The 57,010-nt window shown below is 59.2% G+C and carries 51 protein-coding genes, 1 tRNA gene and 1 pseudogene (1 of these 53 cut by a window edge); 24 read left to right on the top strand and 29 right to left on the bottom strand.

The window, feature by feature from the left end:
- The 7 genes and pseudogenes from G9Q84_RS03790 to rpsU form a co-directional block, all read right to left on the bottom strand.
- Positions 1–67, bottom strand: partial view of a hypothetical protein gene (locus G9Q84_RS03790; RefSeq protein WP_181642912.1) — the 5' portion only. It extends 434 nt beyond the left edge of the window; 67 of the gene's 501 nt are visible here — the first part of the coding sequence; the start codon lies at positions 65–67; the stop codon falls past the left edge of the window.
- A 600-nt stretch (positions 68–667) separates the two neighbouring features.
- A pseudogene (locus tag G9Q84_RS29115) lies at positions 668–903 on the bottom strand (site-specific integrase); the annotation flags it as partial.
- Positions 904–1,028: 125 nt separating this feature from the next.
- Positions 1,029–1,105 (bottom strand) — tRNA-Ile (locus G9Q84_RS03785).
- Positions 1,106–1,120: 15 nt separating this feature from the next.
- Entirely contained in the window at positions 1,121–4,864 is a 3,744-nt protein-coding gene (locus G9Q84_RS03780; protein WP_095185048.1) for an EAL domain-containing protein, read from the bottom strand.
- A 123-nt stretch (positions 4,865–4,987) separates the two neighbouring features.
- A complete protein-coding gene (gene rpoD / locus G9Q84_RS03775) occupies positions 4,988–6,838 on the bottom strand; it encodes an RNA polymerase sigma factor RpoD (RefSeq protein WP_095185047.1) in 1,851 nt (616 codons plus the stop codon).
- Positions 6,839–6,905: 67 nt separating this feature from the next.
- Positions 6,906–8,873: a DNA primase gene (gene dnaG, locus G9Q84_RS03770; protein ID WP_032883872.1), complete on the bottom strand. Its 1,968-nt coding sequence runs from the start codon at positions 8,871–8,873 to the stop codon at positions 6,906–6,908.
- A gap of 443 nt (positions 8,874–9,316) precedes the next feature.
- On the bottom strand, positions 9,317–9,532 hold the full coding sequence (rpsU, locus tag G9Q84_RS03765; protein WP_002551877.1) for a 30S ribosomal protein S21: 216 nt from the start codon (positions 9,530–9,532) through the stop codon (positions 9,317–9,319).
- Between the two features lie 202 nt (positions 9,533–9,734).
- Here rpsU and tsaD point away from each other — a divergent pair, with 202 nt between their 5' ends.
- Entirely contained in the window at positions 9,735–10,760 is a 1,026-nt protein-coding gene (tsaD, locus tag G9Q84_RS03760) for a tRNA (adenosine(37)-N6)-threonylcarbamoyltransferase complex transferase subunit TsaD (RefSeq protein ID WP_032883871.1), read from the top strand.
- Between the two features lie 43 nt (positions 10,761–10,803).
- Here tsaD and plsY read toward each other — a convergent pair whose 3' ends face one another.
- Positions 10,804–11,373 (bottom strand): glycerol-3-phosphate 1-O-acyltransferase PlsY, encoded by a 570-nt coding sequence (plsY, locus tag G9Q84_RS03755; RefSeq protein ID WP_032883869.1) that lies wholly within the window; start codon positions 11,371–11,373, stop codon positions 10,804–10,806.
- A gap of 72 nt (positions 11,374–11,445) precedes the next feature.
- Between plsY and folB the strand changes: the two genes are divergently transcribed.
- Both folB and folK read left to right on the top strand, forming a co-directional pair.
- Entirely contained in the window at positions 11,446–11,799 is a 354-nt protein-coding gene (folB, locus tag G9Q84_RS03750) for a dihydroneopterin aldolase (protein ID WP_032883867.1), read from the top strand.
- Positions 11,790–12,314 (top strand): 2-amino-4-hydroxy-6-hydroxymethyldihydropteridine diphosphokinase, encoded by a 525-nt coding sequence (gene folK, locus G9Q84_RS03745; protein ID WP_181642911.1) that lies wholly within the window; start codon positions 11,790–11,792, stop codon positions 12,312–12,314. Before folB ends, folK begins: the two co-directional genes overlap by 10 nt.
- Here the strand turns inward: folK and G9Q84_RS03740 are convergent.
- The 11 genes from G9Q84_RS03740 to G9Q84_RS03690 all read right to left on the bottom strand — a co-directional run bounded on the left by G9Q84_RS03740 (position 12,303) and on the right by G9Q84_RS03690 (position 26,376).
- Positions 12,303–13,538, bottom strand: a complete 1,236-nt coding sequence (locus G9Q84_RS03740) for a multifunctional CCA addition/repair protein (protein ID WP_181642910.1) — start codon at positions 13,536–13,538, stop codon at positions 12,303–12,305. The genes folK and G9Q84_RS03740 overlap by 12 nt on opposite strands.
- Before the next feature lie 63 nt (positions 13,539–13,601).
- Entirely contained in the window at positions 13,602–15,167 is a 1,566-nt protein-coding gene (locus G9Q84_RS03735) for a SpoVR family protein (protein WP_032883861.1), read from the bottom strand.
- A complete protein-coding gene (locus tag G9Q84_RS03730; protein WP_181642909.1) occupies positions 15,164–16,435 on the bottom strand; it encodes a YeaH/YhbH family protein in 1,272 nt (423 codons plus the stop codon). Before G9Q84_RS03730 ends, G9Q84_RS03735 begins: the two co-directional genes overlap by 4 nt.
- A gap of 113 nt (positions 16,436–16,548) precedes the next feature.
- A complete protein-coding gene (locus G9Q84_RS03725; protein WP_003194732.1) occupies positions 16,549–18,471 on the bottom strand; it encodes a PrkA family serine protein kinase in 1,923 nt (640 codons plus the stop codon).
- Positions 18,472–18,755: 284 nt separating this feature from the next.
- Positions 18,756–19,085, bottom strand: coding sequence for a thiosulfate sulfurtransferase GlpE (gene glpE, locus G9Q84_RS03720; RefSeq protein ID WP_032883859.1), 330 nt, complete (start codon positions 19,083–19,085; stop codon positions 18,756–18,758).
- A gap of 32 nt (positions 19,086–19,117) precedes the next feature.
- Positions 19,118–19,969, bottom strand: a complete 852-nt coding sequence (locus G9Q84_RS03715) for a symmetrical bis(5'-nucleosyl)-tetraphosphatase (RefSeq protein ID WP_122681320.1) — start codon at positions 19,967–19,969, stop codon at positions 19,118–19,120.
- On the bottom strand, positions 19,969–20,349 hold the full coding sequence (gene apaG, locus G9Q84_RS03710) for a Co2+/Mg2+ efflux protein ApaG (RefSeq protein WP_032883857.1): 381 nt from the start codon (positions 20,347–20,349) through the stop codon (positions 19,969–19,971). The genes G9Q84_RS03715 and apaG overlap by 1 nt, the downstream gene beginning before the upstream one ends.
- A 103-nt stretch (positions 20,350–20,452) precedes the next feature.
- A complete protein-coding gene (gene rsmA, locus G9Q84_RS03705; RefSeq protein ID WP_181642908.1) occupies positions 20,453–21,265 on the bottom strand; it encodes a 16S rRNA (adenine(1518)-N(6)/adenine(1519)-N(6))-dimethyltransferase RsmA in 813 nt (270 codons plus the stop codon).
- The gene (gene pdxA, locus G9Q84_RS03700) at positions 21,262–22,251 is read right to left on the bottom strand and encodes a 4-hydroxythreonine-4-phosphate dehydrogenase PdxA (protein ID WP_181642907.1); all 990 of its coding nucleotides are present in this window, start codon (positions 22,249–22,251) and stop codon (positions 21,262–21,264) included. The genes rsmA and pdxA overlap by 4 nt, the downstream gene beginning before the upstream one ends.
- Positions 22,248–23,588, bottom strand: a complete 1,341-nt coding sequence (locus tag G9Q84_RS03695) for a peptidylprolyl isomerase (RefSeq protein ID WP_032883854.1) — start codon at positions 23,586–23,588, stop codon at positions 22,248–22,250. Before G9Q84_RS03695 ends, pdxA begins: the two co-directional genes overlap by 4 nt.
- Complete coding sequence (locus tag G9Q84_RS03690; protein ID WP_099601624.1) at positions 23,563–26,376, bottom strand: LPS-assembly protein LptD; 2,814 nt, start codon at positions 26,374–26,376, stop codon at positions 23,563–23,565. Before G9Q84_RS03690 ends, G9Q84_RS03695 begins: the two co-directional genes overlap by 26 nt.
- A gap of 130 nt (positions 26,377–26,506) precedes the next feature.
- On the opposite strand from G9Q84_RS03690, the gene G9Q84_RS03685 reads away from it, so the two are divergent.
- The 3 genes from G9Q84_RS03685 to G9Q84_RS03675 are packed head-to-tail and all read left to right on the top strand — an operon-like array spanning position 26,507 to position 28,972.
- Positions 26,507–27,532, top strand: a complete 1,026-nt coding sequence (locus G9Q84_RS03685; RefSeq protein ID WP_032883852.1) for an aminoglycoside phosphotransferase family protein — start codon at positions 26,507–26,509, stop codon at positions 27,530–27,532.
- Positions 27,529–28,203 carry an N-acetylmuramate alpha-1-phosphate uridylyltransferase MurU gene (gene murU / locus G9Q84_RS03680; RefSeq protein ID WP_181642906.1) on the top strand — a complete coding sequence of 225 codons (675 nt, stop codon included), beginning with the start codon at positions 27,529–27,531 and terminating at the stop codon, positions 28,201–28,203. The genes G9Q84_RS03685 and murU overlap by 4 nt, the downstream gene beginning before the upstream one ends.
- Position 28,204: 1 nt before the next feature.
- A complete protein-coding gene (locus tag G9Q84_RS03675) occupies positions 28,205–28,972 on the top strand; it encodes a TerB family tellurite resistance protein (protein ID WP_032883850.1) in 768 nt (255 codons plus the stop codon).
- A 78-nt stretch (positions 28,973–29,050) separates the two neighbouring features.
- On the opposite strand, the gene G9Q84_RS03670 is transcribed toward G9Q84_RS03675, so the two are convergent.
- Positions 29,051–30,025 carry an alpha/beta hydrolase family protein gene (locus tag G9Q84_RS03670; protein ID WP_122756338.1) on the bottom strand — a complete coding sequence of 325 codons (975 nt, stop codon included), beginning with the start codon at positions 30,023–30,025 and terminating at the stop codon, positions 29,051–29,053.
- 77 nt (positions 30,026–30,102) lie between these two features.
- Here G9Q84_RS03670 and G9Q84_RS03665 point away from each other — a divergent pair, with 77 nt between their 5' ends.
- The 14 genes from G9Q84_RS03665 (at position 30,103) to G9Q84_RS03600 (ending at position 45,222) form a co-directional block, all read left to right on the top strand.
- Positions 30,103–32,097, top strand: a complete 1,995-nt coding sequence (locus G9Q84_RS03665; RefSeq protein WP_181642905.1) for a PAS domain-containing sensor histidine kinase — start codon at positions 30,103–30,105, stop codon at positions 32,095–32,097.
- A gap of 18 nt (positions 32,098–32,115) precedes the next feature.
- A complete protein-coding gene (locus tag G9Q84_RS03660; RefSeq protein ID WP_032883847.1) occupies positions 32,116–32,745 on the top strand; it encodes a response regulator in 630 nt (209 codons plus the stop codon).
- A 214-nt stretch (positions 32,746–32,959) separates the two neighbouring features.
- Positions 32,960–34,072, top strand: coding sequence for an ABC transporter ATP-binding protein (locus G9Q84_RS03655; protein WP_032883846.1), 1,113 nt, complete (start codon positions 32,960–32,962; stop codon positions 34,070–34,072).
- A 43-nt stretch (positions 34,073–34,115) separates the two neighbouring features.
- Positions 34,116–35,156, top strand: coding sequence for an ABC transporter substrate-binding protein (locus G9Q84_RS03650; RefSeq protein WP_032883845.1), 1,041 nt, complete (start codon positions 34,116–34,118; stop codon positions 35,154–35,156).
- Positions 35,157–35,370: 214 nt separating this feature from the next.
- Positions 35,371–36,618 (top strand): ABC transporter permease, encoded by a 1,248-nt coding sequence (locus G9Q84_RS03645; protein ID WP_032883844.1) that lies wholly within the window; start codon positions 35,371–35,373, stop codon positions 36,616–36,618.
- Between the two features lie 12 nt (positions 36,619–36,630).
- Entirely contained in the window at positions 36,631–37,455 is an 825-nt protein-coding gene (locus tag G9Q84_RS03640) for an ABC transporter permease (protein ID WP_181642904.1), read from the top strand.
- A gap of 140 nt (positions 37,456–37,595) precedes the next feature.
- On the top strand, positions 37,596–38,744 hold the full coding sequence (locus G9Q84_RS03635; RefSeq protein ID WP_032883843.1) for an iron-containing alcohol dehydrogenase: 1,149 nt from the start codon (positions 37,596–37,598) through the stop codon (positions 38,742–38,744).
- Between the two features lie 84 nt (positions 38,745–38,828).
- Entirely contained in the window at positions 38,829–39,503 is a 675-nt protein-coding gene (rpe, locus tag G9Q84_RS03630) for a ribulose-phosphate 3-epimerase (RefSeq protein WP_032883842.1), read from the top strand.
- Positions 39,500–40,318: a phosphoglycolate phosphatase gene (locus G9Q84_RS03625; RefSeq protein WP_032883841.1), complete on the top strand. Its 819-nt coding sequence runs from the start codon at positions 39,500–39,502 to the stop codon at positions 40,316–40,318. The genes rpe and G9Q84_RS03625 overlap by 4 nt, the downstream gene beginning before the upstream one ends.
- Before the next feature lie 70 nt (positions 40,319–40,388).
- Positions 40,389–41,870, top strand: coding sequence for an anthranilate synthase component I (gene trpE, locus G9Q84_RS03620; protein WP_179179817.1), 1,482 nt, complete (start codon positions 40,389–40,391; stop codon positions 41,868–41,870).
- Between the two features lie 9 nt (positions 41,871–41,879).
- Positions 41,880–42,473, top strand: a complete 594-nt coding sequence (locus tag G9Q84_RS03615) for an aminodeoxychorismate/anthranilate synthase component II (protein ID WP_122307627.1) — start codon at positions 41,880–41,882, stop codon at positions 42,471–42,473.
- A 9-nt stretch (positions 42,474–42,482) separates the two neighbouring features.
- On the top strand, positions 42,483–43,532 hold the full coding sequence (gene trpD / locus G9Q84_RS03610; protein WP_032883837.1) for an anthranilate phosphoribosyltransferase: 1,050 nt from the start codon (positions 42,483–42,485) through the stop codon (positions 43,530–43,532).
- On the top strand, positions 43,529–44,365 hold the full coding sequence (gene trpC, locus G9Q84_RS03605) for an indole-3-glycerol phosphate synthase TrpC (RefSeq protein ID WP_095185035.1): 837 nt from the start codon (positions 43,529–43,531) through the stop codon (positions 44,363–44,365). The genes trpD and trpC overlap by 4 nt, the downstream gene beginning before the upstream one ends.
- Before the next feature lie 161 nt (positions 44,366–44,526).
- The gene (locus G9Q84_RS03600; protein WP_032883833.1) at positions 44,527–45,222 is read left to right on the top strand and encodes a lipoate--protein ligase family protein; all 696 of its coding nucleotides are present in this window, start codon (positions 44,527–44,529) and stop codon (positions 45,220–45,222) included.
- On the opposite strand, the gene crp is transcribed toward G9Q84_RS03600, so the two are convergent.
- On the bottom strand, positions 45,219–45,863 hold the full coding sequence (gene crp, locus G9Q84_RS03595) for a cAMP-activated global transcriptional regulator CRP (protein ID WP_032883832.1): 645 nt from the start codon (positions 45,861–45,863) through the stop codon (positions 45,219–45,221). The two genes, G9Q84_RS03600 and crp, sit on opposite strands and share 4 nt — an antisense overlap.
- A 245-nt stretch (positions 45,864–46,108) precedes the next feature.
- Here crp and G9Q84_RS03590 point away from each other — a divergent pair, with 245 nt between their 5' ends.
- Positions 46,109–46,531 carry an OsmC family protein gene (locus G9Q84_RS03590; RefSeq protein ID WP_003176451.1) on the top strand — a complete coding sequence of 141 codons (423 nt, stop codon included), beginning with the start codon at positions 46,109–46,111 and terminating at the stop codon, positions 46,529–46,531.
- A 62-nt stretch (positions 46,532–46,593) separates the two neighbouring features.
- Here the strand turns inward: G9Q84_RS03590 and coq7 are convergent, their stop codons facing one another.
- The 6 genes from coq7 to hemJ form a co-directional block, all read right to left on the bottom strand.
- Positions 46,594–47,241 (bottom strand): 2-polyprenyl-3-methyl-6-methoxy-1,4-benzoquinone monooxygenase, encoded by a 648-nt coding sequence (gene coq7, locus G9Q84_RS03585; RefSeq protein ID WP_122681328.1) that lies wholly within the window; start codon positions 47,239–47,241, stop codon positions 46,594–46,596.
- A gap of 138 nt (positions 47,242–47,379) precedes the next feature.
- Complete coding sequence (locus tag G9Q84_RS03580; protein ID WP_032883829.1) at positions 47,380–47,718, bottom strand: histidine triad nucleotide-binding protein; 339 nt, start codon at positions 47,716–47,718, stop codon at positions 47,380–47,382.
- 47 nt (positions 47,719–47,765) lie between these two features.
- Entirely contained in the window at positions 47,766–48,554 is a 789-nt protein-coding gene (locus G9Q84_RS03575) for an SDR family NAD(P)-dependent oxidoreductase (RefSeq protein WP_181642903.1), read from the bottom strand.
- 60 nt (positions 48,555–48,614) lie between these two features.
- Positions 48,615–49,580, bottom strand: a complete 966-nt coding sequence (locus tag G9Q84_RS03570) for a DUF805 domain-containing protein (RefSeq protein ID WP_032883827.1) — start codon at positions 49,578–49,580, stop codon at positions 48,615–48,617.
- A 68-nt stretch (positions 49,581–49,648) separates the two neighbouring features.
- On the bottom strand, positions 49,649–50,611 hold the full coding sequence (locus tag G9Q84_RS03565) for an NAD(P)H-dependent flavin oxidoreductase (RefSeq protein WP_099600893.1): 963 nt from the start codon (positions 50,609–50,611) through the stop codon (positions 49,649–49,651).
- 24 nt (positions 50,612–50,635) lie between these two features.
- Complete coding sequence (gene hemJ, locus G9Q84_RS03560) at positions 50,636–51,064, bottom strand: protoporphyrinogen oxidase HemJ (RefSeq protein WP_032883825.1); 429 nt, start codon at positions 51,062–51,064, stop codon at positions 50,636–50,638.
- 134 nt (positions 51,065–51,198) lie between these two features.
- Here hemJ and argC point away from each other — a divergent pair, with 134 nt between their 5' ends.
- Entirely contained in the window at positions 51,199–52,233 is a 1,035-nt protein-coding gene (argC, locus tag G9Q84_RS03555; RefSeq protein WP_010206935.1) for an N-acetyl-gamma-glutamyl-phosphate reductase, read from the top strand.
- Positions 52,234–52,398: 165 nt separating this feature from the next.
- Positions 52,399–52,749, top strand: coding sequence for an iron-sulfur cluster insertion protein ErpA (gene erpA, locus G9Q84_RS03550; RefSeq protein ID WP_003176443.1), 351 nt, complete (start codon positions 52,399–52,401; stop codon positions 52,747–52,749).
- Between the two features lie 69 nt (positions 52,750–52,818).
- Here the strand turns inward: erpA and G9Q84_RS03545 are convergent, their stop codons facing one another.
- Positions 52,819–53,910, bottom strand: a complete 1,092-nt coding sequence (locus G9Q84_RS03545) for an anhydro-N-acetylmuramic acid kinase (protein ID WP_122754300.1) — start codon at positions 53,908–53,910, stop codon at positions 52,819–52,821.
- A 3-nt stretch (positions 53,911–53,913) separates the two neighbouring features.
- The gene (locus G9Q84_RS03540; protein ID WP_181642902.1) at positions 53,914–55,332 is read right to left on the bottom strand and encodes a peptidoglycan DD-metalloendopeptidase family protein; all 1,419 of its coding nucleotides are present in this window, start codon (positions 55,330–55,332) and stop codon (positions 53,914–53,916) included.
- A 208-nt stretch (positions 55,333–55,540) separates the two neighbouring features.
- On the opposite strand from G9Q84_RS03540, the gene tyrS reads away from it, so the two are divergent.
- The gene (gene tyrS, locus G9Q84_RS03535) at positions 55,541–56,740 is read left to right on the top strand and encodes a tyrosine--tRNA ligase (protein WP_017739632.1); all 1,200 of its coding nucleotides are present in this window, start codon (positions 55,541–55,543) and stop codon (positions 56,738–56,740) included.
- Positions 56,741–57,010 lie beyond the last annotated feature (270 nt).

Here is a 57,010-nt window from a genome sequence, read left to right as displayed (position 1 = left end):
TGATTTGAGACAGATTGAAGACGATCCCTTCCTCGGACCTGTACTGCGTGGTCTTCTCGAACTTCATGCGCGTATCCATTCGTGCAAAAAGACGATGATTTTCTACAAGCGGTGACTAAGATGCAAACGGTCTGTGATGTGAGGCCCCGGGGAATTTGACGTCTGCACGGGTCTCATCGCCAGCAAGCCAACTCCCCGGTAACAACACATCGAGCGCGTCGGTTTTGGAGACGTTAGGCCGAGGCGCCTCCGCACGAGGCACTGGCCGGGGTATGTTGTGACCGTGTAAAGCTCCGTCGACAACTTCTGCATTGCGCTGAGGGTTAAGGGCGTGCAATCAAACTGCAATCGCGGAATCCCGCCGCACCTCTCTCACGAGCCTGAAGGCGGCGGGTGATAATCGGGGTGCCCCTCGGTGCGCTCACCACGTGCAGAAGCCCAGAAGTATTTCGCGTGATGCTTGTAGACGTCGGTGACTTCCGATAGGTCTAAGCCCAGACCTTGAACCAAACTCTGTTGTCGCTGATGCCCAATTGACCCGGCTACCGAAATTTGGCTGACCCAAGCCTTGGCGTTGTAAGTATTAGCAGGTCTGACTTTGAGCGGATCACTGATGGAGCGGCTTTAAGTCGGCATCTGGGTTAATTCTGCATCAGCGATAACAAATGGTGGGTTTCTTGGTGGGGGTTATGTCGCTCAGATAGCGCTTGAGTGCAGCCTCTAGCGTCATTTTCTCCGAGCCGCTACGTCGGATGTACACGCCACGCACCATTTCTTCTTCGGTACGCCTCGACCAGTCCTCCGCATCACGCTTTGTGCGGAAGGTTTTGGAGACTGTGGGCCAGCCATTTTTACGAATGAGCGCCTTCAGGTGCCGGAAGGAGTTTTGACGAGAGTAGCCATGAGAGGGTGCTCCTAGGCGGCTGGCGAACCAGCACTGTACCTAAATTGTACCCTTGGACCATAGGACTGTATCTGTGGTGGACCAGCCAGAAACGCGAAAGCCGCGCAATGCGCGGCTTTGGAGTTGGTGGGCCCACACGGACTTGAACCGTGGACCAAAGGATTATGAGTCCTCTGCTCTGACCAACTGAGCTATAGGCCCTTAACAGGTCGCGGATTATAACGATGGTTTCTTCTGTGTGCTATCCGAAAAATCCTCAATGCTCATACGAAGGAAGGTAGCGACAAAAAGCTCCGGCGGCAGTGGCAAGCTGACGATGTAGCCTTGCATCTGTTCGCAGCCCTCAGCTGCCAGGAAGGCTTGCTGCGCGGGGTTCTCCACGCCTTCGGCGATGATGGTGAATTGCATGCTGTGGCCCAGGGCGATGATAGCGCGCACGATGGCGGCGTCGTGGGGGTCGTCCGGCAGGCCGCGGACGAAGGATTGGTCGATCTTCAGGAAATCCAGCGGTAGCCGTTTGAGGTAGCTGAGGGACGAGTAGCCAGTGCCGAAGTCATCAATTGCCAGCTGCACGCCCAGTTGTTTGAGTTGGTGTAGCACCTCAAGTGCTTCTTCGGCCTGGCTCATGATGAAATTTTCAGTGATCTCCAGTTGCAGGTGACCTGGGTCGAGGTGGTAGTCGCGCAACAGTTGTTCTATTCGACTCAGCAAGCCGGGATGGCGTAGCTGCGCACCGGCGAGGTTGACCGACAGCGGGCCGAAATCTTCGTAGGTGCCCTGCCACGCGTGCAGTTGTCGGCAGGCCTGTTCCAAGACCCAATCGCCAATTTGCAGGATCGTGCCGTTCTCTTCGGCCAGGGCAATAAAGTGTTCTGGCGGTACGTCGCCAAAGGTGGGGTGATGCCAGCGGATCAGGGCTTCGGCACCGATCAGTTCTTGTGTTACCAGGCTCAGTTTCGGCTGGTAATACAGGCTCAGCTCTTTACGTTCGATGGCTCGCCGCAGTTCATGCTCCAGTGCCACACGCTCGTTGGCCTGAGCCGTCAGGTCGCGGGTGTAGCTTTCGACCCGGTTACGTCCCTTGGCTTTGGATCGATACATCGCAGCGTCGGCATTCTTGACCAAGGTGGCGACATCCGTACCGTCCTGCGGGTAAAGGCTGGTGCCGATGCTGGCGCTGATGAAGAACTCGTGCTCGCCAGCCTGGAATGGCGGGGTGAAGCAGGTCAGTAACTTGTTGGCCAATTGCTCGGCGTCATTGGCGTGTTGCAGGCCGGGCAGCAGGATGATGAATTCATCGCCGCCCAGGCGCGCTACGGTATCGATGTCTCGCAGTTGGTCCTTGAGGCGCACGGCAATGTCTTTGAGCAGCAGATCGCCGATCGGGTGGCCGAGGCTGTCGTTGATGTGTTTGAAGCGGTCCAGATCGAGGAACAACACCGCGCCCTGTTTGCCAGTCTCTTGATGGCCGTTTAGGGCTGCCTGCAACCGGTTTTCAAATAGAGTGCGGTTGGGCAGCCCGGTCAGTGGATCGTGGTGCGCCTGATAATCGAGGCGCGCCTGGGCCAGTTTGAGGCTGGAGATGTCTGCAAACACCGCCACAAAGTGAGTGATCAATTGATCCCGGTTGCGCACGGCGCTGATGGTCAGCCAACTGGGGTACAGTTCGCCGTTCTTTCGACGGTTGGAAATCTCGCCCTGCCAATGACCTTGGGCCGTCAATTGGTGCCACATCGCGGCGTAAAACGCGCTGTCATGCAGGCCAGAGGCGAGGAGGCGGGGTGTTTGGCCGAGGGCTTCGGCTTCGCTGTAGCCAGTGATTTCGCTGAAGGCGCGGTTGACGGCGCTGATGTTCTGCCGGGTGTCGGTGATCAACACGCCTTCGGCGGTACTCTCGAATACCGTCGCGGCCTGTTGCAGTTTTTCCTGCATCAATTGACGTTCGGTGATGTCGCGGGCGATGGTCAGCATGCAGTCTTCCCCGGCGATCGGCAGCGGGCGACTGGACACTTCACACATCCGAATTTCACCGTCGCTACGGCGTATGTGGCAGATGAAATCACGCACAAAGCCATCTCGCTGCATCAGTTCCAGCATGTGTTTGCGTTCGTTGAGATCGACCCAGATGCCCAGTTCCAGGGTTGATTGGTCGAGAGAGGTGGCGCTGGTGTAACCGGTCAGGCGGCTGAAACCTTCGTTGACTTCAATCAGCAGGCCGTCGCGTTGGCGGCTCAGCAGCAAGCCGTCGGGCGAAGCATGGAAGGCTTTGGCGAACTTCTCTTCGGAGGTTTGCAGCAGTTGCTGGGTTTCCTTGAGTTGGGTGATATCGCGCACCACTACCACGATGGCTTCAATCGCGTCGAGCTGGAAGGGCTCCGCGGAGATAAGCCCGGTGAAGGCTTGGCCGTTGCTGCGCAAAAACGGCATTTCAAGGTTGCGAATACTGGTTGTCTGGACGCGTTGCAACAACTCCGGACCGATGCCCGGGATGCCCCATATCTCCAGTTCCGTGCCGGTTCTGCCGATCACTTCCTCGGCGGTCAGGCCGATTTGATCTTCGAACGCTTTATTGACCTCCAGCAGACAGCCATCGGAAAGCCGCGCGATCACCAGGATGTCGGGGCATTGCTGGAAGACCGAGGCAAACTTCTGCTCGGACAGCTGCAGCGCCTCCTCGGTGCGCTTGGCCTCGCTGATATCAATCATCAAGCCGCGCAGCACCGGCTCATGGCCGTGTTCGATCAGGCTGACAATATCGCGTACCCACAAACAGCGGCCGTCGGCGGTGATCACTCGGTAATCAATGCTGTGGTCGCGGTTGGCGCGGGTTTCGCGATAGCAATAGGCTTCGGTGCGGATCAGGTCGGCGGGGTGAATGATGTTGCGCCAGAAGCCCGGAATCAGCCAATGGGCTCGTGGGTAACCCAGCAGGTCCTCGGCGTGGGGCGACACGTAACTGTAGGTGAAATCGGTGATGCTGGCTTCCCAGGCAATAGCGGACAAGCTTTCTACCAGGCCGCGATAGTGGTACTCGCTGCTGCGCAATTCTTGTTCAAGCGCGACGCGGCGGGAAATTTCCGAACTCAGCCGGCGATTGATCCGAATCACGACGGCCAATACGGCGATTAGCAGCAGCACGGCGGGCAGGCCGTACATCAGCAGGTCGCGCCAGAACGTGCGGTTATCCGTGAAGTTGCCTACCCAGTGCTGTTGGATGGCATTGGTTTCATCGGGGCTGAGGTCGGCCAGGACTTTATCCAGGATGCCCACCAGTATTTTGTCGTCCCGTGGCACTCCCATCGCCAATTGATAACGGTAAGGGGTATCGCCGCTGACGTATAGACCATCGAGTTTTAGTTCGCGCAGGCTCCAGACGCTGGACGCCAGGTCGCTGACCACGGTATCGACTTCGCCGGTCGCCAAGGCCTGCAGCGTGGAACTGACGTTGGGCATCGCGACCAGGTTGAGGTCAGGATGGTGGGTGCGCAGCAACTCGTGAGGGGCGTAGTTCTCCACCACGGCAACCTTCAATCCGTAAAGGTCCTTGAGATTACGCGGCCGTGCCCCGCCTTCGTGGGCAAGAATCACCATCGGGAAGTCGATGTAAGGCCGGGTGAAGGCCAGATAATTCTGGCGCTCCGGTGTCGACATGATGCTGGGGATAAGGTCGAGCTGATTGCTTCGAGCCATCTCCAATACGGCACCCCAGCTCGGCGGCTCGATTATCTTGACCCTGACGCCCAGGCGATCCTGGATCAGACGCACGTAATCCGCCGACAAGCCTTGGTATCGACCATTTTCATCACGGTATTCGAAGGGTGGCCACGAGGGGTCCACTCCCAGTCTCAGCTCCTGATGGTCCGCCAGCCAGCCACGCTCATCATCAGTAAGAGTCAACGCGCCAGCCGTTGCGGTCCAGTTCAGCAGCGACAGCAGTATCACGGTCGGCAATCTGGGCATAACGGTCTCGTTATGGCACGGGGGAATGTGTCGAGTGTAGACGGGCATTGCGGGGGGAGTGGGGCAGTACGGGATTTTATCTATGCAAAACAAAACCCCCGGCATGGGCCGGGGGTTCTGGTATCACTCGTCGAGGAAGGAGCGCAGATGCTCGCTTCGCGTCGGGTGGCGCAATTTGCGCAGCGCCTTGGCTTCGATCTGACGGATCCGTTCACGGGTCACGTCAAACTGCTTACCGACTTCCTCAAGGGTGTGGTCGGTATTCATGTCGATGCCGAAACGCATGCGCAGTACCTTGGCTTCACGGGCAGTGAGGCCGGACAGTACGTCGCGAGTCGCTTCTTTCAAGCTCTCAACTGTGGCGACATCGATTGGCGACTGCATAGTCGAGTCTTCGATGAAGTCACCCAGGTGGGAGTCTTCGTCATCACCGATCGGGGTTTCCATGGAGATCGGCTCTTTAGCGATCTTCAATACCTTACGGATTTTATCCTCAGGCATTTCCATGCGTTCGCCCAGCTCTTCCGGGGTCGGTTCGCGACCCATTTCCTGCAACATCTGCCGGGAAATACGGTTGAGCTTGTTGATCGTCTCGATCATGTGCACCGGAATACGAATGGTGCGGGCCTGGTCGGCGATCGAGCGAGTGATCGCTTGACGGATCCACCAGGTGGCATAAGTCGAGAACTTGTAGCCGCGACGGTATTCGAACTTGTCCACAGCCTTCATCAAGCCGATGTTGCCTTCCTGGATCAGATCGAGGAATTGCAGGCCACGGTTGGTGTACTTCTTGGCGATGGAGATCACCAGACGCAAGTTCGCTTCTACCATCTCTTTCTTCGCGCGGCGGGCTTTAGCCTCACCGATCGACATGCGACGGTTGATGTCCTTGATCTCGGCAATCGTCAGACCGGTTTCGGTCTCAAGTGCAGTCAGCTTCTGCTGGCAGCGGATGATATCCGGCTGCAGGCGACCAATGGCTTCAGCATACTTCGCCTTGCCTTTGGCCAGAGCGTCGCTCCAGCTTTCGTCAACTTCGTTGCCCGGGAACTGGCGCAGGAAGTCAGTACGCGGCATGCGAGCATCACGAACACAGAGCTGCATAATCGCACGCTCTTGTGCGCGCAGACGCTCAAGGGCGCTGCGAACGCGTTCAACCAGGCCTTCGAATTGCTTCGGAACCAGCTTGATTGGCATGAACAGCTCAGCCAGCGCCAGCAGCTCGGCAATTGCCAGCTTGTTGGAGCGACCGTGCTTTTTCAGGGCCTTGCGGGTGACTTCCATTTGATCGGAAACCGCACCGAAACGCTGGGCGGCGATGATCGGGTCTGGACCGCTTTCGACTTCTTCTTCGTCGTCGGTGCTGGCTTCAGCCTCGTCGTCTTCGGAGTCGTCGTCCGCTTTCGCGGCTTTCGCATCGACAGGCGGGGGTACTTCGGCAGCAGGCGGCGCAATACCGTCGTCCGGGTCGATATAACCGCTCAGGACGTCGGACAGGCGGCCACCTTCGGTGGTGACGCGAGTGTACTCGGAGAGAATGTGGTCAACCGTGCCAGGGAAGTGCGCGATTGCGCCCATCACTTCACGGATGCCCTCTTCGATACGCTTGGCGATTTCGATCTCGCCTTCGCGTGTCAGCAACTCGACGGTACCCATTTCACGCATATACATGCGCACAGGGTCAGTCGTGCGACCGATGTCGGTCTCCACCGCGGCCAACGCAGCAGCGGCTTCTTCAGCGGCTGCCTCGTCGGTATCGGCGTCGGCCAACATAAGGGCGTCCGCATCCGGAGCACTCTCGTGTACGGGGATCCCCATGTCATTAATCATGCGGATGATGTCTTCCACCTGCTCAGGATCTGAAATATCCTCAGGCAGGTGGTCGTTGACCTCTGCGTAAGTCAGATACTTCTGCTCACGACCAAGGGTGATCAACTCTTTGATACGAGACTGCTGTTGCGCTTTTCCGGACATAACACCCTATCCACTGAAGGTCTTGGCGGGCAAAAAACAAGCCGAGGATTATACCCGAGCTATGACCTCACACGCCAGCTGAGGTCGGGTTTGATGCGGAAACATTCTGTTTTAAGAGGTCGCGCATCTGTTTTGCTATCTGAATTTGCTCTTCAGCCGATAATCCTGGCTGTCTTGCTCTTTTGATGAGTTCATCGAGGGTTTGCGTATGCTGACCCGCAGATAACCTAGTAATGGTGTCTAAAAACTGTTGTTCAAGGTTATCGCCGTCAATTAGCCACTCCTTTTCCGCAAGTGCTTTCAACAAGCGCCCTTGTTCTGTGCCGTGCCAGCGTGCCATCAGCTGAATTGAGTTTAGCTTAGGATTTTTCTGCACGGCTTCGATCAGCGCGATCAGCACCTGAGCGTAGGTATTGCTCGCATTGGCAAAATGGTCGGCACTTTCGACCTTGCCCGCCAGTTGCGGGTGGTGAATGAGCGTGCGCAGGGCGATCAGCGTGGGCGCTTCTACGGCAACTGGCGTGCGTGGGGCGTAGGCCTCATCGCGATCGCCACGCTTGCCGTTCTTGCTCCACGGTTTCTTGTCCCATTTCTTGCCGCCGGCACCGGGCTTCTTCGGCGTCCATTCCTGCTGGGGCGCGTAGGCCTCCTGCGGCTGGAAGTCGGCATAGTCCGGCATGGCGTCGTAATCCATGCCCGGGTCGTAGGCGGGCGGAGCATCCTGCGGTGCGCTGTGCACCAGCTGACTGACGGCTTCGCCGCTTAGCCCGGTAATTTCCAGCAGGCGTTGGCGCATCAGGGTGCGCAGGTTGGCGCCAGGCACCTTGTCGATCAGCGGCGCTGCGAGGGTGGCCATATGGGCCTTGCCTTCAAGGGAGCGCGGATCGGCTTCCTCAGTCAGTTGCTGGAAAAAATAATCGGCCAGCGGCTGCGCATGTTGGTTGATGCGTGCGCGGAATGCGTCAGTGCCTTCGGAGCGCACCAGGGTGTCCGGGTCCTCTCCCTCGGGCAAGAACAGGAAGCGCGCGCGGCGCCCATCCTGCAGGCTCGACAGCGTGGCTTCGAGTGCGCGCCAAGCGGCGTTGCGGCCAGCCTGGTCGCCGTCGAAGCAGAACAGCACGCTGGGCACGACGCGAAACAGGCGCTTCAGATGTTCTTCGCTGGTGGCGGTGCCAAGGGTGGCGACGGCGTTGCGCAAGCCTTGCTGGGCCAGGGCGATCACGTCCATATAGCCTTCAACCACGATGATTTCATCGAGGTTGCGATTGTTCTTGCGCGCTTCGAACAGGCCGTAGAGTTCCTGGCCTTTGTGGAATACCGGGGTTTCCGGGGAGTTCAGGTACTTGGGTTTGTCGTCGCCCAGTACGCGGCCACCGAAGGCGATGATACGGCCGCGGCTGTCACGGATAGGGAACATCACGCGGTCGCGGAAGCGGTCGTAGCGCTTGCCGGTCTCGGCGTTTTCCACCAGGAGGCCTGCGTCGATCATCGCTTTTTGCTGCAGAGTGTCGCTGCTCAAATGTTTGTACAGGTTGTCCCAGCCGGGTGGCGCGAAGCCGAGACCGAAGTCGCGAGCGATTTCACCGGTAAGGCCGCGGCCCTTGAGGTAATCGACGGCCGCCTTGCGCTGAGGATGGCTCTTCAGTGCCTGCCGGTAAAAGTCGGCGGCGGCAGTGAGCAGCGGGTATAGCGGCGAATCGGTGGGTTGCCGTGGTTTGTGCGGGCGGCCACTTTCTTCGCGGGGGACTTCCATGCCGGCGGCTTTCGCCAGGTCCTCGATTGCCTGGGGGAAGTCCAGGTTGTCGTGGTCCATCAAGAAGCCGAGGGCGTTACCGCCTGCGCCGCAGCCAAAGCAGTAATAGAACTGCTTGTCTGGGCTGACGCTGAAAGACGGGGTTTTTTCTTTGTGGAACGGGCAGCAGGCGGTGTAATTCTTGCCGGCTTTCTTCAATTGCACGCGCGAGCTGACAACATCGACGATGTCGGTGCGGTTCAGAAGGTCGTCAATAAAGCTCTGGGGAATTAGCCCGGCCATGGCGTTCTCGTCATCACTGCGTGTAAATGAGGGCCCGTGAAGTGCTCAAGCGCTTGGGTCGAGTGGCTCGACCATCAATCGTCTGCTTGGGCTGTATGGAAGTGTATCTGCCGAACATTCACTGACGTTAATTTCTATCAGTCTTCGGCGAAGAAGTGTTGCCCCTGGCTCCGGTCTTGGCCGCTGGCGGCCTCGGAAGCTCATCGATGGGCACAGCCGACCGTTGATCGCCTGTTTACAGAATAAGTGTGCTCGTCAGTAGCCTTGTTAGGCTCGTCAGAAGAGACGTGCACCGCTGGCAAAAGAGCCAGTCCTGACGTGTGAAGCAGTTGTCTCAGTCGCATGTGCGGCTTCGACGATGAAGCATCAAGCGATATCTGCAAATGCCAATAGCCCGACTGAAGGGCCGGGCTTGGCAGAAGCTTGCTACGAACGTCTGTGTATTAGTACAGACGAACGGCGCGGCGCTGCTCGCGCTGAACTTTCTTGGCGTGACGCTTAACAGCGGCTGCTGCTTTACGCTTACGCTCAGAAGTTGGCTTCTCGTAAAATTCGCGGCTACGAACTTCGGCCAGTACACCGGCTTTTTCGCAGGAGCGCTTGAAACGACGCAGAGCTACGTCGAAGGGTTCGTTCTCTTTAACTTTGACGGCTGGCATCCAGAGCTACCTTCTTTCATTACCGGGATCAACGTTCTCGTCGCAAAAAATTCGCGGCTGAGGTCGTCGGTTTTTAAGGGTTGCGGATGTTAACCCCTCATTGACCGGAATGCAAAGCCTCTGATCGAAAACCGCTAGTCGGGAGGGGGAGTGGCGACTATTATGCGCGCCTTCGAATTTAGCCTCTACAAGGCGCAAACCCATGCTAGTACTGGGACTTGAAACCTCCTGCGACGAAACCGGTGTCGCACTTTACGACAGTGAACGCGGGCTTTTGGCCGATGCACTGTTCAGTCAGATCGACCTGCACCGCGCTTATGGCGGCGTGGTGCCGGAGCTGGCCAGCCGTGATCACGTCAAGCGCATGCTGCCCTTGATTCGCCAGGTGCTGGACGAGGCCGGTTGTGTGCCGACCGAGATCGACGCGATTGCCTACACGGCGGGCCCTGGATTGGTCGGAGCCCTTCTGGTTGGGGCCTCTTGCGCACAGGCGCTGGCTTTCGCCTGGGGTATTCCAGCCCTGGGTGTGCACCATATGGAAGGCCATTTACTGGCGCCGATGCTGGAAGAAAACCCGCCGCAGTTCCCGTTCGTCGCTTTGTTGGTTTCGGGGGGGCATACGCAGCTGGTTCAGGTCGACGGAATCGGTCAATACACGCTTTTGGGCGAGTCGCTGGACGACGCCGCCGGCGAAGCTTTCGACAAGACTGCGAAGATGATGGGCCTCAATTACCCCGGCGGACCGGAAATCGCCCGTCTCGCCGAAAAGGGCGTTGCTGGTCGCTACACCTTCCCGCGTCCGATGTGCGATCGCCCCGGTTTGATGTTCAGCTTCAGCGGTTTGAAAACCTCTGCGCTGAATACCTGGCAGCACAGCGTCAGCGCCGGGGACGACAGCGAGCAAGCCCGTTGCGACATCGCTCTGGCGTTCCAGCAGGCCGTGGTGGAGACTTTGACCATCAAGTGCAAGCGTGCTCTGAAACAGGCTGGCATGAAGCGTCTGGTGATCGCTGGCGGCGTCAGCGCCAACAAGGCGCTGCGCAGTTCATTGGAAAAAATGCTCGGTGATATGAAGGGGGATGTGTTCTACGCGCGCCCTGAGTTCTGCACCGACAATGGCGCCATGATCGCCTATGCCGGTTGCCAGCGTCTGCTGGCGGGGCAGCACGAAAGCCTGGCGATCAGCGTGCAGGCACGTTGGCCGATGGAGCAGCTGCCGCCGTTGTAGGCCGTTATTTGGGCGCGACGTGAGCCAGGTTCATCTGGGGGATTTAAAAATGCCGTTCGCGCCCGGCAAACAGGTCGCGTAAATTGCCCCGATGGCGCCAGACGATCAGCAATGTCAGCACGCTCATCGGCAGCAGCGCCGCCGGTTCCTGCCAGGCCAGCAATGGCAGGGTGAGCGGCGTGGCGATCAGTGCCGCCAGTGAGCTGGTTCGGGTCAGGTAGAACGTCAGCAGCCAGGCAAGCACGGCCAGTAGTGCCGCCGGTGGGTAGATCCCCAGCAGCATACCGGCCGCCGTGGCGACACCTTTGCCGCCGCGAAATCGGAAGTACAGTGGAAACAGATGGCCCAGGACGGCGCACACGCCCACCCAGGCCTGCTGTTGCAGGGTAAGGCCGGCGGTGCTGGCGATCAGCACGGGCAGCAAGCCCTTGCACAGATCGCCCAGCAGCGTCAGCACGGCGAGCTTCTTGCCGGCCAGGCGCAACATGTTGGTGGCGCCAGCATTGCCGGAACCACTCATTCGCGGGTCGGGGTTTCCCGTCAGGCGGCTGAGCAAAATGGCGAAGGACAGCGAGCCGAGCAGGTAGGCGAGAATCGCCAGTGACCAAAACATGCTAACTATTCCGGGCGAGGACGCCCTGATTCTAACGGGGCATCGCGCCCTTGTCGTGCTGCGGAGAAGAGCTTGGACAGAGTGTTTATCGAAGGCCTGGAAGTCGACACCGTGATCGGGGCCTACGACTGGGAGCGCGGGATCCGCCAATGCCTGCGTCTGGACCTGAGCTTTGCGTGGGATAACCGCCCGGCCGCCGCAGGTGACGACCTGACCTTGGCGCTGGATTACGCCAGCGTTTCGGCGCGTATCCAGGCGTTTGCCGAACAGTCCCAGTACCAACTGGTGGAAACCTTTGCTGAGCGCTTGGCCCAAGTGTTGATGAGTGAGTTCCAGATTCCCTGGCTGCACCTCAAACTGACCAAGCCCGGCGCAGTACCGGCCGCCAAAGGTGTGGGCGTGGAGATTGAGCGCGGATGTCGCTAACTCAGGTTTACCTTGGCCTCGGTAGCAATATCGAGCGCGAGCTCCATCTGTGCGCCGGGCTCGACGCGTTAGCGAGCTTTCTGACGGATATGCGCTGCTCGGCGGTGTTTGAAAGCCAGCCGGTGGGCATCAAAAGCGGGCCGTTCTTCAATCTGGTGGTGTCGGCCTATACCGACCTGTCGTTGACAGAATTGGACCGCCGTCTTAAGGCCATCGAAGCTGAAAACGGCCGCTACGCGCCGGACCGCAAAGGCCTGCCATTGGACATCGATGTGCTGCTGTACGGCGAGTTGGTGGGGGATTTCGACGGTTTGATTCTGCCCCGTGCAGAAATCCTGAAAAACGCCTTTGTTTTGTGGCCGCTGTCGTTGATGGCGCCGGACCGCGTGCATCCTGAGGTGGGTAAAACGATGGCTGATCTGTGGCGGGATGCGCAGATCGATCAGTTGCTGGCGCCTGTCGCCTTTGAGTGGCAGGGCCAGCACCTGACGCCGAATGCGCTTCTAATTCGATAGGGCGCGTTGTTCCTTGTAGGCCTGCAACGCCATGAGCCGTTCGCGCTTCAAGGCTTCGCCCAGCTCAGGGCCTTTGAAACCCTTCTCCACCAATGGCGCCACCGCCACCTCGCGTGCTGTCTGCGCCGCACCGCGCAAATAATCTGCCTGTGGATAACTGCGTTGCTCGAAGCCCTTGCGGCCCCGGGCATCCATTTCACAGGCGACCACAAACTCCTCAAAGCGCTGCGGTCGGCGATATACGTCAAAACTTTGCAGTAACTCCAGCAGCGTCGAGGCTTTCAGCTCCAGCGCTCGATGGCCGTGGGTGTGATATTGACCCACCAGCAGCGCCAACTCCTGGCAATCCCTTGGCACTTTGAAACGTTCATTGACTGCCTTGATCAGCTTCAAGCCCCGATGCTCATGGGCGATATGCTGCGGCAACTTATCCACAGGCGTTAGACCTTTGCCCAGGTCATGCAGCAGGCAGGCCCAGCGCACGGTCAGTGGCTGTTTGTGCAAGGCGGCCTGCTCCAGCACGCTCAAGGTATGCACGCCAGTGTCTATCTCGGGGTGGTGGGCCTCGGGTTGGGGGACGCCGAAGAGTGCATTTACTTCCGGCATCAAGCTTTTCAGTGCGTCGCAGTCGCGCAGGACCTGAATAAACACCTGAGGCTGATCTTCCATCAGCGCTCGGGAGATTTCCTTCCAGCTGCGCTCCGGCGTCAGGGCTTCCAATTCGCCTGACTCGCTGAGTTGACGCATCAGTTCCAGAGTCTGCGGTGCCACTGTAAAACCAAGATGTGCATAGCGAGCGGCAAAACGTGCGACGCGCAGAACTCGCAGGGGATCTTCGGCGAAAGCGGGGGAAACATGGCGCAGAACGCGGGCTTCGAGGTCACGCTGGCCGTTGTAGGGGTCGGTCAGGTTGCCGTCATCGTCTTCAGCCATTGCGTTGATGGTCAGGTCGCGACGGATCAGGTCTTCTTCCAGCGTGACCTCGGGGCTGGCGTGAAAGACAAAACCGCCATAGCCCCGGCCGCTCTTGCGTTCAGTGCGGGCCAAAGCATATTCGTCGCCGTTCTTCGGGTCCAGGAACACCGGGAAGTCAGCGCCTACCGGCTTGAAGCCCTTCGCCAGCATCTCCTCGGTGGTCGCGCCGACAACGACGCGGTCGATATCAGTGACCTTGATGCCCAGCAGGCGGTCACGCACGGCGCCGCCGACTTTGTAGATTTTCATGAAAAAGCCTCCATTAGCGGCACAGGATACCGCCTGTGCCTGACCAATGGAGGCTTTGCTGTTTCAGAGGTGAACGACGGCCATGTCCAGGCGACCATAGTCGTTATCGTTGTGATCACTGCGCGGTGGAACATGGTGAGTTTTCATCACCTGATCGCCTTGCAGTGTTTCCAGATGGATGTCGAAGCCCCACAACCGGTGTAAGTGCTTGAGTACTTCCTCGGTGGATTCGCCCAGGGGTTTGCGGTCATGTTGCTGGTGACGCAAGGTCAGCGAGCGGTCGCCGCGGACATCAATGCTGTAGATCTGTACGTTGGGCTCCCGGTTGCCCAGGTTGTACTGCGCGGCCAAGGTTTCACGGATGATGCGGTAGCCGGGCTCATCGTGGATGGCCGGGACCACCAAATCGTCCTTGAGATCGTCATCGAGGATGCTGAACAGCTTGAGGTCGCGGATCACCTGGGGTGACAGGTACTGCAGGATAAAACTCTCGTCCTTGAAGCTGCTCATGGCGAACTTGATGGTGGACAGCCAGTCGCTGCCGGCGATTTCCGGAAACCAGCGGCGGTCCTCTTCGGTCGGGTGTTCGCACATGCGCCGGATGTCGCGGTACATGGCAAAACCCAGAGCGTAAGGGTTGATGCCGCTGTAATACGGGCTGTCGAAGCCAGGCTGAAATACCACACTGGTGTGGGAGGTGAGGAACTCCATCATGAAGCCGTCGGTGACCAACCCCTCGTCGTACAGGTCGTTCATGAGCGTGTAGTGCCAGAACGTCGCCCAGCCTTCGTTCATCACTTGGGTTTGGCGCTGTGGATAAAAGTACTGGGCGATCTTGCGCACGATGCGCACGATTTCCCGTTGCCATGGTTCCAGCAGTGGGGCGTGTTTTTCCAGGAAATATAGGATGTTTTCCTGAGGTTCGGCGGGGAAGCGTGCATTGTCCTTGTCGCTGTTTTTGTCGGCGCGTTTAGGAATAGTGCGCCACAGGTCGTTGATTTGCTTCTGCAGGTGCTCTTCGCGCTCCTTCTGACGCAGGCGTTCTTCCTCCGCGGAAATCGGGTACGGGCGCTTGTAGCGGTCGACCCCGTAGTTCATCAGGGCATGACAAGAGTCGAGCAAGTCCTCCACTGCGTCGATCCCGTGGCGCTCCTCACACTGCATGATGTACTGCTTGGCGAACACCAGGTAATCGATGATCGAACTCGCATCGGTCCAGGTGCGGAACAGGTAGTTGCCTTTGAAAAAGCTGTTATGCCCATAGCAAGCGTGGGCCACCACCAATGCCTGCATGCAGATGGTGTTTTCTTCCATCAAGTAGGCGATGCATGGGTCGGAGTTAATCACAATCTCGTAGGCCAGCCCCATCTGGCCACGGGTGTAGGACTTCTCGGTGCTGAGGAAGTGTTTACCGTAGGACCAATGGTGATAACCCAGCGGCATACCGACAGACGCGTAGGCATCCATCATCTGCTCAGCGGTGATCACTTCGATCTGGTTGGGGTATGTGTCCAGGGCATAACCCGCCGCGATCCGACTGATTTCCTTGTCATAGGCCTGGATCAGCTCAAAGGTCCACTCGGAGCCGGTGGAAATGGGTTGGCGCTTAGTCTCTTTTTTGGCGGTCATGTCACTAACCTGCGCTGGAAGAGTTCACGGAAGACCGGATAGATATCGCCGGCCGAGACCAGTTGCTGCTGGGCGAACGTGTCGGCAAAAGCTTCGCCGATGCGCTCATATTCGAACCACAGGGCCTGGTGCTCACGGGGGGTAATTTCAACGTAAGTGTAGTACTGCACGAACGGCATGATCTGGTTGATCAGAATGTCGCAGCAGATGGGCGAATCATCATTCCAGTTGTCGCCGTCAGAGGCTTGAGCGGCGTAGATATTCCATTCGTTGGCCGGGTAGCGCTCGGCCATGATCTCCTGCATCAGCTTCAGGGCGCTGGACACGATGGTGCCGCCGGTTTCCCGCGAGTAGAAGAACTCTTCTTCGTCGACTTCCCGGGCGCTGGTGTGATGGCGGATGAACACTACGTCGATCTTGTCGTAGTTTCGCTTCAGGAACAGGTAGAGCAGGATGAAGAACCGTTTGGCGATGTCCTTGGTGGCCTGGGTCATGGAGCCGGAAACGTCCATCAGGCAAAACATCACCGCCTTGGAACTGGGGTTCGGTTGTTTGACGAGCAGGTTGTATTTCAAGTCGAAGGTGTCGAGGAACGGCACACGATGGATGCGCGCACTGAGTTTCTCGATTTCCGCCTCGATTTCCTGGATATCGCCGAAGTTATCCGGTTCTTCGCGCTTCAAGCGCGCCAACTCTTCCTTGGCCTCTTTCAATTTGGCGCGGCTGCTGCCCGACAGGGCGATACGCCGTGCATGGGCCGAGCGCAGGGTACGGATGATATTGATCCGTGACGGGTTGCCCTCGTTACTGATACCTGCCCGCACGGTCTTGAAGGTGTCGGTACCGGTTAGGTTTCGTTTGACGAGGTTGGGTAATTCCAAGTCCTCGAACATGAACTCAAGGAATTCCTCCTGGGTGATCTGGAACACAAACTCGTCCATGCCTTCGCCAGAATTGCCGGCTTTGCCTGGACCTTTGCCGCCACCACCGCCTTGAGGTCGCTGGATATGTTCGCCGGTGGTGAACTCCTTGTTACCAGGGTGCACGACGGTTTGTTTGCCGCCGCGGCCATGGTGCAGGACCGGTTCGTCGATGTCCCGTCCGGGAATGCTGATTTGCTCACCATGCTCCATGTCGGTAATGGAGCGGCGGCTGACGGCCTCTTCGACGGCCTTTTTGATGTGGTCACGGTAACGCCGCAGGAAACGCTGGCGGTTTACCGTGCTCTTGTTCTTGCCATTGAGGCGTCGGTCGATCACATAGCTCATGAGGAGCCCTCCGGGCAGCTTCACGTTACAAGCTTCAAGCGGCGAGCTGGAAGCTTAGAGACAAGCGGTCAACTGCCAGGCACATGACCTGGCAGTGCACGCCTATCGCTGCCTTACTGCGATTTGCGAACCCGCAGATACCACTCGGAGAGCAGTCGTACCTGTTTGTCGGTGTAGCCACGCTCGACCATTCGTGTGACGAAGTCGTTGTGTTTTTGCTGGTCCTCCTTGCTGGCCTTGGCATTGAAGCTGATGACGGGTAGCAGATCCTCGGTGTTGGAGAACATTTTCTTCTCGATGACCACCCGCAGCTTCTCGTAGCTGAGCCAGGTAGGGTTCTTGCCGTTGTTGTTGGCGCGGGCACGCAGTACGAAGTTGACGATCTCGTTGCGGAAATCCTTCGGATTGCTGATGCCAGCGGGTTTCTCGATCTTTTCCAATTCCTCGTTGAGGGCTACGCGGTTGAGGATCTCGCCGGTTTCCGGGTCGCGGTATTCCTGGTCCTGGATCCAGAAGTCCGCATACAGCACGTAGCGGTCGAAAATGTTCTGGCCGTACTCGCTGTAGGACTCCAGGTACGCGGTCTGGATTTCCTTGCCAATAAACTCGATGTAGCGCGGCGCGAGGTACTCCTTGAGGAAGCGCAGGTAGCGTTCACGGGTTTCCGCCTGGAACTGTTCCTGTTCGATCTGCTGCTCCAGCACATAGAGCAGGTGCACCGGGTTGGCGGCGATCTCGTGCGGGTCGAAGTTGAAGACTTTGGACAGGATCTTGAACGCAAAGCGCGTCGATAGGCCGTTCATGCCTTCATCCACGCCTGCCGTGTCGCGGTATTCCTGGATTGACTTGGCTTTAGGATCGGTGTCCTTGAGGTTTTCACCGTCGTACACGCGCATCTTCGAGTAGATGTTCGAGTTCTCCGGCTCCTTGAGGCGCGACAGCACGGTGAACTGGGCGAGCATCTTCAGGGTGTCGGGTGCGCAATGGGCCTTCGCCAGGGAGCTGTTGAACAGTAGCTTGTCGTAGATCTTGATCTCATCGCTGACTCGCAGGCAATAAGGCACCTTGACGATGTAGATCCGGTCGATGAAGGCTTCGTTGTTCTTGTTGTTACGGAAGGTGTGCCATTCCGATTCGTTGGAGTGGGCCAGCAGGATCCCGGTGAACGGAATCGCGCCCAAGCCTTCGGTGCTGTTGTAGTTACCTTCCTGGGTCGCGGTAAGCAGTGGGTGCAGCACCTTGATCGGAGCCTTGAACATTTCCACGAATTCCATCAGGCCTTGGTTGGCCCGGCACAGTGCGCCCGAGTAGCTGTAGGCGTCGGCGTCGTTTTGCGGGAATTCTTCGAGTTTGCGGATATCGACCTTGCCCACCAGCGCCGAAATATCCTGGTTGTTCTCATCGCCCGGCTCGGTCTTGGCAACGCCGATCTGGTTGAGGATCGAGGGGTAGAGTTTCACCACGCGGAACTGGCTGATGTCACCGCCAAACTCGGCCAGGCGCTTGGTGGCCCAGGGCGACATGATGGTGTTGAGGTAGCGGCGTGGGATGCCGAAGTCTTCTTCGAGGATCGCGCCATCTTCCGTGGCGTTGAACAGGCCCAGTGGCGACTCGAAGACCGGCGAGCCCTTGATCGCGTAGAAGGGCACTTTCTCGATCAGCTGTTTGAGCTTTTCGGCCAGGGACGATTTACCGCCGCCGACAGGGCCGAGCAGGTAGAGGATCTGTTTCTTCTCTTCCAGGCCTTGGGCGGCATGGCGGAAGTAGGAGACGATCTGATCAATGCATTCTTCCATTCCGTGGAAGTCTTCAAAGGCCGGGTAGCGGCGGATCACCTTGTTGGAGAATATTCGCGACAGGCGCGAATTATTGGCGGTTTCCACCAGCTCCGGCTCACCAATCGCCAATAGCAGGCGCTCGGCGGCAGATGCGTAGGTGCTGCGGTCCTGCTTGCACAGCTCAAGATACTCTTGCAGCGTGAGTTCTTCCTGCTGTGTGGACGCGAAGCGTTGTTGGAAGTGGCTAAAGATACTCATGACGTCGTCACCTCGCTCGATACGTGGAGCCGACGCCGGATCTATCAGTCGATGCTGGCAGTCATTGACGATCGCCAATGGCCGTTTTCCCCCCAGAACACCCTAAACGCTACCGATGACCCGCACGCCGGTGTACCGGCTCTCCCCTGATTCGGATGGCCTGCGCTTAAGGATAGTTCGGAATCTGGGAGGTCAAGGCGTGATACGCAATTAGTTTGCCTGCGCCGTTCGTCAGAAACGGCGCGAGCCCAAGCGTCACGCGGGGTAGCGGGGTTTGAAAATATTTATTGCGAATCGCCCGAAGAAATTTCTGCAGGATAGGTCGTACGCCACAGCTCAAAACCACCGTCCAGGCTGTAGACGTCGGAGAAGCCTTGGCTGATCAGGTAGGCGGCGGCGCTCTGGCTGGAATTGCCGTGGTAGCAGGCCACGATCAGTGGCGCGTCGAGGTCGGCGGCGCGGATGAAGTCGGCGATGTTAACGTTATCCAGATGCTGGGCGCCGGTGATATGGGCTGCCGAGTAAGTAGGCTGGTCGCGGATATCAACCACCACCGCGCCTTGCTCGCGCAGGGCTTGGGCTTGTTCGGGAGGGATACGTTTGAATTCGCTCATGGCGGGCTCCTTGTCTTGGCGGCGCTTAGCGTCTAGCGCTTGGCGGCAGCCGGCAGTGTAATGGGAAGGGGAGATTCACACTGGCAGCTGTGGCGCTCGCCAGTGTCGATGTTCATCAGGGTCATGGCGCCGCCCCACACGCAACCGGTGTCGAGGGCGAATACGCCGGGTTCGTTGCACTTGCCTTCCAGGGCGGCCCAGTGGCCGAAGATGATCTTCGTATCACGGGTCTTGCGTTCCTTATGGGCAAACCACGGCTTGTAACCGGGCAGGGCGGTGTCGGCACCTTCTTTGCTCTTGAGGTCCAGCTTGCCCTCGGCGGTACAGAAGCGCATGCGCGTGAAGTAGTTGGTGATCACCCGCAGGCGGGCGACGCCCGTCAGGTCGTTATCCCACTTCACCGGTTCGTTGCCGTACATGCCGTCCAAGTAGGTGGTGTACAGGCTGTCATCGGCCAAGGCACTTTCGACTTCGGCTGCGCACTTAAGGGCTTTCTTCAGCGTCCATTGCGGCGGGATACCCGCATGCACGAGGGCCATGTTGCGGCCTTCGTCGTAATGCACGATCTTTTGCCGGCGCAGCCAGTCGAGCAGCTCGGCTCGGTCGGGCGCTTCGAGAATTTCCCGCAGGGTGTCGCCCTTTTTCAGGCGCTCGATATTATTGCCGGCCGCCAACAGGTGCAGGTCATGGTTGCCCAACACACACACCAGGGAATCACGCAGGCTATATAAGTAGCGCAGGGTTTCCAGGGACTCGGGGCCGCGATTGACCAGATCACCGACCAGCCAAAGCCGATCATTGGCCGGGTCGAAGCCCACGCGCTCAAGCAGGCACTTGAGAGGCTCCAGGCAGCCTTGCAGGTCGCCGACTGCGTAGGTCGCCATCAGTGCAGGGCTCCCGGTACGGCAAGGCGAAATGGCTTGATGATGGCGTCGAACAGTTGGCCATCGGTGGCTTTCATCTGATACGAGCCTTGCATGGTGCCGACCTTGGAGGTCATCACCGTGCCGCTGCTGTAGGTGTGGCTGGCGCCAATGTCGATCAGCGGTTGCTGGCCAACCACGCCTGCGCCGCGCACTTCTTCCACTTGGCCGTCACCGTCGGTGATTACCCAATGGCGTGATAGCAACTTGGCCGGCACCTGCCCGTTGTTCTTCACCGTGATGGTGTAGGCAAAGGCAAAGCGGTTCTGTTCAGGTTGCGATTGGTCCGCCAGGAAGCGGGTCACGACGCTGACGTCGATCTGGTAGCGAGGATCGGACATGCAAGAGGCCTTAAAAGCAAAAGCGGAGGACAGCAGATGCGGATCAGTCTAGGCCAAGAGGTGGGCACTAGGCCAGACATGTGTCTGGCCATGCCTGGGTGCTTCAGTCGACTGCTGGAGCAGGCTGGATGGCAAGCTGGTCTGCCAGGCGCACGAACGCGGCCAGGTCCAGTTGCTCGGGACGCAGGCTACCGTCGACGCCGGCGGCTTCGATTTCAGCTTGGCTCAATAGGACCTTGAGCGTGTTGCGAAGGGTCTTGCGGCGTTGGTTGAACGCTTCACGCACGACACGTTCCAGCAACTTGTGGTCCTTGGCCGGGTGGGGCAGAACAGCATGCGGTACCAGGCGAACAATGGCCGAGTCGACCTTTGGCGGCGGGTTGAATGCACCCGGACCCACGTTGAACAGGTGTTCAACGCGGCAGTGGTACTGAACCATGATCGACAGACGGCCCCAATCACCACCACCTGGGCCTGCGGCCAGGCGTTCCACCACTTCTTTCTGCAGCATGAAGTGCATGTCGCGGATGATCCCGGCGTTGTTCAGCAGGTGGAAAATCAGCGGTGTGGAGATGTTGTACGGCAGGTTACCGACCACGCGCAGGCTGTTAGGCGCGGCGTTGAGGGAGTTGAAGTCGAACTTCAGTGCATCGCCCTGGTGCAGGTTGAAGTTGGATTTTCCGGCGAACTGCTGGTTGAGGATAGGGATCAGATCCTTGTCCAGTTCAACCACGTCCAGCTGGCCACCGCTGGCCAGCAGGCCTTGGGTCAATGCGCCCTGGCCTGGGCCGATTTCCAGCAGGCGGTCTTCGGGCTTGGCATGGATGGAGCGCAGGATGCGGTCGATCACGCCAGCGTCGTGCAGGAAGTTTTGCCCGAAGCGCTTGCGCGCCCGGTGTTGGTAATGCTCAGTCATATACGGGTCTCGGCCATCTGATAGGCGGTTTCCAGGGCCACGTGCAGGCTGCCGGTATCGATCTTGCCGCTGCCCGCCAAGTCCAGGGCAGTGCCATGGTCGACGGAGGTGCGGATGATCGGCAGGCCCAGTGTCACGTTGACGGCGGCGCCGAAGCCTTTGTATTTCAGCACCGGCAGCCCCTGGTCATGGTACATCGCCAACACTGCGTCGCAGTGCTCCAGATATTTGGGGGTAAACAGAGTGTCCGCTGGCAGTGGGCCACGCAGGTCCATGCCTTCTTGGCGCAGACGCTCCAGGGTTGGTTCGATGATGTCGATTTCTTCATGGCCCAAGTGCCCGCCTTCACCTGCATGGGGGTTGAGCCCACAGACCAGGATACGCGGTTGAGCGATGCCGAATTTTTGCTGCAGGTCGGCGTGCAGGATGCGCGTGACGCGCTCCACGCGTTCGGCGGTGATGGCGTCTGCGACGTCACGCAGCGGCAGGTGCGTAGTCACCAGGGCGACACGCAGGCCGCGTGTGGCCAACATCATCACGACTTGTTCAGTGTGTGTCAGTTCGGCGAGGAATTCGGTGTGGCCGGAAAAGGCGATGCCGGATTCGTTGATCACGCCCTTGTGGACCGGTGCGGTGATCATGCCGTTGAAGTCACCGTCGATGCAGCCTTGCCCCGCACGAGTCAGGGTTTCGAGCACGAACGCCGCATTGGCCTTGTCCAGTCGCCCTGCAACCACCTTGGCCTGCAGCGGGGTGTCCCACACATAGAGGCTGCCTGCGGGCGCCGGCAGATCAGGCCAGTTGCCCGGCGCCACGTCCACCAAGTTGATAGCCACACTGAGTTGCGCGGCCCGCTCAAGGAGCAGGTCGCGGCTGGTAATGGCAATCAGGGGGTATGGCTGAGGCTGCGAGGCGAGCAGCAGGCAAAGGTCTGGACCAATGCCGGCCGGCTCGCCGGGTGTTACCGCGAAACGCTGGGGTTTCACTGTGCTGCCTGGTCGGTGCCTGTTTGCTCGGCGCCTGGCAGCTTGTTTTCCACGTAGGCTTCGTCACGGATCTGACGCAACCAGGTTTGCAGCTCTTCGTCGTACTTGCGGTTACGCAGTACGTTCAGCGCTTGTTGCTCGCGGGCCTGGCTGGTGTTGTCAGTGGCGCGGCGGCCAAGGACTTCCAGTACATGCCAGCCATATTGGGTCTTGAACGGCTTGGACAGTACGCCTTGCGGAGTATCGGCCATTACCTGTTGGAACTCGGGCACCAGCGCTTTCGGATCGATCCAATTCAGGTCGCCGCCGTTGAGGGCTGAACCTGGGTCTTCCGAGAAGCTCTTGGCCAAGGTGGCGAAGTCTTCACCGCTTTCGATGCGGTCATAGATCTTCTGGGCCAGCTCCTTGGTTTGCGCCTCGGTACGGATTTCGCTTGGTTTGACCAGGATATGACGAACATGAACCTCGTCTTTCAGCGAGGTCTCGCCACCGCGACGTTCCAGCAACTTCAGGATAATGAAGCCACCTGGGGTGCGGGCTGGCTGGGTGATACCGCCCACTTCCATGGCGCTCAGTTCACGGTCGAACGGAGGTGGCAGTTGAGCGGCTTTACGCCAGCCCATATCGCCGCCTTCAAGGGCGTTGTCGCTGCCGGACTGGGCAATGGCCATCTGAGCAAAGTCAGCACCGCCTTTCAGGCGATCATAGATAGCTTGGGTTTTCGCCGCCGCCGCATTCAGTTGCTCGGAGTTGGCACTGTCCGGGGTCGGGATCAGGATATTGGCCAGGTGCAGTTCTTCGGAAAGCTGCATCTTGCCCAGGTCGGAGGCCAGGAAGTTCTTCACTTCCTGCTCGGACACCTGCACTCGCTCGGCAACACGACGCTGACGCACACGGCTGATGATCATCTCGCGGCGGATCTGGTCGCGGGCGTCTTCGTACGAAAGACCGTCGCGGGCCAGGGCTGAGCGGAACTGGTCGATGCTCATGTTATTGCGTTGAGCGATGGTGCCGACGGCCTGGTTCAGCTCTTCGTCCGAAATACGAATACCGGAACGATCACCGATCTGCAGTTGCAGGTTTTCGACGATCAAGCGTTCAAGTACCTGTTGGTCCAGGACGCTGGTAGGCGGTACACCACCGCCACGCTTGGCGATGGTTTGCTGAACTTCCTTGACCCGTTGGTCCAGTTGGCTCTGCATGATCACGTCGTTATCGACGATGGCCACTACCTTATCCAGCTGTTGAACCGCAGCGTGTGCCGATGCGGTCCCCAGGAACAGTGCGCCCAGCACTAGCGGGCGCAGACAATCAGAAAGCTTGGTCTTCACGTTCACGATAACCTTCAATGCCTTTGTCGAGGAAGCTCTCTACCTTGGCGCCGGTCAGGCCGCCGAGTCCTTTGAGGACGATCTGCAGGAAGAGCCCGTGGTCACCCTTTTCGTTCAGCGGGGCGATCTGGCTGTATTCGTCGTTGGAAACCCAGTAACGGTTGATGACGCGCAGTTTCCAGCAGCAGTTGTCGTACTCGAAACCACCAAAGGCTTCCAGGGTACGGTTGCGTGCGTAGTCATACTGCCAGCGGGTGATCAGGTTCCACTGAGGAATGATCGGCCACATCATCGAGAAGTCGTGTTGTTGGATTTTGTAGTAATCCTTCACGTAGTTCGGGTCGCCTGGCTGACCGTAGTCGCCACCGAACTGCCACTTACCGGTCAACTGGTTGTAGACAACCTGGTCGTTACGATAGCGGTAACCAACGTTGATGATCTTGTTCGGGTTGTCTTCCGGCTGGTAGTGAAGCATCGCGCTGCCGGAGCGAGGGCTGTGCTCTTCGGTGTCCCAGTTGTAGTCGGCCGTGGCGCGCCAGTCGCGGTTGAAGCGGAACTCGTAGTCCAGGGCAACCGGGGACACGTCGGACTGTGCATCGGCACGGTCGGCGGCCAGGATACCCGGCAGTTGAACTTCACGATCCTTGAAGTACACAGCTTGGCCCACGGACACGCGTTGACGCTCGAAGCCGTTTTCTTCGATCCAGCGGCTGGTCAAGCCAAGAGACAGCTTGTTTTCGTCGCCGATACGGTCGGAGCCGCTGAAGCGGTTGTCGCGGAACAATGACGCGTAGCTGAACGAGTACTCGCTGGTGTCGAACACCGGAATATCGGCCTGGTCCTTGTTCGGCACGTACAGGTAGAACGCGCGCGGTTCAAGGGTCTGGCGATAGTCTTTGCCGAACCAGTTGGTATTGCGATCGAAGTACAGGCCGCTGTCGACGCTGGCTACAGGAATTGCGCGATCCTGAGAGCTTTTGAACGTGCCGCCGGCATATTGGGTGCCAGCTGTCGCGGCTGCAGCTTGTGCAGCGATGATGTCGTTCTTGCCTTTGTTGTCCAGGTCAAGATCGTACTTGGTGTAGACGTACTTGAGCTTCGGCGTCACAAAGCCGTAGGTCCAGTTCATCGGGTATGAAACGGCTGGCGCTACGTTCAGGCGAGTACCGTTTGCACGGGTCAGACCGTTGACGTAAGTGTCCAGGCGACGCTCGGAATCACCGTTTTCATTGATAAAGTTGCCGCTTTCCAGGCTGCGTTCAAACCGAACTGCTTCGGTTTCGTAGCTGAAGTTCAAACCACCTGGGTGGTATGGCAGCTGACCATTGAAGGTGATCTGTGGCAGTCGGTCATACGGTGTGATCTGGGAGATCGTGGCCAGCTGGTAAGCCTGGACATTCAAGCGCGCCTGGTAGGAGTCGCCGCGATAACTCACGGAGCCCTGCTGGTTGACGTAGTCCCGGCTCTCGACACCCTCCTGATAGGACTTGAGGTCCTGGAAGTAATAAGGGTCGCTGATTTTGGTGTAGTCGACCTGGGTCAGTACACGCGAATCCAACCCGCCTTTATGCTGCCAATTGAGCATGTAGCGGGTTTTTTCGTAATCGGTCTGCAGTTTGCGTTCGTCGTTGTCGTCGTTGAGGTACGCGCCGCCGAACTGGCCTTCGCTGGACTTGGTGAGGTAGCGGAATTCGCCTTCCATCATCATGCCGCGCTTGGTCATGTATTGCGGGTACAACGTGGCGTCGTAGTTCGGCGCCAGGTTGAAGTAGTACGGCGTAACCAGGGTGAAGCCGGTTTCGCTGCCGGTGCTGAAGCTCGGCGGCAGGAAGCCGGACTGACGACGGTCGTCGATCGGGAAATAGATGTAAGGGGTGTACAGGATCGGGATGTTCTTGATCCGCAACGTCGCGTTGGTGGCCGTACCGAAACCGGTGGCTGGGTTCAACGTGATGTTGTTGCCTCGAAGCTGCCAGGCGTTGCTGTCCGGCTCGCAGGTGGTGTACGTACCGTCCTTGAGACGGATGATCGCGTTTTCGGCGCGCTTGGCGTACAGCGCGTTACCGCGGATACGCGACTTGTGCAGCACGTATTCGGCGTTGTCGATCTGGGCCGCGCCGGTGTCCAACTGAACCTGGGCGTGGTCGCCGACGATCAGCGCACCGTTGTCACGCAGTCGTACGTTGCCGTTCAGCTCGCCGCGGCTTTCGGCCTGGTACAGGCTGGCTTCTTCGGCTTCAAGCTGCATGCTGCCCTGGCGCATGACGACGTCACCTGCCAGGGTCGCGACTTGTTGTTCCTGCTCGTAACGAGAGGCCTTGGCACCGATGAAGGTGGGCGCATCGCTCTTGTTCGTCTTGTCGTTCATGCCAGGACGAGTCGGCTCGATGTACGCACCGCCGCAATAAGGACCGGTTTCGGCCAACTGGGCTGCGGTCAACTTTTCGCGAGGTACCCAGTCCAAGTGGCTGTAGTCGGCGCTGCGTGAGCGCAGGCCACGGCCCTTGGATTCTGTGACCAGTGCGGTCTTGGGTTCGGCCGCGGCAGTGCCACCAGCTTCGGCCTGCGCCGTGCTGTTGGCCGAGCTGACCGCAGCGCCGTCATGCACCGGGCGCGGTGGCAATGGGGCTGCGGCGGTTTTCGGCGCGCAATCCCAGGCACCCGAAGCAGAGACTGAGCAGTCATACTGTTCCGCGGCGACCACGAATGAGGTGGCGAAGGGTTGCATGGCCAGCAGACTGCCGGTTACCAGCAACGGAAATTTTCTACGAAACGCGGGGGATTTCAATGCCATCTTATTAGTCCGGGCTTCCTGCGTGCCATCTGCCCGCGGTTTGGGCCGCACGCCTCTCGATGGTCTGAAAAAGATGCGTGATAATAAAGCATGACCCGCTTGACGGCTAGCGCCGTCGGAGACCCTTGTAATGCCTGAGCAAGATCTACGTTTACAACAGCTGGAAGTCTGGCTGGATGAGCAGTTGCCGATCCTTTTCAACGCTCAAGACTGGGGCTCCGTACCCCCGGCCACACTGACTGCGGCCAGCAGCGACGCGAGTTTCAGGCGTTACTTCCGTTGGGAGGGTGGCGGCCGGACTTTCGTGGTGATGGACGCTCCCCCCCCCCAGGAAAACTGCAAACCCTTCGTCGATATCGCCCATTTACTGGCGAAGTCGGGCATAAATGTTCCAAAAATTTATGCAGAAGATCTGTCGCGCGGCTTTCTTTTGCTCAATGACCTGGGCAGAAAAACCTACCTGGACGTGATTGACGAGCAAAACGCCGATCAGCTGTTTGCCGACGCCATCGACGCCTTGCTGGCATTCCAGCAGTTGCCGATGGACGCACCACTGCCCAGTTATGACGTTGCCTTGTTGCGCCGCGAGCTGGAACTCTTTCCCGAGTGGTACGTACGGCGCCATTTGGGTGTCGAGTTGGATGCAGAACAACAAGCCCTCTGGCAGCGTGTCAGCGACCGGCTGATCGACAGCGCCTTGGCGCAGCCGAAAGTGCTGGTGCATCGCGACTATATGCCGCGCAACTTGATGATCAGCGAGCCGAACCCCGGCGTGCTGGATTTCCAGGACGCGGTCTACGGCCCGGTCACTTATGACATTACCTGCCTGTTCAAGGACGCTTTCCTCAGTTGGCCCCAGGCGCGCGTACGCGATTGGCAGCGCGGTTATTGGGAGCGTGCGGGCCAAGCGGGCATCCCGGTGCAACCCGATTTCGATGATTTTCTGCGTGCCAGCGACCTGATGGGTGTGCAGCGCCACCTCAAGGTCATTGGCATCTTCGCGCGTATTTGCCATCGCGACGGCAAGCCACGCTACTTGGCCGACGTGCCGCGCTTCTTTGCTTATATAGAAGCAGTGCTCGCCGATCGCCCGGAGTTGAGCGAATTGGCTGAGCTGCTGACCAGTCTGCGCCAACCCGCTGAGGCCAGCGTATGAAGGCCATGATCCTGGCCGCCGGCAAAGGTGAGCGGATGCGTCCGCTTACCTTGCACACGCCCAAGCCGCTGGTGCAGGCCGGCGGCAAGCGTCTGATCGAATACCACCTGGAGGCGCTGGCCAAGGCCGGCTTCACCGATATCGTGATCAACCACGCCTGGCTCGGCCAGCAGATCGAGAGCTATTTGGGCGATGGTGCGCAGTTTGGCGTACGCATCCGTTACTCCCCGGAGGGCGAACCGCTGGAAACCGGCGGCGGGATTTTCCAGGCGTTGCCGTTGCTGGGGGACGAGCCTTTTCTGGTGGTCAATGGCGATATCTGGACTGACTACGACTTTACCCAACTCAAGCAACCGCTCAGCGGCCTGGCTCACCTAGTGATGGTCGACAACCCAACGCATCATCCCTCGGGCGGTGATTTCTTCCTTGATGAGGGTCTGCTTCATGATGCGGCGCCCGGTGCCGATAACCTGACCTTCAGTGGCATTTCAGTGCTCGACCCCCAGTTATTCGCGGGTTGCAGTGCCGGTGCCTTCAAGCTGGCGCCGCTGCTGCGTGCGGCGATGGCCAAGGGTCAGGTAACGGGGGAACACATGGCGGGACGCTGGATTGATGTCGGCACGCTGGAGCGCTTGGCGCAAGTCGAAACCCTGCTGACAGCGGGGCAGTAGCATGTTGTGGCCAGGGACGCTGATCGGCGCCGGGGCTGGCTTTGCCATTGCCAGTATTCCGGGGGCCTTGTTGGGTGCATTGTTGGGGCAGGCGTTGGACCGCCGAATGCAACTGCGCAGTTGGGCTCAGTTGCGCGAGCGCATGGGCGGCCGCCCGGTGCTGCGCAATGATGAGTTGTTGTTTGTATTGCTCGGGCGCCTGGCCAAAAGCAACGGGCGAGTGGTGGACGGGCATATCCAGCAGGCGCGTCAGGAGATGCGCTCGCTGGACATGACCGAGTCCGCCCAGCGCCGCGCGATTGCGGCGTTCAATCGCGGTAAATCGGGCTCCGACCGTATGCGCAGTTATCTGCGCGTGCTCAAGGCTCAGCCCCATGCGGCGGAAGGTGTGTTGCGCGCCTGTTGGCGGATGGTGTGGGCGGACGGCAAGGCGGATGATGCCGAGCGCGACTTGATCAACCTGTGGGGCAAGTGGTTGGGCTGGACGCCGCAGCAGCTTCAGGCCTTAGCGGCCGACTACACGCCTGAGCGCAAGCCGCTGGTCAATCGAGGCACGACCTACCAGGAAGCGTTGCGACTGCTCGGCGTCACCGCTACCACCGAGCCGTCGGTCATCAAACGTGCCTATCGCCGCCTGCTGAGCCGTCACCATCCGGACAAGGTGGCCGGCAGTGGCGCCAGTCTCGCGCAAGTGCGTGAGGCGACCGAGCGAACCCGTGAATTACACAATGCTTACTCGTTGATTCGCGAGCGCCGGGATTTTCGCTAGATGCCGCTCTTTCACGGATAATCACATTCCGATGTGGGAGAGGGGCAAGCCCCTCCCACATTGTTTTTGTGCTGTTCTTCAGTCGGCGCTGGCCTGCGGGCTCAACCACCCGCGAATCCTGCGATACAACTGCTCCTGCTCGGCTGCGCTATTGCCGGGCACGGTTTTCAATGACACCTGCTTATAGCCATCATTCTTCAATCGCTTGGCAGCCTGCGCACGGGCCTGAGCGTTTTTGCGTGCCTGCGCGTTGTCTTGATAGAAGACATCGGCAGTCGGCAGTTTCAGGCCGGGCGCCAGTTGCTGCACGTCCGGATGGCGTCCGTTAGGCGTCTGCGCCGCGACCATCACAAATTTCTGCACCTGGGACGGTTGTTTCTCGGTGAGATAACGCGCGGCCCACCAGGCGCCTGTGCCATGACCCAGCAGCACCACACTGCGTGCGTTCTGCGTCTGGGCGAAGGCTACGGCAGCGTCGATGCGGTCGAAGATGCGCGAGGCGTCGGTCTTGTCCTGCTCGTCGGCGCCCGGCACCACTGACGGATCGGTGCCCTCGGCTTCGGCGCTGGCGGCTTGTTCGATCGGTTTGTCGGCGGTGCTCGCTTCTTTGCTGCTGGTGTCGACAGTGGCTTTGGGTGCTTCCATAACGCGCGGCGGCAGGGTATCTACGCTCACATCCGGCAATGACAGGCTGAGGCTGCCCCAATTGGCGTCGGGAAATTTGCGCCGCAACGGGCCGATTGCTTGCGGCCAGTCAGCACTTTCACCGCTGCCCGGTACGATAATCACCACACCTTCGGGTTCGGCGCTGTTGGCCGGTTTCCACAGGGCGAGGAATGAGTCGCTGCCAGCCTGCAATTGTTGCTGTTCCTGCTGAGGGATGGTGCGCTCCAGCGCGGTGGCGTCTTCCTGGCTGCGCTCAAGCAGAGGCTGGCGCTCGACGGGTTTTTCGTCGGCCGGCGCGGGGGCGTCGGCGGCCTGTACAGAAAAGGCACTGGTAAACAGCAGCGACAGGCACAATGCTGGCAGTGCCGAACGGTTTCGATAGGGCATCGTAGATTTCCGGCCAGAAGAGATTCCAGCAGCCTAATGGGTTGGTCAGTTTTTGTCAGTGATGTGAGACGTGGATCATGGGTTTTCGCTGTCTGCTGGTTATCGGCTGTTTGTGCGTCGCCTTGATGGCGAACGCCTCACCTACGCCTGCTGCCCCGCAGGCGCAGCTCAATGCGCAGCAGCGCGAATGGCTGGCCCAGCACCCGGAGTTGCGGGTGGGCGTAGTGCTGCAGTTGCCTTACGCGCAATACGACCGTCGCTTGCAGCGCTTGTCCGGGGCCAATGTGGAGTTGATGCAGTGGCTGGCCAAGGCGCTGAATATCGAGCTGACCTGGCGCAATTTCCCCAACCAGGAGCAACTGGAAGCCGCCGTCCGCGACGACGAAGTGGACATTGCCCCCGGCCTGCAACAAACCCCAGCCGGTTTGCGCCTGTGGTTATTCAGCGACCCATATATGCGTGTGCCCCAGCATATCGTCGGCATCCGCGAGGGCGGCGGCGCGGTTGAGCTGGAAAAACTGGACGATCAATCCCGCGTCGCCGTGCGCATGCCCAGCGCCGTGGCCGATTACTTGCGCAGCACTTATCCCAACCTCAACCTGCAAGGTGTGCCCATTGAGCGCCAGGCCTTGCAGTTGTTGGTCAGCCAGCAAGCGCGTTATGCCGTGGTAGATGAAGCGCAATTAAGCCGATTATCCGGCGAGGCCGAGTTCGCCGGTTTGGCGGTGGTGGGGGACATCGGTCTGCCGCAATTGTTGCGGTTGGCCACACGGCGCGATTGGCCCGAACTGGCGGGCATCATGGAAAGTGCCTTGGGCGCTATCCCCGCCCGAGACCTTGACCAACTGCATAGCCGCTGGCTGCAACCCAAATACCCACGGTTATCGGAGTCGCCTGGGTTGTGGCAGAACCTCAGCCTGTTACTGAGCCTGCTGCTGCTCGCCAGTTTGGCGACCGTGTTCTGGCAGCGCCGCCAGCAACGTGTGTTGGAGCATGGCCTGCTGGCCGCCCGTGAAGAAAGCGCCGCCCGCGCTGCCGGTGCCGAAGCGCTGCGGTTGACACAGTTTTCCATCGACCAAAGCACCGTTGGCATCCTGTGGGTCAACTGGGACAGCCATGTGCGCTACGCCAACCACGCCGCCGAAAGCATGCTCGGTTATGCTCCTGGCGCACTGATCGAGCGGCCGCTGGTTGACCTCGACCCGACCCTGGACATGGACCGCTGGCTCAATTTGTGGAAGCGCGCACGGGCCAGCGAAGAGGGACCACAGAACTTCGCCACCGATTGTTTGCGCGCCGACGGCAGCATCCTGCCGGCCAACGTGTCCTTGAGCTTTTTGCGGTTTGCCGAGGCTGAGTACTTGGTGGTTTACCTGAACGACGTCACCGAGTTGCGCCGCACGCTGGCCGCGTTGATGCAAAGCGAAGCGCAACTACGCGAACTGTCGGCCCACCTGGAAACCGTGCGCGAGGAAGAAAAAGCCCGCATCGCCCGGGAAGTACATGACGAACTCGGTCAGATGCTCACCGTGCTCAAGTTGGAAACGTCCATGTGCGAGCTGGCTTATGCGCAACTGGACCCTGGCCTGCACGAGCGCTTGAACAGCATGAAGCGCCTGATTGCTCAACTGTTCCAACTGGTGCGGGACGTCGCGACGGCGCTGCGCCCACCGATTCTCGATGCTGGCATTGCCTCCGCCGTTGAATGGCAAGCCCGTCGTTTTGAAGCGCGCACGCAGATTCCCTGTCTGGTTCAGGTGCCGGATAACCTGCCGACCCTGAGCGACGCCAAGGCCATCGGCCTGTTTCGTATCCTGCAGGAGGCGCTGACCAACGTGATGCGCCATGCCCAGGCGCATACTGTGGAGCTGACGCTGGCCATAGACGGCTCGGATTTGCGGTTGACCATCAGCGACGACGGCGTGGGTTTCGTCCAGCCTGAAGGGCGTGCGGTATCGTTTGGCCTGGTCGGTATGCGCGAGCGGGTGCTGATCATGGGCGGGCAATTGAGCCTGCACAGCGAGTTGGGGGAGGGCACCACCCTGAGTGTGACGGTGCCGCTGGATGCATAACGCCAAGAGGAAGTCCCTGTGATCCGTGTACTGGTAGCCGAAGACCACACCATCGTTCGTGAAGGCATCAAACAACTGATCGGCCTGGCCAAAGACCTGCTGGTGGTGGGGGAGGCTAGCAATGGCGAGCAGTTGCTGGAGACGTTGCGCCACGTGCCGTGCGAGGTGGTGTTGCTGGACATCTCGATGCCCGGCGTCAACGGCCTGGAAGCGATTGCGCGCATCCGTGCGTTGAGCAACCCGCCGGCGATCCTGGTGCTGTCGATGCACGACGAAGCGCAAATGGCAGCCCGTGCCCTGAAGGTCGGTGCCGCCGGTTACGCCACCAAGGACAGCGACCCGGCGCTGTTGCTGACGGCGATCCGCAAAGTCGCGGCCGGCGGGCGTTATATAGACCCGGACCTGGCCGACCGTATGGTGTTTGAAGTCGGTCTGACCGACGCCCGGCCATTGCATTCGTTGCTGTCGGAACGGGAGTTCTCGGTGTTCGAACGCTTGGCGCAGGGCGCCAACGTCAATGACATCGCCCAGCAACTGGCGCTGAGCAGCAAGACCATCAGCACTCACAAGGCGCGATTGATGCAAAAGCTCAATATCACCTCCCTGGCTGAGCTGGTGAAGTACGCCATGGAACACAAGCTGTTGTGATGACATGCCTGTTTGCGACCTGCTTTAAACCCCGCTGACGCCATTCCCGGCGCTTCGCACCGCAGCACTGTTCCATCCCCGCCATCCGTGTAGGGCAATCCCTACCCCCAAGCTTCCATCCTGCTGATGCAATTCTCTCCTGGCCCCCGATTTCCGGGGCCTCGCGCCTGGACTACGCTTGTGCCACAGCAGTCCAAAACACAAAGGTGCGGGTATGAGCGAGGTGGATTCAAATGATGTGCTGGTCAGCTTTCGTGGCGTGCAGAAGAGCTACGACGGCGAGAACCTGATCGTCAAAGACCTCAACCTGGAAATCCGCAAGGGCGAGTTCCTCACCTTGCTCGGGCCTTCCGGTTCGGGCAAGACCACCAGCCTGATGATGCTCGCCGGATTTGAGACGCCGACTGCCGGTGAAATCCAGCTGGCCGGGCGCTCCATCAACAACGTGCCGCCGCACAAGCGCGACATTGGCATGGTGTTCCAGAACTACGCGCTGTTCCCGCACATGACCGTGGCCGAGAACCTGGCGTTTCCCTTGTCCGTGCGCGGTTTGAGCAAGACCGATGTCAGTGAGCGGGTCAAGCGCGTACTGAGCATGGTCCAGCTCGACGCGTTCGCCCAGCGCTACCCGGCGCAACTGTCCGGCGGCCAGCAACAGCGTGTGGCCCTGGCCCGCGCGTTGGTGTTCGAACCGCAACTGGTACTGATGGACGAACCGCTCGGCGCTCTCGACAAGCAATTGCGCGAACACATGCAGATGGAGATCAAGCACCTGCACCAACGTCTCGGCGTGACAGTGGTGTACGTGACCCATGACCAGGGTGAAGCCCTGACCATGTCCGACCGCGTGGCGGTGTTCCATCAGGGCGAGATCCAGCAGATCGCCCCGCCGCGCACGCTGTATGAAGAACCGAAGAACACCTTCGTCGCTAACTTTATTGGCGAGAACAACCGCCTCAACGGCCGCTTGCACAGCCACACCGGCGACCGCTGCGTGGTCGAGCTGGCGCGGGGCGAGAAGGTTGAAGCACTGGCGATCAATGTCGGCCAGATCGGTGGCCCTGTAACGCTATCGGTGCGTCCGGAACGGGTCAGCCTCAATGGCTCCAGCGAAAGCTGCATCAACCGCTTCTCCGGGCGGGTGGCCGAATTTATCTACCTGGGCGACCACGTGCGTGTGCGCCTGGAAGTCTGCGGCAAGACCGATTTTTTTGTGAAACAACCGATTGCCGAGCTGGACCCAGCACTGGCGGTCGGCGACGTGGTACCGATTGGCTGGCAAGTCGAGCACGTTCGCGCACTCGACCCACTTCTAGAGGCGAATTGATCGCCCCATGGCTTCACCAACCCTGCACGTGGAGAGAACAACAATGTTGAGATCCCTGAAGTATTCCGTCCTGGCCTTGAGCTTGATGGGCGCGACACAGGCCATGGCCGGCCCGGACCTGACCGTCGTGTCCTTTGGTGGCGCGAACAAGGCTGCACAGGTCAAGGCCTTCTATGCACCGTGGGAAAGCGCGGGCAACGGCAAGATCGTCGCCGGTGAGTACAACGGTGAGATGGCCAAGGTCAAAGCCATGGTCGACACCAAAAGCGTGTCCTGGGACCTGGTAGAAGTGGAATCGCCGGAACTGTCCCGCGGTTGTGACGAAGACATGTTCGAACCGCTGGACCCGAAACTGTTCGGCGACAGCGCCAACTACGTGAAGGGTGCGATCCAGCCATGCGGCGTGGGTTTCTTCGTGTGGTCGACTGTGTTGGCGTACAACGCCGACAAACTGGCTTCCGCGCCAACCAGCTGGGCGGATTTCTGGGACACCAAGAAATTCCCGGGCAAGCGCGGCCTGCGCAAAGGCGCCAAGTACACCCTGGAATTCGCCTTGATGGCCGACGGCGTAGCGCCGAAGGACGTGTACAAAGTGCTGGCCGGCAAAGATGGCCAAGACCGTGCGTTCAAGAAACTCGACGAACTCAAGCCGTCGATCCAATGGTGGGAAGCTGGCGCACAACCGCCGCAGTACCTCGCATCGGGTGACGTGGTGATGAGCTCGGCTTACAACGGCCGAATCGCTGCCGTGCAGAAAGAAAGCAACCTGAAAGTGGTGTGGAACGGCGGCATCTACGACTTCGATGCATGGGCGATTCCAAAAGGTCTGGCCAAGGATCGCGCAGAAGCGGCGAAGAAATTCATCGCCTTCTCGGTCGCACCGCAGCAGCAGAAGACCTACTCGGAAAACATCGCCTACGGCCCGGCCAACACCCAAGCCGTACCGTTGCTGGCCAAGGACATCCTCAAGGACATGCCGACTACGCCAGAGAACATCGCCAACCAGGTGCAGATCGACGTGAGCTTCTGGGCGGACAACGGCGAGCAGCTTGAGCAGCGCTTCAATTCTTGGGCTGCCAAGTAACCCGCCTGCTGTGTTCAATGGGCTTTTGTGGTGAGCGGGCCTGCCCCGCGCTGGACTGCGAAGCAGTCCCAAACCAGGCGCCGTGTTCTGTCTGAAAGAACGCGGTGACTGTCAGAGGGGCCGCTTCGCCACCCTGCGCGGGGCATGCCCGCTCAACACAGCGTCTGAGCCCAGGCACAGGTTTGTCGTCACTTTCAGATTTTCGGAGTTAGCCATGGCCATCGCCGTTCCCTCGAACGAGGTCAACAGCCCCACCCTCAAGCAGCGTCTGGCGCGTGCCGAGCGGGTCAATCGCTGGAAGGCCCAGGCCTTGATTGCACCGCTGGTGCTGTTTTTGCTGCTGGTGTTTCTGGTGCCGATCGTCGCGCTTTTGTTCAAGAGCGTCGGTAATCCGGAAGTGGTGGGCGGCCTGCCGCGTACCGTGGTGGCGGTGACTGCCTGGGACGGCCGTGGTCTGCCGGGTGAACCGGTGTATCAGGCTCTCAGTGAAGACCTGGGCGAGGCGCGCAAAAACCAGACCCTGGGCGATCTGTCTAAACGCTTGAACATGGAGCTGGCCGGCTATCGTAGCCTGCTGACCAAAACCGCGCGGGCGCTGCCGTTCACCGAAGCGCCTGCCTCCTATAAAGAAGCGCTGGAAACCCTCGACGAACGCTGGGGCGACCCGGCGTACTGGCAAGCGATCCGGCGTAATACCAGCAGCCTGACACCGTTCTACCTGCTGGCGGCCGTCGATCACCGCATCGACGACCTCGGCGAAGTGGCCCCGGCAACCCCGGATCAGGCGATCTATCTGGATATCTTTGCCCGTACCTTCTGGATGGGCCTGGTGATCACCGTGATCTGCCTGTTGTTGGCCTATCCCCTGGCGTATCTGCTGGCCAACCTGCCGGCGCGTAAAAGCAACCTGCTGATGATTCTCGTGCTGCTGCCGTTCTGGACCTCGATCCTGGTGCGAGTTGCAGCGTGGATCGTGCTGTTGCAATCCGGCGGTCTGATCAACAGTGCGCTGATGGGCATGGGGCTGATCGATAAGCCCCTGGAGTTGGTGTTCAACCGCACCGGGGTCTACATCTCCATGGTGCACATCCTGCTGCCGTTCATGATTCTGCCGATCTACAGCGTGATGAAAGGCATCTCGCCGACCTACATGCGTGCGGCGATTTCCCTGGGCTGCCACCCGTTCGCCAGTTTTTGGCGCGTGTACTTCCCGCAGACCTACGCCGGCGTTGGCGCTGGTTGCCTGTTGGTGTTCATCCTGGCGATTGGTTACTACATCACCCCGGCACTGTTGGGCAGCCCGAACGACCAGATGGTCAGCTACTTCGTGGCCTTCTACACCAACACCAGCATCAACTGGGGCATGGCGACGGCGTTGGGCGGCTTACTGCTGCTGGCGACCGTGGTGCTGTACCTGATCTACAACCGTTTGGTCGGCGCCAGCCGCCTGCGCCTGAGCTGAGGAGACCTTGCGATGCTGAGCCCTTATATGTCGCCCGTTGAGCGGGTTTGGTTCTACAGCTTGCGGATCCTCTGCGGCTTGATTCTGCTGTTCCTGATCTTGCCCGTGCTGGTGATCATCCCGCTGTCGTTCAACAGCGGCAGTTTTCTGGTGTACCCGTTGCAGGGCTTCTCGCTGCACTGGTACCAGGACTTCTTCGCTTCGGCCGAATGGATGCGAGCGCTTAAGAACAGCATCATCGTCGCCCCGGCGGCCACCGTGCTGGCCATGGTGTTTGGTACGCTGGCGGCGATTGGCCTGACCCGTGGCAATTTCCCCGGCAAAGCACTGGTCATGGCGCTGGTGATTTCGCCGATGGTGGTACCGGTGGTGATCATCGGCGTGGCCAGCTACCTGTTTTTTGCGCCGCTGGGTTTGGGTAACAGCTTTTTCTCGCTGATCGTGGTGCACGCGGTGTTGGGTGTCCCTTTTGTGATCATCACGGTGTCGGCGACGTTTCAGGGTTTTAACCACAATCTGGTGCGTGCAGCGGCCAGCCTGGGGGCTTCGCCACTGACTGCGTTTCGTCGGGTGACCCTGCCGTTGATTGCGCCGGGGGTGATCTCCGGGGCGCTGTTTGCGTTCGCGACCTCGTTCGACGAGGTGGTGGTGACGCTGTTTCTCGCCGGCCCCGAGCAAGCGACCCTGCCACGGCAGATGTTCAGCGGTATCCGCGAAAACCTCAGCCCCACTATTGCGGCGGCGGCGACGTTGCTGATTGCCTTCTCGGTGTTGCTGTTGCTGACCCTGGAATGGCTGCGCGGCCGTAGCGAGAAACTGCGTACTGCCCAAGTCTAAAGCCCAGCACAGAACCCATGTGGGAGGGGGCAAGCCTCCTCCCACATGGGTTCTGTGACCATTCAGCTGCTGAATGAAAGACAACCTGTTTCGGTCAGCTACTCTTGTGCCAGCCCATCGACTAATAAGAGGCCGCGCACATGAGTACTTCCTCATTCAAGATCGCCCACAAATTGCTGACCGGCGCTGGCGCCATCGAACAACTGGCCTTTGAACTCACGCGCCTGGATGTGGATAACCCGCTGATCGTGACCGACGCCGTGCTGGTCAAATCCGGCACCGTGGCGCTGGCGCTTGAACACCTGGGTGAACGCCCCTACGAAATTTTTGATCGCGTGCTGCCCGACCCGGAAATCGCCATCGTCGAAGACTGCATGCAGGCTTATCGCGACGGCGGGCACGACGGCCTGATTGGGCTGGGCGGCGGCAGTGCCATCGACATCGCTAAAAGTGTGGCCGCCTACGCCGGTTACCATGGCGCCCTGGCCGACTTGTTTGGTGTCGACCAGGTACCGCGCAAGGGCCCGCCGCTGATCGCCATCCCGACTACGGCCGGCACCGGCTCGGAGGTGACCAATGTGGCGATCCTCTCCGACAAGGCCGCACAGCTGAAAAAAGGCATCGTCAGCGACTACCTTTTGCCGGATGTGGCGCTGATCAGCCCGCAAATGACCCTGACCTGCCCACGCAGTGTCACCGCCGCCAGTGGTGTAGATGCACTGGTGCATGCCATTGAGTCCTACCTGTCGCTGAATGCCTCGCCGATCACGGACGCCTTGGCCATCGGCGCAATCAAGCTGATCGCCAAGGCGCTGCCCAAAGCCTACGCCAACCCCGCCAACCTCCAGGCCCGCGACGACATGGCCACCGCCAGCCTGATGGCCGGCATGGCGTTCGGGAATGCCGGGGTGGGTGCGGTGCACGCGTTGGCTTATCCACTGGGCGGGCGTTTCAATATCGCCCATGGCGTGAGTAACGCGCTGTTACTGCCCTATGTGATGCACTGGAACAAGCTGGCGTGTGTCGAGCGGATGCAGGACATTGCTCAGGCCATGGGCGTGAATATCACGGGGTTAAGTGCCAATGACGCGGCCGACCAGGCGGTCGAGGCGATGACGCGACTCTGCGCCGCAGTGGAGATCCCGGAAGGGCTTCACAGTTTCGGGATTCCCGAAGGCGCAATTCCCACTATGGCTGCCGAAGCGGCAGGTATCGAACGGTTGATGCGTAACAACCCGCGCAAGCTCAGCGTGGCGGATATCGAGAAAATCTACCGGGCCGCTTATTAGCCATTGAGCCAGGTCACGGTGCGCGCAGCAAAGCATGAGGTATACAATGCGCGCCATCGTGATTTAGCTCAAAAAAGGTGCGTCATGCAGCCCTTCGTCATTGCTCCATCGATTCTCTCCGCCGATTTTGCCCGCCTGGGTGAGGAAGTGGACAACGTGTTGGCCGCCGGTGCCGACTTCGTGCACTTCGATGTCATGGACAACCACTACGTGCCCAACCTGACCATCGGTCCGATGGTCTGCGCAGCGTTGCGCAAATACGGCGTTACCGCGCCGATCGATGCGCACCTGATGGTGAGCCCGGTAGACCGCATCATCGGCGACTTCATCGAAGCCGGTGCAACCTACATCACCTTCCACCCGGAAGCCTCGCTGCACGTCGACCGTACCTTGCAACTGATCCGCGAAGGCGGCTGCAAGGCGGGCCTGGTGTTCAACCCGGCTACCCCGCTGGACGTGCTCAAGTACGTGATGGACAAGGTCGACATGGTGTTGCTGATGAGCGTCAACCCAGGTTTCGGCGGGCAGAAGTTCATCCCCGGCACCCTCGACAAGCTGCGCGAAGCCCGCGCGCTGATCGATGCGTCCGGTCGTGATATCCGCCTGGAAATCGACGGTGGGGTCAACGTCAACAATATCCGTGAAATCGCAGCGGCTGGCGCCGATACGTTCGTGGCCGGTTCGGCGATCTTCAACGCGCCGAACTACCAGGAAGTCATCGACAAGATGCGTGCCGAACTGGCGCTGGCACGTCCATGAGCGGCTTTGAGCAGCTGTTTCCCGGCAAACTGCCACGGTTGGTGATGTTCGATCTGGACGGTACGCTGATCGACTCGGTGCCAGACCTGGCGGCGGCGGTGGACCAAATGCTGCTCAAGCTGGGACGCAAGCCGGCGGGGATCGAGTCTGTACGCGAATGGGTTGGCAATGGCGTGCAGATGCTGGTGCGCCGGGCCCTGGCTAACCATATCGACGCTGAAGGCGTCGATGACGTGGAAGCCGAGCATGCGCTGGAGTTATTCAATGTTGCTTATGAGGACGGCCACGAACTGACCGTGGTTTACCCCGGCGTGCGCGACACCCTCAAATGGCTGCACAAACAGGGCGTGGAAATGGCCCTGATCACCAACAAGCCGGAGCGCTTCGTAGCGCCGCTGTTGGACCAGATGAAAATCGGCCGGTATTTCCGCTGGATCATCGGTGGCGATACCTTGCCACAGAAGAAACCCGACCCGGCGGCGCTGTTTTTCGTGATGAAAATGGCCAATATCCCGGCGTCCCAGTCGCTGTTTGTCGGCGACTCGCGCAGTGATGTGCAGGCGGCAAAAGCCGCGGGTGTTCAGTGTGTAGCCCTAAGCTACGGTTATAACCATGGCCGGCCGATTGCCGAAGAGTCGCCGGCGCTGGTCATTGATGACCTGCGACTGCTAATCCCCGGTTGCTTGGGAGCGGGCGCTGAGATAACGTTGCCCGACATCGATAAGTCCCCTTCTGGAAATTCCATCGTGGTGGTCACTCGCAAACTCTGGATGAAAGTCATCAAGGCCCTGGCCCGCTGGCGTTGGCGCGCCTGACTGATCCTGGCCGCGCCCTGCGGCACGTTTGCATACCTGACTGTTAGACCCTCACGCCACGAGGCACATCATGATCCGCGAAGAATTCCTGCGTTTGGCCGCTGCCGGCTATAACCGTATCCCCCTGGCCTGCGAAACCCTGGCCGACTTCGACACGCCACTGTCGATCTACCTGAAACTGGCCGACGAGCCCAACTCCTATCTGCTGGAGTCGGTACAGGGCGGCGAGAAGTGGGGCCGTTACTCGATCATCGGCCTGCCATGCCGCACGGTGCTGCGGGTACACGACCATCATGTGAGCATTACCCATGATGGCGTCGAGATCGAAAGCCATGACGTTGAAGACCCGCTTGCCTTCGTCGAAGCCTTCAAGGCGCGCTACAACGTGCCGACCATTGCGGGTCTGCCGCGTTTTAACGGCGGGCTGGTGGGTTACTTCGGCTACGACTGCGTGCGTTACGTGGAAAAACGCCTGGGCAAATGCCCGAACCCGGACCCGCTGGGCGTGCCGGATATTCTGCTGATGGTGTCTGACGCGGTGGTGGTTTTCGACAACCTCGCCGGCAAGATGCACGCGATTGTGCTCGCTGACCCATCCCAAGCTGACGCCTTCGAACAGGGCCTGGCCAGCCTGGAAGCCCTTCTGGAAAAACTGCGGCAGCCGATCACCCCGCGTCGCGGCCTGGACCTCAGCCGTCCGCCGGCGGCTGATCCGGTGTTCCGCTCCAGCTTTACCCAGGATGACTATGAGCGCGCGGTCGATACCATCAAGGAATACATCCTCGCCGGTGACTGCATGCAGGTGGTGCCGTCGCAACGCATGTCCATCGACTTCAAGGCTGCGCCCATTGACCTGTACCGGGCGCTGCGCTGCTTCAACCCGACGCCGTACATGTACTTCTTCAACTTTGGCGACTTCCACGTAGTGGGCAGCTCGCCGGAAGTGCTGGTGCGTGTCGAGGATAACCTGATCACCGTGCGCCCGATCGCCGGCACTCGTCCGCGTGGCGCGACTGAAGAAGCGGATCTGGCGCTGGAAGAAGACCTGCTCAGCGACGATAAGGAAATCGCCGAGCACTTGATGCTGATCGACCTGGGCCGTAACGACACCGGGCGCGTTTCGGAAATTGGCTCGGTGAAGCTGACCGAGAAGATGGTCATCGAGCGTTATTCCAACGTGATGCACATCGTGTCCAACGTCACCGGTGAACTGAAAGCCGGGTTGACGGCAATGGACGCACTGCGGGCGATTCTGCCGGCGGGCACGTTGTCGGGCGCGCCGAAGATTCGCGCGATGGAAATCATCGACGAGTTGGAACCGGTCAAGCGTGGTGTCTACGGCGGCGCCGTGGGGTATTTCGCCTGGAACGGCAACATGGACACCGCTATTGCGATCCGCACGGCAGTGATCAAGGACGGGGAGCTGCATGTGCAGGCCGGTGGCGGGATCGTCGCCGACTCGGTACCGGCCCTCGAATGGGAAGAAACCCTGAACAAGCGCCGCGCGATGTTCCGCGCTGTTGCGCTGGCTGAACAGACCCCCAATTCCTGAGGTTTCCCCATGTTGCTGATGATTGATAACTACGATTCCTTTACCTACAACGTTGTGCAGTACCTGGGCGAACTCGGTGCCGAGGTCAAGGTGGTGCGCAACGACGAGCTGACCGTGGCCGAGATCGCCGCGCTGAATCCCGAGCGCATCGTGGTTTCGCCGGGCCCGTGCACGCCGACCGAGGCGGGTATTTCTCTCGAAGCCATCAAGTACTTCGCCGGCAAGCTGCCAATCCTGGGTGTATGCCTGGGCCACCAATCCATTGGCCAGGCCTTTGGTGGTGACGTGGTGCGTGCGCGCCAAGTGATGCACGGCAAGACCAGTCCGGTGTTCCATAAGGACCTGGGTGTATTCCAGGCACTCAACAACCCGGTGACTGTGACCCGCTACCACTCGCTGGTGGTCAAGCGCGAAACCTTGCCGGAATGCCTGGAACTGACCGCCTGGACCCAACTGGAAGACGGCACCGTCGACGAGATCATGGGCCTGCGTCACAAGACATTGAATATCGAAGGGGTGCAATTTCACCCTGAATCGATCCTGACCGAGCAGGGCTACGAGCTGTTCGCCAACTTTCTCAAGCAGAGCGGCGGCACGCGCTAAGGACTTTCCATGGATATCAAGACTGCCCTGAGCCGTATCGTCGGCCATCTGGACCTGAGCACCGCTGAAATGAGCGATGTGATGCGCGAGATCATGACCGGCCAATGCACTGACGCGCAGATCGGCGCGTTCATGATGGCAATGCGCATGAAGAGCGAGAGTATCGACGAGATCGTCGGCGCGGTTTCGGTGATGCGTGAGTTGGCCGACAAGGTCGAGCTTAAAACCCTCGACGGTGTGGTCGATGTGGTTGGCACCGGCGGCGACGGTGCAAATATTTTCAACGTGTCGACGGCTTCATCCTTTGTGGTCGCGGCGGCGGGCTGCACCGTGGCCAAGCATGGTAACCGTGCGGTGTCCGGTAAGAGCGGCAGTGCCGATCTGCTGGAAGCGGCCGGTATCTACTTGAACCTGACACCGGTACAAGTGGCGCGCTGCATCGACAACGTCGGCATCGGCTTTATGTTTGCCCAGTCCCATCATGGTGCAATGAAGCACGCCGCCGGTCCGCGCAAAGACCTTGGCCTGCGTACGCTGTTCAACATGCTCGGCCCGCTTACGAATCCGGCCGGTGTAAAGCACCAGGTGGTGGGCGTATTCAGTCAGGCGTTGTGCAAACCGTTGGCTGAAGTGCTGCAACGGCTGGGCAGCAAGCATGTGCTGGTGGTGCATTCCAAAGATGGCCTGGATGAATTCAGCCTGGCCGCGCCGACCTTTGTGGCGGAGCTGAAGAATGATCAGATCACCGAGTATTGGGTCGAGCCAGAAGACCTGGGCATGAAGAGCCAGAGCCTGCATGGCTTGGCGGTAGAAAGCCCGGCTGCGTCCCTGGAGTTGATTCGCGATGCCCTAGGGCGGCGTAAGACTGAGAACGGTCAAAAAGCTGCGGAAATGATTGTTCTGAATGCTGGCGCGGCACTTTACGCCGCCGACCATGCCTATAGTCTTAAGGAAGGTGTCGAATTGGCCCACGATGCGCTGCACACCGGTCTGGCTCGTGAAAAGCTCGAGGAGCTGGGAGCATTCACCGCTGTATTCAAGATGGAGAATGAAGGATGAGTGTTCCGACCGTTCTGGAAAAGATCCTGGCCCGCAAGGCTGAAGAAGTCGCCGAACGCCGTGCCCGTGTGAGCCTGGCCGAGCTGGAAGCCCAAGCGAAAGCCGCTGACGCACCGCGTGGATTTGCCAATGCACTGATCGCCCAGGCCAAGCTCAAGCATCCGGCAGTGATCGCGGAGATCAAGAAGGCTTCGCCGAGCAAGGGTGTGATCCGCGAGCACTTTGTGCCAGCGGAAATCGCGGTCAGCTACGAAAAGGGCGGGGCGACATGCCTGTCCGTATTGACTGATATCGATTATTTCCAGGGTTCCGACCTGTTCCTGCAGCAGGCCCGTGCGGCGTGCAAGTTACCGGTGATCCGCAAGGATTTCATGGTCGACCCGTACCAGATCGTCGAAGCCCGTGCCTTGGGCGCCGACTGCGTTCTGCTGATCGTCTCCGCTCTGGATGACGTGAAGATGGCCGAGTTGGCGGCCGTGGCCAAAAGCGTCGGCTTGGACGTGCTGGTGGAAGTGCACGACGGCGATGAGCTGGAGCGCGCACTTAAAACCCTCGACACACCGCTGGTGGGGGTCAACAACCGTAACCTGCACACCTTTGAAGTCAGCCTGGAAAACACTCTCGACCTGCTGCCGCGTATTCCACGCGACCGGCTGGTGATCACTGAGAGCGGCATTGTTAACCGCGCCGACGTGGAGCTGATGGAAATCAGCAATGTGTACTCGTTCCTGGTGGGCGAGACCTTCATGCGCGCCGAGAACCCGGGGGCGGAACTGCAGCGTCTGTTCTTCCCGGAGCGTGGCGTGGCGGTCAGCGGTTCAACTCTCGATTGATTTGACCCACGATCAATATTTGAAATGCAGTCAAATGTGGGAGGGGGCTTGCTCCCGATAGCGGAGTGTCAGTTGACTTGTTCATCAACTGACAGAATGCCATCGGGAGCAAGCCCCCTTCCACATTGGGTCCTGTGGTTATGCCGATAGGTAGGTGTTAGATGACTCAGCCAGTAAAGATGACCGTCGAAGCAGGCCTTGCCGCCGAGCAAGCCTTGTTGGCTGCCGTTTGTGCTGGTGACCAGGAGTTCGGCCTGCTGTTCTGGCAACCCAGTGATCAAGCCTTGGTGATGCCGCGTCGTCTGAGTCGGTTGCCGGCATTCGAAGCCGCCAGCCAAGTCTCGGCCGATTACGGTTGGCCGGTGTTGCTGCGTGAGACCGGTGGCGAACCGGTGCCGCAGTCCAGCGCTACGGTCAATATCGCCCTGGTCTACGCTCCGCCGCGCAGTGAAGGCGATCAAGGCCGCATCGAAACCGGTTACCAGCGCCTATGCCAGCCGATCTGCGATTTACTCATCGAGTTGGGCGGCGATGCCTCCGTCGGGGAAATCGAAGGTGCATTCTGCGACGGTCGTTACAACGTCAACCTGAACGGGCGCAAAATGGTCGGCACGGCTCAGCGCTGGCGGCAAAGCGGTGGCCGCCCGGTAGGGTTGGTGCACGGTGCGTTGTTGCTGGATAACGATCGCGAAGAACTGATCGCGGCGGTCAATCGCTTCAACGAAGCCTGCGGTCTGGAGCAACGGGTTCGTGCCGACAGCCATATCGCCTTGCACGAAGCTTTCCCCGCGCCGGATGCCATCAGCCGATTGGATACCTTGTACCGTCAGATGCTGGCCAGCTTCCTGCCGGGTTAGCGAGTACCGAACACCACCATTGTCTTGCCTTTGACGTGGACCAGGTTGCGCTCTTCCAGGTCCTTGAGCACGCGGCCGACCATCTCTCGTGAACAGCCGACAATTCGCCCGATTTCCTGACGGGTGATCTTGATTTGCATGCCGTCGGGATGAGTCATTGCATCGGGCTGTTTGCACAGCTCCAGCAGGCAACGGGCCACGCGACCGGTAACGTCGAAGAATGCCAAGTCGCCGACCTTGCGCGTGGTGTCACGCAGGCGCTGGGCGATCTGACCGCTGAGTGCGTAGAGAATGTCGGGATCGTGTTGAGCCAGCTCGCGAAATTTGGTGTAACTGATCTCGGCCACTTCGCACTCGACCTTGGCCCGCACCCAGGCGCTACGCTCCTGTTCCTTGCCGGCTTGCTCAAACAGCCCCAGTTCCCCGAAGAAATCCCCCGTGTTCAGGTAGGCGATGATCATCTCGCGGCCGTCTTCATCCTCGATCAGAATGGTGACTGAGCCCTTGATAATGAAGAACAACGTTTCGGAGCGCTCGCCGGCGCAGATGATGTTGTGCTTGGCCGGGTAACGTCGGCGCTGGCAATGCATCAGCAGCTTGTCGAGATTCTTGATCTTGGGTATGGGCGTCAGAGCAACCATGGTTGTATCCCGAAAGGCAGCGCGAGGTGGTTGGAATTGTTGTACTCGGCGGTATCGGCATTGATACACGCTTTATAAAGGGTGGCAATGCGCCACTCATTTGGCGTCAGCTTAACAGACACATTCTGACTCGATTAGCCAATTTACCGAGCAAGCCCCGTTATTGATCACATAGATGGGAAACGCTGTCGCGCTCAGGCCCTGTGCTAAGCTGGCGACCCTTTTTTAGCAGTGGAGTCTGGGCGATGAAGGCACGCATCCAATGGGCGGGCGAAGCCATGTTCCTCGGTGAGTCGGGCAGTGGCCATGTAGTGGTCATGGATGGCCCGCCTGAAGCCGGTGGCCGCAACCTGGGCGTACGTCCGATGGAAATGCTCCTGCTGGGCGTGGGCGGTTGCAGCAATTTCGACGTGGTCAGCATCCTGAAAAAATCCCGACAGGCCGTGGAAAGCTGTGAAGCCTTCCTGGAAGCCGAGCGCGCCACTGAAGATCCCAAGGTGTTCACTAAGATCCATATGCACTTCGTGGTGAAGGGCCGAGGGCTGAAGGAGGCTCAGGTCAAGCGCGCCATCGAGCTGTCGGCAGAGAAGTACTGCTCGGCGTCGATCATGCTCGGTGCGGCCGGCGTGGCCATTACCCATGACTACGAGATTATCGAGTTGGGTTAATCGTCGATTGGCAAAAGAAAAGGGCGCTTTGAAAGCGCCCTTTTTTTCGGCTGCAGGTTTGCTCAGACGCGGTAGGTGCTTTTGGTCATGACCTTGGCAAGTAGGCTCATGCCGAAACGCACTGGCGCCGGGAAGCGGAAGCCGCCTGCATCCAGTGCGCTTTCAGCGTGGTGTTCTTCATCGATACGCATCTGCTCAAGAATGGCCCGGGATTTTTCGTCTTCGGCCGGCAATTGTTCCAGGTGTTCATCCAAGTGCTTGCACACTTGATGTTCAGTCGCGGCGACAAAACCGAGGCTGACCTTGTCACTGATCAAGCCGGCAGCAGCGCCAATGCCGAACGACAAACCGTAAAACAGTGGATTCAGCACGCTGGGATGGCTACCCAGTTGACGGATGCGTTGCTCGCACCAGGCCAGGTGGTCGATTTCTTCCTCGGCCGCGTGCTCCATGGCGGCGCGTACCTGCGGCAGCTTGGCAGTCAGTGCCTGGCCTTGGTAAAGCGCCTGGGCACAGACTTCGCCGGTATGGTTGATGCGCATCAGGCCGGCGACATGACGAGTGTCGGTCTCGCTCATCTGCGCGTCAGGTTGCAGGATGGCGGGCGACGGACGGTACGGTTGGCCACTGAAGGGCAGGAGTGTGCGCATGGCCGTGTCGGCTTGCAGCAATAGGCGATCAATCGGCGAGTAGTGACGTTGGGTAGTCATGCTGACCTCCGGGAAGAATCTCGGCGGCCAGTTTACCGCAAGAGATGGGCAAGCGTTTGCCCTGAGTCAATTTGCCTTTGTGGCGAGGGAGCTTGCTGCCGTCCGGCTGCGTCGCAGTCGCAAACTCCCCAATAATCCTCAGCCCGGTGGCCAGTTCATCTGGCGCTGACCCAGCACGTGCATATGGATGTGATAGACAGTCTGTCCGCCATCCTCATTGCAGTTCATTACTACGCGAAACCCTTTCTCGCAGCCTTGTTCCACGGCGAGGCGCTGGGCGGTAAACAGAATGTGCCCGGCCAGGGATTTGTCATCTTCCGTGAGGTCATTGAGGGTGCGGATAGGCTTCTTCGGGATCACCAGAAAATGCACTGGTGCCTGCGGGGCAATATCGTGAAAAGCGAGGACTTGATCATCTTCGTAGATGATCTTCGCGGGTATTTCTCTGTTGATGATCTTGGTGAACAGAGTATCCACAGCTGTTTCTCCATTATGAGCGTGCAGGGGTGAGTGTACCCACGCGGTCAGCGTGGGCAATAGGCCTTGTTGATGGCACCGGCTATTTTGCGCGTCAGCCAGCGCGGGCTTAGACGTGGGCTGAAGGCCAGCCAGCGATTACGGCGGCCGGGGATGATGATGGCTTTGTTCTTTTCCAATGCGCGTACGGTGTAGAGCGCGACCTCTTCCGGGCTCATCAGTTGTTCGCTGCGATCAAGCTTGGCGGTGTCCATTTGCGCGGTACCGAAGAACGCGGTGCGTGTCGGGCCAGGGCAAAGGACCGATACCTTGATGCCGCAGGTCTTCAGTTCTTCGCGCAAACCCTCGGAGAAATGCAGCACATAGGCCTTGCTGGCGTAGTAACTGCTCATCCACGGACCGGGTTGAAACGCGGCAATCGACGCAACGTTAAGAATTTGTCCGCCGCCCTGCAGCGCCATGGTATTGCCCAGGGCGTGACACATGCGGGTGAGGGCGAGGATGTTGACTTCAATAAGGTCTTGCTCGGTCATCCAGTCCTGGGCCAGGAATGGTCCGCTTGTGCCGATGCCGGCGCAGTTGACCAGCAAATCAATCTGCCGCTCGCCTTCTTCAAGCTCCAACAGGAATCCGGACAAGCGCAGCGGCTCGCCCAGGTCGCAGGCACGAAACAGCACCTCGACGCCGAAGCGCTGAGTCAATTCGAGTGCAATGCTTTCCAACTGATCACGCTGGCGGGCCACCAGAATCAAGCTGCGGCCGCGACGGGCCAGGGCTTCTGCCAAGGCGAGGCCAATGCCGCTGGAGGCACCGGTGATCAGAGCGTAACGGGTCATGCCTTTCTCCATCGCAACGCCCCCATCAATGATGGAGGCATCACGGATGGGGGCGTTTCTTTACTGTTCTTCTGCAGAGTCTACAGGTTCGGCCGCTTCGTCAGCACTTTGGGCGTCTTCTTCATCAACGATGACGCTTTGATCGGCGTCTTCATCGGAGGTGATGGAGCTGCTTTCGTAGCTGCTGTCGACGTTGGATTCGAGTTGGTCCAGGTAGCCGTTCATGCCCAGCGACACGACGAGGATGAGCATCAGAGGAATGAATGCCAGCCACAGAGAGGCCAGAACCTTTACCGCAGTGGAGTTACGCGGTGGCGGTGCGCCGTATTGGTTGGCACCCGAGTTACCTGGCACTACCAGCAGCAACAGCGGGAAAATGCTGTTTACCAGCGGCACGAGGTTCAGCAGGTACAGCCAGCCAGACCAGCCCAGGTCGTGCAAGCGCTGGACCCCGATTTGCACACTCACGACTACAACCGCAACGAACAGCGCTAAACCGAGCAGCGAGCCAACAATGATGGCTATCGTCGGTGACGCGGTCGCGATGGCGAAGCCTACAGTACTAAGGATGCCTGCTGCGACGAGCATTGCGACGGTCAGTACCAGCGTCCATGCCAAATACCGCAGACGGCCAATACGGCCATTGATCGTGAAGATCTTGAGATCGGCGTATTCAGGGTGGCTGTCACCCACGGCAGCACGCGGAGGCGCGTACGGTGAAGCGGCTGGGCGAGAGAAGTCTGTTGCACCAGAGCTCGTCTCGTGTGTTTCGGCAAGGCTGAAGGCTACGGGCTGTTCGGCCTCGATGCGCGCGTCGACGCCAGCGTTCTTCAGAGCGGTGAGGTAGGTTTCGGCGTCGGGGCGTGACAGGTCGCGTTTTAGTGCAACCGGGCGACCGGTGAAGAGTTTCTCGATGTCCTCGACGGTGCTTTTGAACAGCTCAGCCAGGTTCAGCTTGGCCGTGGTGCTTTCGACACCCGGGAGCAAGGCTCCATCAAAAACAATCTTGAAGCGGTTGTCGCTCATGCGGGCTTCCTTGTCACTTATTCAGGTGGGGGTGCGGGCCTGCTCAATTGGCAGGCCTGTCGGTTGGGTCAGCGTGGCCAGCGCAATTGTGCGGCCTGCTCGCGCGCCTTGCGGTATTCGGCATCGAGGCGGGCAACGAGTTCATCGACGCTGGGCAAATCATTAATCTCACCGACGCCTTGGCCGGCGGACCATACGGTCTTCCATGCTTTGGCTTCGTCGCTCAGCGGTTTGAGCTTGGAACCGAAGTTCACTTCGCCTTTGCCTTGCAGGGCGGCGAGGTCGAACCCGGCATTTTCCAGGCTTTGGCGCATAAAGCTAGCGGGAACGCCGGAGACTGCGGGAGTGTGCACGATGTCGGCGGCGCGCGATGTGAGCAGCATCTCTTTATAGGCATCTGGGGCGTGGCTTTCGGCGGTACCGATGAAGCGCGTGCCGAAATATGCCAGGTCTGCGCCCAGTAACTGGGCGGCGAGGATTTCGTGTCCATGATTGAGGCACCCGGCCAGCAGCAGGGTTTTGTCGAAGAACTGTCGAATCTCGGCAATCAGCGAGAACGGGCTCCAGGTGCCGGCATGGCCACCGGCACCGGCAGCCACAGCAATCAGGCCATCTACACCGGCTTCAGCGGCTTTTTCGGCATGGCGCCGGGTGGTGACATCGTGGAACACCAGCCCGCCGTAGCTGTGCACGGCATCTACCAACTCCTTCACCGCGCCCAAACTGGTGATCACGATCGGCACCTTGTGCTCAACGCAGATCGCCAGATCCGCCTCCAGGCGAGGGTTACTGTTGTGCACGATAAGGTTGACGGCGTACGGCGCTGGATTGTCCAACTGCGCAAGGCCCGCTTCGATTTCCTCCAGCCAGGCTTTGAAGCCACTGCTCTCGCGCTGGTTGAGCGCAGGAAAGCTCCCGACCACGCCATTGCGGCAGCAGGCCAGGACCAGTTGTGGATTGGAAATCAGGAACATCGGCGCAGCCACCACGGGCAGGCGCAGACGTTGTTCAAGCAGAGCGGGCAGCGACATTGGAGGTACCCCGAGTAATTGAAGTTAGAACGGTTTGACTACGACCAAAATTACGATAGCCAGCAATATCAGAACCGGGACTTCATTGAACCAGCGATAAAAGACATGGCTGCGGGTGTTTTCGCCACGGGCGAAACGTTTTACCTGTGCGCCACACATGTGGTGATAGCCGATCAACAGTACAACGAGGGTCAGCTTGGCGTGGATCCAGCCGCCGGACTGAAAGATGCCGGGGTTGAGGGCAATCAGCCAGATGCCGAATGCCAGGGAGGCAATCATCGCCGGGCCCATGATGCCGCGGTACAACTTGCGCTCCATGATGCTGAAGCGCTCCTTGCTGACGGTGTCCTCGCTTTGGGCGTGGTAGACGAACAGGCGCGGCAGGTAGAACAGCCCGGCAAACCAGCAGACGATGCTGATGATGTGGAAGGCTTTGACCCATAGATAAAGCATTTTTAGTTATTCCCAGGTTCACGGTAGCGAAGATAGTAGTGGCTCATGCGCCCATACGTCACGTTGACGGTTGTCGCAGGGCGATACGGCCCCTATTATCGACGGCTTTCCAGTGGTTCGTTGAGGGCAGGTTTATGGTCAAGGTCGGTATCGTCGGCGGCACGGGTTACACCGGTGTCGAATTGCTGCGTCTGTTGGCTCAGCATCCGCAAGCTGAGGTGGTGGTCATCACCTCTCGATCCGAGGCAGGCCTGGCTGTGGCCGATATGTACCCGAACCTGCGAGGCCACTACGACGGCTTGGCGTTCAGTGTTCCGGACATCAAGACCCTTGGCGCCTGCGACGTGGTGTTCTTCGCCACGCCACATGGTGTTGCCCATGCGCTGGCCGGTGAGTTGCTGGCAGCTGGCACCAAGGTCATTGACCTGTCGGCAGACTTCCGGCTGCAGGACGCCGATGAATGGGCCAAGTGGTACGGTCAGCCACACGGCGCGCCGGAGTTGTTGGAAGAGGCGGTGTACGGCCTGCCTGAAGTCAATCGTGAGCAAATCAAGCAGGCGCGCCTGATCGCGGTGCCGGGTTGCTACCCAACCGCTACGCAGTTGGGCTTTCTGCCGTTGCTTGAAGCTGGGTTGGCGGATGCGTCGCGCTTGATTGCAGACTGCAAGTCTGGCGTCAGCGGTGCAGGCCGTGGTGCCGCGGTAGGGTCGCTGTACTCCGAGACTTCGGAAAGCATGAAGGCCTATGCGGTAAAAGGGCATCGCCACCTGCCGGAAATCCGCCAGGGCCTGCGCCGTGCTGCCGGTAAGGATGTGGGCTTGACCTTTGTGCCACACCTGACGCCAATGATCCGTGGTATCCACTCCACGCTATACGCAACCGTGGTCGATCGTTCGGTAGACCTGCAGGCGTTGTTTGAAAAGCGCTACGCGAATGAGCCGTTCGTCGACGTAATGCCGGCGGGCAGCCACCCGGAAACCCGTAGCGTGCGTGGCGCCAACGTGTGCCGGATTGCTGTGCACCGTCCGCAGGACGGCGACCTGGTGGTCGTGCTGTCGGTGATCGATAACCTGGTCAAGGGCGCGTCGGGCCAGGCTGTGCAGAACATGAACATCCTATTCGGCTTGGATGAGAAGTTGGGCTTGTCCCATGCCGGCATGCTGCCTTAAGGCGGTTTGTTGATTGCGCAAAAGGCCCGTTGATCGGGCCTTTTGTGTTTCTAATGGCGGCGATGCAGATTGATATACCGTAACAATAGTTGACCGATTTTCTAGGAGAAGCGGATAATGCCCGCCATTACGCATATGGCGGCTCTACGCCGGGAGATTATCAGCATGAGCGTTGAATCCTTCACCCCCACGGCTTTGCAATTCACTCACGGTGCTGCGCACAAGGTGAAGAGCCTGGTCGATGAAGAGGGTAATGATCGCTTGAAGCTGCGCGTATTCGTTACGGGCGGCGGTTGTTCAGGGTTTCAGTACGGCTTTACCTTCGATGAAGATGTGGCTGACGATGACACTATCGTTGAGCGCGAGGGCGTGAGCCTGGTTGTAGACCCGATGAGTTTCCAGTACTTGGCGGGCGCCGAGGTGGATTATCAGGAAGGTCTGGAGGGTTCGCGTTTCGTGATCAAGAACCCTAATGCCACCACTACATGTGGTTGCGGGTCTTCGTTCTCGATCTGATCGAGAGTGGATACAAAAACGCCGCTTGGCTTTCATGGGCCACGCGGCGTTTTGCTGTCTGCGGATTAGTCAGGCGGGGTAGATTGCGCCCAGTAACCGCAGTCCGCGCGCGCCAGTGACGCTGGGGCGGTTGGCGGCAATGCCTTCCAGGCAGCAATGGGCCAGCCAGGCGAAGGCCATGGCTTCGACCCAGTCGGGGTCTACGCCGTGAGTGGCTGTGCTGCTGACCTGGGTGGATGGCAGCAGGGCGGCCAGTCGCTTCATCATTGCGGTGTTATGGGCGCCGCCGCCACAGATCAACAGCGTTTCTGTCTGCGATTGTGCGGTTTGCAGGGACTCAACGATGGTCAGGGCGGTCAGTTCCAGCAAGCTGGCCTGCACGTTCTGGGGTTCGAAGGCTGGCAGGCGGCTAAGGTGCTGTTGCAACCATCCCAGGTTGAACACTTCTCGGCCGGTGCTTTTTGGGCCTTTTGTCAGGAAAAACGGGTCGCCGAGCAGAGCGTTGAGCAACTGAGGTTCTACTTTGCCGCTGGCTGCCCACTGGCCGTCGCGATCAAAGTGTTCGCCGCGTTGTAGATGAATCCAGGCATCCAACAGGACATTGCCCGGGCCGCAGTCGAAGCCGGCTACAGGTTTGCCGGTCTCAATCAGGCTGAGGTTGCTGAAACCGCCTATATTCAACACCGCACGGTTGCCGGTGCTTTCGCCAAACAATGCTTCATGAAACGCAGGGACGAGCGGTGCACCCTGGCCGCCGGCGGCTACATCGCGGCTGCGAAAGTCGCTGACCACGGTGATGCCCGTCAGCTCAGTGAGCAAGGCCGGGTTTCCGATCTGCACCGTAAAACCTCGGGCGGGTTCGTGGCGGATAGTCTGACCATGGCTGCCGATCGCGCGGATATCTTGAGGCTTGAGGTTTTGCTGGTCGAGCAGTGTGTGAATGCCTTGAGCGGCGAGGGTAACCCAATGCTGCTGGGCGATCGCTGAACGGGCAATCTCATCCGGGCCGCTAGCGCACAGGCTTAGCAGCTCTGCGCGCAGGGTGTCCGGCATCGGAGTGTAGTGGGTGGCGATCAGATTGACCGCTGCACCTTGTTCGATCAGGGCGATATCCAGGCCGTCGAGGCTGGTTCCGGACATCACACCTATATAGAGCGGCATGACTTAACGCTTCGCCGAAGCCAGAAGGGTGGAACGCTCCTGGTCCATACGTGCCATCAGGGGCTGGCTTTGTTGCATGAAGCGCGCGCGCTCTGCTTTGGCGATTGGGTCGGCCATCGGCAGTTTCTGGCCCAGTGGATCAACGTGTACGCCATTGACCTGGAACTCGTAGTGCAAATGCGGTCCGGTGGAGAGGCCGGTAGTGCCGATATAGCCGATCACCTGACCTTGCTTCACATTACCGCCCGTCTTCACGCCCTTTGCGAAGCCTTGCATGTGGCCATACAAGGTTCGGTAGGTGTTGCCGTGCTGAATGATCACCGTGTTGCCGTAACCGCCGCGACGGCCGGCCAGCAGGACCTTGCCGTCTCCCGCTGCCTTGATAGGCGTACCACGAGGAGCTGCGTAGTCGACGCCCTTGTGTGCGCGGATTTTGTTCAGGATTGGATGCTTGCGCCCCATGGAGAAACGCGAGCTGATGCGAGCGAAGTCCACTGGGGTGCGGATGAACGCTTTGCGCATGCTATTGCCATCAGCCGTGTAGTAGCTGCTATTGCCTTGCTTGTTGGTGTAGCGCACAGCGGTGTAGGTCTTACCGCGGTTGGTGAAGCGTGCAGAGAGAATATTGCCAGTGCCGACCACTTTGCCGTTGGCGACCTTCTGCTCGTAGATCACGTCGAATTCGTCACCTTGGCGGATGTCTTGGGCGAAGTCGATGTCGTAGCCAAATACGCTGGCCATGTCCATGGTCATGCTATGCGACAACCCCGCGCGCGCAGCGGATTGCGACAGCGAGCTGTTGATCACGCCGTGAACGTAGGCGGAGCGCATCACTGGTTTGGTGGTGATGCGATTGAACGCGAAACCTTTAGCGCCCTTAGTCAGGGAGATGCTTTCGAGGTCGCTGACGTTGCTGTGCAGGTTGTTCAACTGGCCGTCAGGCGTCAATTCGAACTCAAGCTTCTGGCCGTGTTTCAGTTGGGTGAACTGCTTGGCTTGTTTGTCGCTGGCCAGCACGTCGTTAACGGTGGCGGCAGGAAGACCAACCTTCTCGAAAAGGGTAGAAAGCGTATCGCCTTTTGCGACGATCACTTCGCGGTGCTGAGGATTCTTAGCTGCGTCTGCGACTGGCTTTTGCAGTTCCTTTGCCGCTTGCTGGGTATCTTCGGGCGTGTTTTCTATCTGGGCAAACGGCGATTCAGATGGGGCATTTGTGGCTTGTTGAGCGTCGGCAGCGTCTTGATCTTGTGTCAGTTGTTCAACTGGACTCTCCAAGTCGAGGCTCAGGGATGTTCGTTTGGCTTCTACGTCACTGGAAGGGAATACCAGGAGTGCCAGGCTAAGAAGGGCGGCGATACCACTTGCGGCGAGCAGGTGGGTCTTCGGGTAAAGCGGCGGCGCTTTAGACGGTTCAGTGGTCATAGGTAATTTGACTTTGAAGATGAAATGGAAAAGATGAATGACATGATGAAGATGAAATAACTGTATAAAATATAACCAAATCATCTGTGGCGCAAGCTCGCGAATGCTGGGCTTGCTGAACGGTGTCCGTGCGCAGGGCAAAACTTGTAATTAGTCCCTGATCTTGTATGGTTGGTTCCCTTTTGAATCTGAGCCTTGCGGATCTGTTATGAAGTCGGTTGAAGAGCAGCTAGCGCTGATAAAACGTGGTGCGGAAGAACTGTTGGTTGAGGCCGAGCTGATCGAAAAGCTCAAGCGTGGCCAACCCCTGCGTATTAAGGCTGGTTTCGATCCGACAGCGCCGGACCTGCACCTGGGTCACACCGTGCTTATTAATAAGCTACGTCAGTTCCAGGAGCTGGGGCATCAGGTCATCTTCCTTATAGGTGACTTCACTGGGATGATCGGCGACCCGAGTGGCAAAAGCGCTACGCGCCCGCCGCTGACCCGCGAGCAGGTTCTCGACAACGCCGAGACCTACAAGACCCAAGTATTCAAGATTCTTGATCCGGCTAAGACCGAGGTGGCGTTCAACTCCACCTGGATGGATCAGATGGGGCCGGCCGACTTTATTCGTCTGACATCTCAGTACACCGTTGCGCGAATGCTTGAGCGCGACGACTTCGATAAGCGCTACTCCACCAATCAGCCGATCGCTATTCATGAGTTCCTGTATCCGCTAGTCCAGGGTTATGACTCGGTGGCGCTGCGTGCCGATGTGGAGCTGGGTGGTACCGACCAGAAGTTCAACCTGCTGATGGGGCGTGAGCTTCAGCGTGCGTATGGGCAAGAGGCTCAGTGCATTCTGACCATGCCATTGCTGGAAGGGTTGGATGGCGTCAAGAAGATGTCCAAGTCTCTGGGTAACTATGTAGGTATCCAAGAGGCGCCAGGCGTGATGTACGGCAAGCTGGTTTCCATTCCTGATGCGCTTATGTGGCGTTACTTTGAGCTGTTGAGCTTCCGCTCGATGGACGAGATCAATGCGTTGCGCGCTGACGTCGAGGCTGGCGCCAATCCGCGTGATGTGAAAATCAAGCTGGCAGAAGAGATTGTTGCTCGGTTCCATGGTGAAGAGGCAGCGGCCAGTGCTCACCGCGCGGCGGGCAACCGCATGAAAGATGGCGAGTTGCCGGATGATCTTCCTGAGGTTGAGCTGACTGCTGCTGAGGCGATGCCGATTGCGGCCGTTCTTAATAAGGCGGGCTTGGTGAAAAACTCCGCCGTGGCTCGTGACCTTCTGGGTTCGGGTGGTGTGCGTATAGATGGTGAGGTGGTAGATCGCACCTTTATATATGAGCTCGGAGCGACCCACGTTTGTCAGGCGGGGAAGAAGGCCTTTGCACGCATTACGCTCAAATCTGAATAAGGCTGAAATTAAGTGTTGACGGCGAATTATATCTGTCTATAATTCGCCCCACTTCCGGTGCAGTCGAAACGGAAAACTCCTTGTTAAACAATGAGTTACGCGGTTTTCGGCAGTAAGTTGCTTCAGTTCATCGAAGCCAAAAGGAAGTTGAAAAAGAGGTGTTGACAGCAGCGTGTAACGCTGTAGAATTCGCCTCCCGCTGATGAGAGATCAGAAGCGCAAGTGGTTGAAGTTGTTGAAGAAATCTTCGAAAGCTTCTGAAAATAATCA

It is taken from the genome of Pseudomonas sivasensis (genome assembly GCF_013778505.1).
GTDB classification, from domain to species: Bacteria; Pseudomonadota; Gammaproteobacteria; order Pseudomonadales; family Pseudomonadaceae; genus Aquipseudomonas; species Aquipseudomonas sivasensis.
Note: the sequence above shows the minus strand (reverse complement) of the source record. Positions and strands in the feature narration are given on the sequence as shown.

What these genes read in the sequence shown, in the direction of transcription:
- G9Q84_RS03780 (WP_095185048.1), bottom strand. Translation starts at nt 4,864, where the DNA reads ATGCCCAGATTGCCGACCGTGATACTGCTGTCGCTGCTGAACTGGACC.
- rpoD (WP_095185047.1), bottom strand. Translation starts at nt 6,838, where the DNA reads ATGTCCGGAAAAGCGCAACAGCAGTCTCGTATCAAAGAGTTGATCACC.
- dnaG (WP_032883872.1), bottom strand. Translation starts at nt 8,873, where the DNA reads ATGGCCGGGCTAATTCCCCAGAGCTTTATTGACGACCTTCTGAACCGC.
- rpsU (WP_002551877.1), bottom strand. Translation starts at nt 9,532, where the DNA reads ATGCCAGCCGTCAAAGTTAAAGAGAACGAACCCTTCGACGTAGCTCTG.
- tsaD (WP_032883871.1), top strand. Translation starts at nt 9,735, where the DNA reads ATGCTAGTACTGGGACTTGAAACCTCCTGCGACGAAACCGGTGTCGCA.
- plsY (WP_032883869.1), bottom strand. Translation starts at nt 11,373, where the DNA reads ATGTTTTGGTCACTGGCGATTCTCGCCTACCTGCTCGGCTCGCTGTCC.
- folK (WP_181642911.1), top strand. Translation starts at nt 11,790, where the DNA reads ATGTCGCTAACTCAGGTTTACCTTGGCCTCGGTAGCAATATCGAGCGC.
- G9Q84_RS03740 (WP_181642910.1), bottom strand. Translation starts at nt 13,538, where the DNA reads ATGAAAATCTACAAAGTCGGCGGCGCCGTGCGTGACCGCCTGCTGGGC.
- G9Q84_RS03735 (WP_032883861.1), bottom strand. Translation starts at nt 15,167, where the DNA reads ATGACCGCCAAAAAAGAGACTAAGCGCCAACCCATTTCCACCGGCTCC.
- G9Q84_RS03730 (WP_181642909.1), bottom strand. Translation starts at nt 16,435, where the DNA reads ATGAGCTATGTGATCGACCGACGCCTCAATGGCAAGAACAAGAGCACG.
- G9Q84_RS03725 (WP_003194732.1), bottom strand. Translation starts at nt 18,471, where the DNA reads ATGAGTATCTTTAGCCACTTCCAACAACGCTTCGCGTCCACACAGCAG.
- glpE (WP_032883859.1), bottom strand. Translation starts at nt 19,085, where the DNA reads ATGAGCGAATTCAAACGTATCCCTCCCGAACAAGCCCAAGCCCTGCGC.
- G9Q84_RS03715 (WP_122681320.1), bottom strand. Translation starts at nt 19,969, where the DNA reads ATGGCGACCTACGCAGTCGGCGACCTGCAAGGCTGCCTGGAGCCTCTC.
- apaG (WP_032883857.1), bottom strand. Translation starts at nt 20,349, where the DNA reads ATGTCCGATCCTCGCTACCAGATCGACGTCAGCGTCGTGACCCGCTTC.
- rsmA (WP_181642908.1), bottom strand. Translation starts at nt 21,265, where the DNA reads ATGACTGAGCATTACCAACACCGGGCGCGCAAGCGCTTCGGGCAAAAC.
- G9Q84_RS03690 (WP_099601624.1), bottom strand. Translation starts at nt 26,376, where the DNA reads ATGGCATTGAAATCCCCCGCGTTTCGTAGAAAATTTCCGTTGCTGGTA.
- G9Q84_RS03685 (WP_032883852.1), top strand. Translation starts at nt 26,507, where the DNA reads ATGCCTGAGCAAGATCTACGTTTACAACAGCTGGAAGTCTGGCTGGAT.
- murU (WP_181642906.1), top strand. Translation starts at nt 27,529, where the DNA reads ATGAAGGCCATGATCCTGGCCGCCGGCAAAGGTGAGCGGATGCGTCCG.
- G9Q84_RS03675 (WP_032883850.1), top strand. Translation starts at nt 28,205, where the DNA reads ATGTTGTGGCCAGGGACGCTGATCGGCGCCGGGGCTGGCTTTGCCATT.
- G9Q84_RS03670 (WP_122756338.1), bottom strand. Translation starts at nt 30,025, where the DNA reads ATGCCCTATCGAAACCGTTCGGCACTGCCAGCATTGTGCCTGTCGCTG.
- G9Q84_RS03665 (WP_181642905.1), top strand. Translation starts at nt 30,103, where the DNA reads ATGGGTTTTCGCTGTCTGCTGGTTATCGGCTGTTTGTGCGTCGCCTTG.
- G9Q84_RS03655 (WP_032883846.1), top strand. Translation starts at nt 32,960, where the DNA reads ATGAGCGAGGTGGATTCAAATGATGTGCTGGTCAGCTTTCGTGGCGTG.
- G9Q84_RS03650 (WP_032883845.1), top strand. Translation starts at nt 34,116, where the DNA reads ATGTTGAGATCCCTGAAGTATTCCGTCCTGGCCTTGAGCTTGATGGGC.
- G9Q84_RS03645 (WP_032883844.1), top strand. Translation starts at nt 35,371, where the DNA reads ATGGCCATCGCCGTTCCCTCGAACGAGGTCAACAGCCCCACCCTCAAG.
- G9Q84_RS03640 (WP_181642904.1), top strand. Translation starts at nt 36,631, where the DNA reads ATGCTGAGCCCTTATATGTCGCCCGTTGAGCGGGTTTGGTTCTACAGC.
- G9Q84_RS03635 (WP_032883843.1), top strand. Translation starts at nt 37,596, where the DNA reads ATGAGTACTTCCTCATTCAAGATCGCCCACAAATTGCTGACCGGCGCT.
- rpe (WP_032883842.1), top strand. Translation starts at nt 38,829, where the DNA reads ATGCAGCCCTTCGTCATTGCTCCATCGATTCTCTCCGCCGATTTTGCC.
- G9Q84_RS03625 (WP_032883841.1), top strand. Translation starts at nt 39,500, where the DNA reads ATGAGCGGCTTTGAGCAGCTGTTTCCCGGCAAACTGCCACGGTTGGTG.
- trpE (WP_179179817.1), top strand. Translation starts at nt 40,389, where the DNA reads ATGATCCGCGAAGAATTCCTGCGTTTGGCCGCTGCCGGCTATAACCGT.
- G9Q84_RS03615 (WP_122307627.1), top strand. Translation starts at nt 41,880, where the DNA reads ATGTTGCTGATGATTGATAACTACGATTCCTTTACCTACAACGTTGTG.
- trpD (WP_032883837.1), top strand. Translation starts at nt 42,483, where the DNA reads ATGGATATCAAGACTGCCCTGAGCCGTATCGTCGGCCATCTGGACCTG.
- trpC (WP_095185035.1), top strand. Translation starts at nt 43,529, where the DNA reads ATGAGTGTTCCGACCGTTCTGGAAAAGATCCTGGCCCGCAAGGCTGAA.
- G9Q84_RS03600 (WP_032883833.1), top strand. Translation starts at nt 44,527, where the DNA reads ATGACTCAGCCAGTAAAGATGACCGTCGAAGCAGGCCTTGCCGCCGAG.
- crp (WP_032883832.1), bottom strand. Translation starts at nt 45,863, where the DNA reads ATGGTTGCTCTGACGCCCATACCCAAGATCAAGAATCTCGACAAGCTG.
- G9Q84_RS03590 (WP_003176451.1), top strand. Translation starts at nt 46,109, where the DNA reads ATGAAGGCACGCATCCAATGGGCGGGCGAAGCCATGTTCCTCGGTGAG.
- coq7 (WP_122681328.1), bottom strand. Translation starts at nt 47,241, where the DNA reads ATGACTACCCAACGTCACTACTCGCCGATTGATCGCCTATTGCTGCAA.
- G9Q84_RS03575 (WP_181642903.1), bottom strand. Translation starts at nt 48,554, where the DNA reads ATGACCCGTTACGCTCTGATCACCGGTGCCTCCAGCGGCATTGGCCTC.
- G9Q84_RS03570 (WP_032883827.1), bottom strand. Translation starts at nt 49,580, where the DNA reads ATGAGCGACAACCGCTTCAAGATTGTTTTTGATGGAGCCTTGCTCCCG.
- G9Q84_RS03565 (WP_099600893.1), bottom strand. Translation starts at nt 50,611, where the DNA reads ATGTCGCTGCCCGCTCTGCTTGAACAACGTCTGCGCCTGCCCGTGGTG.
- hemJ (WP_032883825.1), bottom strand. Translation starts at nt 51,064, where the DNA reads ATGCTTTATCTATGGGTCAAAGCCTTCCACATCATCAGCATCGTCTGC.
- argC (WP_010206935.1), top strand. Translation starts at nt 51,199, where the DNA reads ATGGTCAAGGTCGGTATCGTCGGCGGCACGGGTTACACCGGTGTCGAA.
- erpA (WP_003176443.1), top strand. Translation starts at nt 52,399, where the DNA reads ATGAGCGTTGAATCCTTCACCCCCACGGCTTTGCAATTCACTCACGGT.
- G9Q84_RS03545 (WP_122754300.1), bottom strand. Translation starts at nt 53,910, where the DNA reads ATGCCGCTCTATATAGGTGTGATGTCCGGAACCAGCCTCGACGGCCTG.
- G9Q84_RS03540 (WP_181642902.1), bottom strand. Translation starts at nt 55,332, where the DNA reads ATGACCACTGAACCGTCTAAAGCGCCGCCGCTTTACCCGAAGACCCAC.
- tyrS (WP_017739632.1), top strand. Translation starts at nt 55,541, where the DNA reads ATGAAGTCGGTTGAAGAGCAGCTAGCGCTGATAAAACGTGGTGCGGAA.